This is a genomic window from Streptomyces sp. NPDC001450 (assembly GCF_053597295.1).
Genome location: NZ_JBSFHY010000012.1, coordinates 114239 through 171909, shown reverse-complemented (window position 1 = coordinate 171909; position 57671 = coordinate 114239). Strand labels below are relative to the sequence as shown.

The 57671-nt window shown below is 71.1% G+C and carries 46 protein-coding genes (2 of these 46 running past the window's edge); 32 read left to right on the top strand and 14 right to left on the bottom strand.

Going from position 1 to position 57671, the window contains the following annotated elements; translation table 11 throughout:
* Positions 1-824 carry the 3' portion of a hypothetical protein gene (locus tag ACWC5O_RS16035; RefSeq protein WP_450586884.1) on the top strand. 322 nt of this gene lie to the left of the window's left edge, so the window shows 824 of its 1146 coding nt (coding positions 323-1146); the start codon falls outside the window, past its left edge; its stop codon occupies positions 822-824.
* A 2234-nt stretch (positions 825-3058) separates the two neighbouring features.
* Here ACWC5O_RS16035 and ACWC5O_RS16030 read toward each other — a convergent pair.
* Positions 3059-4057, bottom strand: coding sequence for an IPT/TIG domain-containing protein (locus tag ACWC5O_RS16030; protein WP_450586885.1), 999 nt, complete (start codon positions 4055-4057; stop codon positions 3059-3061).
* A gap of 150 nt (positions 4058-4207) precedes the next feature.
* The gene (locus ACWC5O_RS16025) at positions 4208-4993 is read right to left on the bottom strand and encodes an IPT/TIG domain-containing protein (RefSeq protein WP_450586887.1); all 786 of its coding nucleotides are present in this window, start codon (positions 4991-4993) and stop codon (positions 4208-4210) included.
* Between the two features lie 321 nt (positions 4994-5314).
* Between ACWC5O_RS16025 and ACWC5O_RS16020 the strand changes: the two genes are divergently transcribed.
* Positions 5315-5485, top strand: coding sequence for a hypothetical protein (locus tag ACWC5O_RS16020; RefSeq protein ID WP_450586889.1), 171 nt, complete (start codon positions 5315-5317; stop codon positions 5483-5485).
* A 68-nt stretch (positions 5486-5553) separates the two neighbouring features.
* On the opposite strand, the gene ACWC5O_RS16015 is transcribed toward ACWC5O_RS16020, so the two are convergent.
* Both ACWC5O_RS16015 and ACWC5O_RS16010 read right to left on the bottom strand, forming a co-directional pair.
* Positions 5554-5688 (bottom strand): hypothetical protein, encoded by a 135-nt coding sequence (locus tag ACWC5O_RS16015; RefSeq protein ID WP_450586891.1) that lies wholly within the window; start codon positions 5686-5688, stop codon positions 5554-5556.
* Complete coding sequence (locus ACWC5O_RS16010) at positions 5685-6353, bottom strand: protein-L-isoaspartate O-methyltransferase family protein (RefSeq protein WP_450781005.1); 669 nt, start codon at positions 6351-6353, stop codon at positions 5685-5687. Before ACWC5O_RS16010 ends, ACWC5O_RS16015 begins: the two co-directional genes overlap by 4 nt.
* Before the next feature lie 83 nt (positions 6354-6436).
* Between ACWC5O_RS16010 and miaB the strand changes: the two genes are divergently transcribed.
* Genes miaB through ACWC5O_RS15995 form a run of 3 tightly spaced genes read left to right on the top strand, consistent with a single transcriptional unit; the run spans position 6437 to position 9008 of the window.
* On the top strand, positions 6437-7963 hold the full coding sequence (gene miaB / locus ACWC5O_RS16005) for a tRNA (N6-isopentenyl adenosine(37)-C2)-methylthiotransferase MiaB (protein ID WP_450586895.1): 1527 nt from the start codon (positions 6437-6439) through the stop codon (positions 7961-7963).
* Between the two features lie 30 nt (positions 7964-7993).
* A complete protein-coding gene (locus ACWC5O_RS16000) occupies positions 7994-8284 on the top strand; it encodes a hypothetical protein (RefSeq protein ID WP_450586896.1) in 291 nt (96 codons plus the stop codon).
* A 10-nt stretch (positions 8285-8294) separates the two neighbouring features.
* Positions 8295-9008 (top strand): class III extradiol dioxygenase subunit B-like domain-containing protein, encoded by a 714-nt coding sequence (locus ACWC5O_RS15995; protein ID WP_450586898.1) that lies wholly within the window; start codon positions 8295-8297, stop codon positions 9006-9008.
* Between the two features lie 115 nt (positions 9009-9123).
* Here the strand turns inward: ACWC5O_RS15995 and ACWC5O_RS15990 are convergent, their stop codons facing one another.
* Together ACWC5O_RS15990 and ACWC5O_RS15985 are read right to left on the bottom strand one after the other, a co-directional pair.
* Positions 9124-9396, bottom strand: a complete 273-nt coding sequence (locus ACWC5O_RS15990) for an antitoxin (RefSeq protein WP_450586900.1) — start codon at positions 9394-9396, stop codon at positions 9124-9126.
* Positions 9397-9421: 25 nt separating this feature from the next.
* Positions 9422-9700, bottom strand: a complete 279-nt coding sequence (locus ACWC5O_RS15985) for a hypothetical protein (RefSeq protein WP_450586902.1) — start codon at positions 9698-9700, stop codon at positions 9422-9424.
* 175 nt (positions 9701-9875) lie between these two features.
* Between ACWC5O_RS15985 and miaA the strand changes: the two genes are divergently transcribed.
* The 6 genes from miaA to hflX all read left to right on the top strand — a co-directional run bounded on the left by miaA (position 9876) and on the right by hflX (position 18332).
* A complete protein-coding gene (gene miaA, locus ACWC5O_RS15980; RefSeq protein WP_450586904.1) occupies positions 9876-10814 on the top strand; it encodes a tRNA (adenosine(37)-N6)-dimethylallyltransferase MiaA in 939 nt (312 codons plus the stop codon).
* Positions 10815-10922: 108 nt separating this feature from the next.
* Positions 10923-11453 (top strand): hypothetical protein, encoded by a 531-nt coding sequence (locus tag ACWC5O_RS15975; protein WP_450587120.1) that lies wholly within the window; start codon positions 10923-10925, stop codon positions 11451-11453.
* A 156-nt stretch (positions 11454-11609) separates the two neighbouring features.
* Positions 11610-12509: a diaminopimelate epimerase gene (dapF, locus tag ACWC5O_RS15970; RefSeq protein ID WP_450586906.1), complete on the top strand. Its 900-nt coding sequence runs from the start codon at positions 11610-11612 to the stop codon at positions 12507-12509.
* 282 nt (positions 12510-12791) lie between these two features.
* Positions 12792-15020, top strand: coding sequence for a RelA/SpoT family protein (locus tag ACWC5O_RS15965; protein WP_450586908.1), 2229 nt, complete (start codon positions 12792-12794; stop codon positions 15018-15020).
* Between the two features lie 150 nt (positions 15021-15170).
* Entirely contained in the window at positions 15171-16709 is a 1539-nt protein-coding gene (locus ACWC5O_RS15960) for a M1 family metallopeptidase (RefSeq protein WP_450586910.1), read from the top strand.
* A 132-nt stretch (positions 16710-16841) separates the two neighbouring features.
* A complete protein-coding gene (hflX, locus tag ACWC5O_RS15955; RefSeq protein ID WP_450586911.1) occupies positions 16842-18332 on the top strand; it encodes a GTPase HflX in 1491 nt (496 codons plus the stop codon).
* A 64-nt stretch (positions 18333-18396) separates the two neighbouring features.
* On the opposite strand, the gene ACWC5O_RS15950 is transcribed toward hflX, so the two are convergent.
* Positions 18397-19596, bottom strand: a complete 1200-nt coding sequence (locus ACWC5O_RS15950) for a trypsin-like serine peptidase (RefSeq protein WP_450586913.1) — start codon at positions 19594-19596, stop codon at positions 18397-18399.
* A gap of 135 nt (positions 19597-19731) precedes the next feature.
* Complete coding sequence (locus ACWC5O_RS15945) at positions 19732-20964, bottom strand: trypsin-like serine peptidase (protein WP_450586914.1); 1233 nt, start codon at positions 20962-20964, stop codon at positions 19732-19734.
* A gap of 290 nt (positions 20965-21254) precedes the next feature.
* Here ACWC5O_RS15945 and ACWC5O_RS15940 point away from each other — a divergent pair, with 290 nt between their 5' ends.
* The 4 genes from ACWC5O_RS15940 (at position 21255) to ACWC5O_RS15925 (ending at position 27968) form a co-directional block, all read left to right on the top strand.
* The gene (locus tag ACWC5O_RS15940) at positions 21255-22727 is read left to right on the top strand and encodes a diaminobutyrate--2-oxoglutarate transaminase family protein (protein WP_450586915.1); all 1473 of its coding nucleotides are present in this window, start codon (positions 21255-21257) and stop codon (positions 22725-22727) included.
* A 166-nt stretch (positions 22728-22893) separates the two neighbouring features.
* Positions 22894-24840: an IucA/IucC family protein gene (locus ACWC5O_RS15935; RefSeq protein ID WP_450586916.1), complete on the top strand. Its 1947-nt coding sequence runs from the start codon at positions 22894-22896 to the stop codon at positions 24838-24840.
* 69 nt (positions 24841-24909) lie between these two features.
* The gene (locus tag ACWC5O_RS15930; protein WP_450586917.1) at positions 24910-25689 is read left to right on the top strand and encodes a GNAT family N-acetyltransferase; all 780 of its coding nucleotides are present in this window, start codon (positions 24910-24912) and stop codon (positions 25687-25689) included.
* Positions 25690-25991: 302 nt separating this feature from the next.
* Entirely contained in the window at positions 25992-27968 is a 1977-nt protein-coding gene (locus ACWC5O_RS15925) for an ATP-dependent DNA helicase (RefSeq protein ID WP_450586918.1), read from the top strand.
* Between the two features lie 141 nt (positions 27969-28109).
* Here the strand turns inward: ACWC5O_RS15925 and lexA are convergent, their stop codons facing one another.
* Positions 28110-28889, bottom strand: a complete 780-nt coding sequence (gene lexA / locus ACWC5O_RS15920) for a transcriptional repressor LexA (protein ID WP_094216449.1) — start codon at positions 28887-28889, stop codon at positions 28110-28112.
* Between the two features lie 564 nt (positions 28890-29453).
* Here lexA and nrdR point away from each other — a divergent pair.
* From nrdR to ACWC5O_RS15905, 3 genes are all read left to right on the top strand, one after another.
* Positions 29454-30005: a transcriptional regulator NrdR gene (gene nrdR / locus ACWC5O_RS15915; protein WP_450586921.1), complete on the top strand. Its 552-nt coding sequence runs from the start codon at positions 29454-29456 to the stop codon at positions 30003-30005.
* A 162-nt stretch (positions 30006-30167) separates the two neighbouring features.
* On the top strand, positions 30168-33068 hold the full coding sequence (locus ACWC5O_RS15910) for a vitamin B12-dependent ribonucleotide reductase (protein WP_450586922.1): 2901 nt from the start codon (positions 30168-30170) through the stop codon (positions 33066-33068).
* Positions 33069-33169: 101 nt separating this feature from the next.
* The gene (locus tag ACWC5O_RS15905; protein WP_450586924.1) at positions 33170-33958 is read left to right on the top strand and encodes a DUF2785 domain-containing protein; all 789 of its coding nucleotides are present in this window, start codon (positions 33170-33172) and stop codon (positions 33956-33958) included.
* 3 nt (positions 33959-33961) lie between these two features.
* Here ACWC5O_RS15905 and ACWC5O_RS15900 read toward each other — a convergent pair whose 3' ends face one another.
* Positions 33962-34495 carry a TerD family protein gene (locus ACWC5O_RS15900; protein ID WP_450586926.1) on the bottom strand — a complete coding sequence of 178 codons (534 nt, stop codon included), beginning with the start codon at positions 34493-34495 and terminating at the stop codon, positions 33962-33964.
* A gap of 152 nt (positions 34496-34647) precedes the next feature.
* On the opposite strand from ACWC5O_RS15900, the gene ACWC5O_RS15895 reads away from it, so the two are divergent.
* From ACWC5O_RS15895 to ACWC5O_RS15885, 3 genes are all read left to right on the top strand, one after another.
* Positions 34648-35253, top strand: coding sequence for a YdbC family protein (locus ACWC5O_RS15895; protein WP_450586927.1), 606 nt, complete (start codon positions 34648-34650; stop codon positions 35251-35253).
* A 128-nt stretch (positions 35254-35381) separates the two neighbouring features.
* Positions 35382-36041, top strand: a complete 660-nt coding sequence (locus ACWC5O_RS15890; protein WP_450586928.1) for a histidine phosphatase family protein — start codon at positions 35382-35384, stop codon at positions 36039-36041.
* Between the two features lie 12 nt (positions 36042-36053).
* The gene (locus ACWC5O_RS15885; RefSeq protein ID WP_450586929.1) at positions 36054-36956 is read left to right on the top strand and encodes an ADP-ribosylglycohydrolase family protein; all 903 of its coding nucleotides are present in this window, start codon (positions 36054-36056) and stop codon (positions 36954-36956) included.
* Positions 36957-37114: 158 nt separating this feature from the next.
* Here ACWC5O_RS15885 and ACWC5O_RS15880 read toward each other — a convergent pair whose 3' ends face one another.
* The gene (locus ACWC5O_RS15880; protein ID WP_450586931.1) at positions 37115-38662 is read right to left on the bottom strand and encodes an MFS transporter; all 1548 of its coding nucleotides are present in this window, start codon (positions 38660-38662) and stop codon (positions 37115-37117) included.
* Positions 38663-38847: 185 nt separating this feature from the next.
* On the opposite strand from ACWC5O_RS15880, the gene ACWC5O_RS15875 reads away from it, so the two are divergent.
* The 3 genes from ACWC5O_RS15875 (at position 38848) to ACWC5O_RS15865 (ending at position 40956) form a co-directional block, all read left to right on the top strand.
* The gene (locus ACWC5O_RS15875) at positions 38848-39471 is read left to right on the top strand and encodes a TetR/AcrR family transcriptional regulator (RefSeq protein ID WP_450586933.1); all 624 of its coding nucleotides are present in this window, start codon (positions 38848-38850) and stop codon (positions 39469-39471) included.
* Between the two features lie 82 nt (positions 39472-39553).
* Positions 39554-40255 carry a ribonuclease HII gene (locus ACWC5O_RS15870; protein ID WP_450586935.1) on the top strand — a complete coding sequence of 234 codons (702 nt, stop codon included), beginning with the start codon at positions 39554-39556 and terminating at the stop codon, positions 40253-40255.
* 68 nt (positions 40256-40323) lie between these two features.
* Positions 40324-40956 (top strand): hypothetical protein, encoded by a 633-nt coding sequence (locus ACWC5O_RS15865; RefSeq protein ID WP_450586937.1) that lies wholly within the window; start codon positions 40324-40326, stop codon positions 40954-40956.
* A gap of 262 nt (positions 40957-41218) precedes the next feature.
* Here the strand turns inward: ACWC5O_RS15865 and ACWC5O_RS15860 are convergent, their stop codons facing one another.
* On the bottom strand, positions 41219-41839 hold the full coding sequence (locus ACWC5O_RS15860) for a hypothetical protein (RefSeq protein ID WP_450586939.1): 621 nt from the start codon (positions 41837-41839) through the stop codon (positions 41219-41221).
* 280 nt (positions 41840-42119) lie between these two features.
* The gene (locus tag ACWC5O_RS15855; RefSeq protein ID WP_450586941.1) at positions 42120-44285 is read right to left on the bottom strand and encodes a RecQ family ATP-dependent DNA helicase; all 2166 of its coding nucleotides are present in this window, start codon (positions 44283-44285) and stop codon (positions 42120-42122) included.
* A 176-nt stretch (positions 44286-44461) separates the two neighbouring features.
* On the opposite strand from ACWC5O_RS15855, the gene ACWC5O_RS15850 reads away from it, so the two are divergent.
* From ACWC5O_RS15850 to ACWC5O_RS15820, 7 genes are all read left to right on the top strand, one after another.
* Complete coding sequence (locus ACWC5O_RS15850; RefSeq protein ID WP_450586943.1) at positions 44462-46018, top strand: DUF4192 family protein; 1557 nt, start codon at positions 44462-44464, stop codon at positions 46016-46018.
* Between the two features lie 248 nt (positions 46019-46266).
* Positions 46267-48486: a glycogen debranching N-terminal domain-containing protein gene (locus ACWC5O_RS15845; RefSeq protein WP_450586944.1), complete on the top strand. Its 2220-nt coding sequence runs from the start codon at positions 46267-46269 to the stop codon at positions 48484-48486.
* 129 nt (positions 48487-48615) lie between these two features.
* On the top strand, positions 48616-49374 hold the full coding sequence (locus ACWC5O_RS15840) for an NUDIX hydrolase (RefSeq protein WP_450586946.1): 759 nt from the start codon (positions 48616-48618) through the stop codon (positions 49372-49374).
* Between the two features lie 102 nt (positions 49375-49476).
* On the top strand, positions 49477-51891 hold the full coding sequence (locus ACWC5O_RS15835; RefSeq protein WP_450586948.1) for an ATP-binding cassette domain-containing protein: 2415 nt from the start codon (positions 49477-49479) through the stop codon (positions 51889-51891).
* A 162-nt stretch (positions 51892-52053) separates the two neighbouring features.
* Positions 52054-52941: a FadR/GntR family transcriptional regulator gene (locus tag ACWC5O_RS15830; RefSeq protein WP_450586950.1), complete on the top strand. Its 888-nt coding sequence runs from the start codon at positions 52054-52056 to the stop codon at positions 52939-52941.
* A gap of 435 nt (positions 52942-53376) precedes the next feature.
* Complete coding sequence (locus ACWC5O_RS15825; RefSeq protein ID WP_450586952.1) at positions 53377-54921, top strand: RNA polymerase sigma factor; 1545 nt, start codon at positions 53377-53379, stop codon at positions 54919-54921.
* Between the two features lie 123 nt (positions 54922-55044).
* Positions 55045-55905 carry a serine protease gene (locus tag ACWC5O_RS15820; protein ID WP_450586954.1) on the top strand — a complete coding sequence of 287 codons (861 nt, stop codon included), beginning with the start codon at positions 55045-55047 and terminating at the stop codon, positions 55903-55905.
* A gap of 103 nt (positions 55906-56008) precedes the next feature.
* Here the strand turns inward: ACWC5O_RS15820 and ACWC5O_RS15815 are convergent, their stop codons facing one another.
* Positions 56009-56239: a DUF7455 domain-containing protein gene (locus ACWC5O_RS15815; protein WP_067133002.1), complete on the bottom strand. Its 231-nt coding sequence runs from the start codon at positions 56237-56239 to the stop codon at positions 56009-56011.
* 440 nt (positions 56240-56679) lie between these two features.
* Here ACWC5O_RS15815 and ACWC5O_RS15810 point away from each other — a divergent pair, with 440 nt between their 5' ends.
* Positions 56680-57671, top strand: partial view of a DNA gyrase/topoisomerase IV subunit B gene (locus tag ACWC5O_RS15810; protein ID WP_450586956.1) — the 5' portion only. It continues 1132 nt past the right edge of the window; the window shows 992 of its 2124 coding nt (coding positions 1-992); it begins with the start codon at positions 56680-56682; its stop codon lies off the right edge, out of view.

The following is a 57671-nucleotide window of genomic DNA, read 5'->3' as shown; positions in this document are numbered from 1 at the left end:
AGGACCACGAGGTGATGGTCCTCGGGCAGGTCGCCGAGCACGTGTTGCGGCTGGCGGCGGAGATGGCCGCGGCGCCCGGAGCCGCCGCCGTGCCCGAGGAGGGGGTCGGCACGCACCGGACCGTGCGGGTCAGGGTCGGCGAGCGGCCGGCGACGCTCACCCTCCATGTGCACCCGGTGGATCTGCTGCGTGACGTGGACGTGGTCGTCTCCCCGTCGAACGTGCACTTCGCGCTGCCCGAGCGGTACAAGTCGTCCGTTGCCGCCTCGTTGCGCCGTGTGGCCTCGGTGCGCGGCGTGACCGGTGACGTCCTGGACGACCCGGTCCACGACGAGCTGAGCAACTGGGCTTGCCGGAACGGCACTTCGGGCCGCGCCGTGCTGCCCGGCACCGTGGCCGCCACCGGTACCGGGGCCCTGGCCGCACAGGGCGTACGACGGATCTACCACGCGGCGGTCGCCGTGCCACGGGCCGGGACCAACGACTACGACGTGCTGCCGTCCGACATCACCCGGGCCGCCTCCCGCGCGCTCGCGCTCCTCGCGGAGGAACACGACCGCTTCGACCCGCCGCTGCGCTCGGTGTGCTTCCCGCTGCTCGGCTCGGGCCGCGGCGGACTGCCGTACGACATCAGCCTGGCCGCCGTATGGGCCGCCGTGGAGGCGGAGTTGGCCCGCGGCGCCGGGTGGGACGTCCACTTCGTGGTGCGTACGCCCGAGGCGGCGGCGCTCGTGGAGCGCATAACCGCCGGGATCCGCCCGGCGCACGACCGGCGGGCGACCGGCCGACCCGATGGAATGGGAGCAGACCCCCGCTCCGCATGAGCGGTTGCGGGGGTGGGGCGAGCGGGTGCGAGCGGGTGCGAGCGGGTGCGAGGGGGGAACCCGCTCGCCCGAAGTTCCGCTGTGAACCCGAAGTTCCACTGTGAGAAGGGCAGTTGACGCATGCCGGGCTCATGCGCCGAGGGGCGCCCGCCCGGCTACCGCCGGCGCCAGGGCAGTGCCGCGCTGTCCAGGACGACATGGATCTCCGTCCCCGCATGCGGCTTGACGGCCTTCTTCAAAAACGCCAGGAAGTCGCTGGTCGCAGCGATGGAAGGCTGCCCTTGACGCCTTCGAGATCACCTTCGACAGGCGCCTTTCCGCCGCCCGCCGGTAACTCATTCACCCCGAGTTGCACCGATGACCGGACAGGCTCTGCCATGGCCGAAGCCCGGCGGGATGCGCCAGGTGCGGCACGGGCCTTGTCGGTCAGGAAGGTGAGATTCAGTTATATTCGTGTCATAACAAGATTTTCAGTGCTATCTGCGTTTGGCTCTTCACATCTCCCTTGATCGCACGCGCGCGACGGAAGGTGTGACGGTTTGTGATGCGAAGGATTGTTGTTTCATCGCTTGTGCTGGGAGCGGTGAGTCTCGGTCTGGCGTGTGAGTTGTCAGGGTCCGTAGCGGCAGCTCAGGAATTAACGGGCGCCGCACTGTCAGGAAGTGCGTCCGCGAAAGTACAGCGGAACGTGCCCCCGGCCGGGGTTCGCGGGATTGTCAGGGCGAGGAACGGCTTGAGTATCCGCGCCCAACCGACGAGTCGCGCTGACGAGTTGGGCCATTACCCGACGGACGCCCGGATCAGCATTTGGTGCAAGGCGCGAGGCGAGAGCGTCGGCGGCGATACGACGTGGTACAGGCTCGCGAACCGGTCGGGTTGGGTGGCTGCCCGCTACGTCCGAGTCTCGGGTGCCGTACCGGTGTGCGGTGAGCCGGGTCCCCAGGGTGCGCCAGGTCCCCCGGGCCCCCAGGGCGACACCGGGGCCGCCGGGGCGGCCGGACCCGCCGGCCCTCAAGGTGATGCCGGGCCTGCCGGACCTGCCGGACCTGCTGGTCCTCAGGGCGAGACCGGGGCAACTGGTGCTGGTCCTGCTGGTCCTCAAGGTGATGCAGGTCCTGCTGGTCCTGCTGGTCCTCAGGGTGAGACGGGGGCCGCCGGGCCTGCCGGTGAGACTGGGGCCACCGGACCGGCCGGACCTGCTGGTCCTCAGGGTGACGTCGGGCCTGCTGGTGCGACTGGGGCCACCGGTCCTGCTGGTCCTGCTGGTCCTCAGGGCGAGACGGGAGCCGCCGGGCCTACTGGTGAGAGCGGGGCCACTGGACCGGCCGGACCCGCCGGACCGGTCGGTCCGCAGGGCGAGACCGGACCTGCTGGGCCCACTGGTGAAACCGGAGCCACTGGGCCTGTCGGGCCTGCCGGTTCTCAGGGCGAGATGGGAGCCACCGGGCCTGCTGGTGCGACTGGGGCCACCGGTCCTGCTGGTCCTGCTGGTCCTCAGGGCGAGACGGGAGCCGCTGGGCCTGCCGGTGAGACTGGGGCCACTGGACCGGCCGGACCCGCCGGACCGGTCGGTCCGCAGGGCGAGACCGGACCTGCTGGGCCCACTGGTGAAACCGGAGCCACTGGGCCTGTCGGGCCTGCCGGTTCTCAGGGCGAGATGGGAGCCACCGGGCCTGCTGGTGCGACCGGGGCCACCGGACCGGCCGGACCTGCTGGTCCTGCTGGTCCTCAGGGTGACACCGGACCCGCCGGTGAGACCGGGGCCACCGGACCCGCCGGTCCTCAAGGCCCCTCCGGCACCGCCGTCGTCACTCCCGTATTCGGAGATCAGACGACGCTCGGACCGGGGGAGACCGCGGCTGTGGACGCCGTCTGTCCCGTCGGGCAGAAGGCGATTTCCGGCGGTTGGGTGGGAGGCGACGAGGTCATCCCCGTGCGCAGTTTTCGGAGTACGAGCCCGGGCTCGGATCCCGACGGCAGCTGGACCGTCAGTTTCCACAACAGCTCGGCCACCCAGGCATACCCCGTCCAAACCGTTGTCTATTGCGTGCCGTCGTGACGGTTCGCAACACCCGTTCCGGGACGAGGGAAACCTGTGCGGGACCGGCTTCGCTCGGCGATCGGCGTCGGCCCGGGCCGCACCGAGAACACCAACATCACATGCAGAAAACCCGTCATACCGTCACGGCTTTCGGCGGTATCGGGTCCATTCGGCGTATGCCCTTCGCCCCAGCTCAGGTGACGTACTGGTACGGGATGCCCGAAGTGGTGCCCGCCGGGGTGCGCAGGACAACCGTCACCGTGCCCGGTGTCCCTCCGGCGGCCACGGCGACGACCTTCGTGTCGGAGACGGCCGTGAAAGGCACCGGAACGCCCCCGAACAGCACTTGGTCGGTGTAGGTGAGGCCGCTGCCGGTGAGGGTGACGGTGGTTCCGCCGAGGGCGGGGCCCGAGGCGGGGGTGAGGCTGCTGACGACCGGAGCCGGGAGGTAGGTGTAGTACGCGGTGCCCGGTCCGGGGGCGCTGGTGCCGCCTGGTGTGGTGGCGGTGACGGTCACGGTGCCCGATCCGCTGGGGGCGTTCGCGGTGATCACACTGTCGGAGTCGACCACGATGCCGGTGGCCGCACTGGTTCCGAACCGGACGGCGCTGGTTAGTGTCAGGTTGGTTCCGGTGATGGTGACGGTGTTTCCGCCGGAGAGCGGGCCCCGCGGGGGGTCGAGCCGGCTGATGGTCGGGGCCGGGATGTAGAAGTAGGGCAGTGAATTGCTGACGCCGCTCGCCGTGGTCAGGGTGACCTCAGCGGGGGCAGGCGGCGCCGCCGGCGCGACCACGGTGACCTGGGTGGAGGTGTTGCCGGTGATGACAGCGGTGCGCGTGTCGAAGCGCACGGCGGTGGCCGACGACAGACTGGTACCGGTCAGGGTGACCGTGTTCCCTCCGGAGGTCGGCCCCTGATTGGGCGTCAGGGACGTGAGCGCCGGGGCCGCGACGTAGGTGTACGGGACGCCGTTGCTCGTGCCCGACGTCGCGGAGACCGTGACGTCGACCGTGCCGGAGCCCGGCGGTGAGGTGGCGATGATCTGGGTGGTACTGATCACGGTGAACGAGGCCGAGACAGTACCGAACCGCACCGCGATGACCCCGGTGAAGCCGCTGCCGTTGACCGTCACCGAGGTCCCACCCGTGGCCCGTCCCTGGCTGGGATCGAGACTGGTCACTACCGGGGCCATGGCCTGCTCCTTCCTGCACTGCTCGGGTGCTGCGCCCCGGCCGGCACGCGCCGGCCGGGACGCAGCGGGTTCACGCTCGGCGCTCGCCGGGCCGTGCCCGGCCGACCGCGGAGGTGCTGACGGCACTTCGGCCCTGGGCGGGTCCGCGGATCAGACGACGGTGAACACGTCGCCGGCGACGGCCGCGGTCTGGCCGCCCGGAGTGGTGGCCTGGACGTCGTACGTGCCCGTGGCGAGCCCCGAGGGGACGGTGGCGACCAGGCTGGTGGCGGAGAAACTCGAGAAGTCGGCCTCGACCGCGGTGCCTCCGCCGGTGGGTGTGAACGTCACGCTGCTGACGTCCACGAGATTGGTGCCGGTGACGGTGGTGCTGGAGCCGACCGTTCCCGAGGTGGGGGACAGCGAGGTGACGGTCGGGACGTCGTAGTAGGTGTACTGGGTGGGGGCGCCGAGCGGGATGCTGGTGCCTCCGGCGGTGACGCAGGTGACGTTCACCGTGTCGGTGGGGGCGGTGAACGCGCCATGCGCCGGGCAGGTGATGGTGAGCTCGCTGTCGGAGACGACGGTCAGCCCGGTGCCGGCGCCCGCGGAGCCGAAGGTCACCCCGGTCGCGGTGAGCAGGCCGCTGCCCAGGACGCTGAGCGAAGTGGCGGTCGCCGGGCCGGTGTTGGAGCTGAGGGCCGTGGGCTCCGGGGGGTTGATGTAGTAGAACGCGAGGGAGTTGCTCGTCGTCGTTCCCGCGGTGACGCTCACGGAGATCTGGCCACCGCACAGCACGGGGATGACGACGGTGACGGTGGTTGCGGCCACGGTGGCGGGAGTGACGCTCTTAGTCCCGAAGTTCACCTTGGTCGTGCCCGACAGCCCCGTGCCGGTGAGGGTGAGGGTGATCCCGTTGTGGCTCTGGGTGGGTGTCAGCGAGGTGAGAGTTGGCATGACGAGGCCTCCTTGCGCTCGTTGTGCTGCCCTTTGCAGGCGAGTTGTGCGGCCGACCGTGAGTGGGGGGCGCGTGCGGCGCGACCGGCCGGCGGCAGGTGGGTGAGGGGGCACGAAGCCTGAGATGTCTCACGGGGAACAGCCGGGCGGTCTGTCTCACCTGATGCCATTCAAGCGACAGGGACACGGGCATAGGCAGAGCGCATATGGAGGCATCAGTTGCTTACATGATTGTCACATTGACATCCTGTTCATCCCTTTGTGCGCTGGGCGCGCTACATATCGGTTTCTTACGACAGTTGACCTCAGTCGCACGCGGGCGTGTCCATCGCCACCTGGACCTGGACCTGGACCGTCCGCAGGGACGTCGCGCCGCCGGTCGGCCTCAAGCCCCTGGCCTCGTACAAGGCCGAGCTGTATGCCGGTCAGGTCGAGGGCGCCGTCCCGGCCGACCCGGACAGCACCCTCGGCCGCACGCCCGGCGCCTTCTGACGACCGTCGCGCGGCCCGGACGACAGCGTCCACAACACGGTCCGGGCCGCCGCGCAGGGGGGACGGCCTCACCGCGCCAGGGTGTCGACGAGATCGACGTCCGGCAGGTCGAGCGAGCAGATCCGCTCGGCCTCGTCGGCGGGGATGCCGAACTGCCGCCCGGCTCTCTCGCCTCGACTCCTTCGACTCCCCGACTGCCTCAACGAGATTCCGCGTCGTCCAGCGCGAAGCCGTACCGTCCCTGCAGCCGGACGAAGCGCGCCGAGGTCACCACCCGCGACTGCTCGAGACCCGACGCGGTCCGCTCGAAGCACACCACCTGCTCGTGCCCGCCCGGCCCGATCGGCTGTACGAGGCGGCCGCCCCCGCGCACCTGCGCGACCAGCGGCGCGGGCACCTCCGGGAACGCGGCCGACACGAGGACCGCGTCGTACGGAGCCAGGTCCGGCACGCCCCCGCTGCCGTCGCCGACCCGCAGCTCCACGTTCCGCACGCCGTGCCGGGCGAGATTCACGCGCGCCTGCCGGGCGATGCAGGGCCGCACCTCGACGCTGACCACGTCGGCGGCCAGCCGGGCCAGCAGCGCGGTCTGGAAGCCCAGGCCCGTACCGACCTCGAGGACATGCTCGCTCCCGGTCAGACCGAGGCTCTCGATCATCAGGGCGGACAGCGACGGCTGCGTGGTGACCTGTCCCTGCCCGATCGCCACGGGTACGTCACGGTAGGAGGCGGCCACCTCACCGGCCGGGACGAATCCCGCCCGGGGCGTCGTGCGCACGGCCTCGAGCAGTCGCTCATCCTTGATCCCGGCGGCTCTGAGGGCTCGCACGAGATCTTCGGGCTCGCTGGGACCAGATACGGAACTCACGGGCGGATCTCCACTACCAGGCTAGGCGCCCGCTCCCGGAAACAGCGGGCAAGGGGTTCCCGGGAAGCGCCTACCCTTGACCCATGACCAGCAGCAGCGACCGGAGCCCGGCAGTGGACGTTCCAGCACCCAAGAGCTACGAGATCCGCACCTACGGGTGCCAGATGAACGTCCACGATTCCGAGCGATTGGCCGGGCTGCTCGAAGACGCCGGGTACGTGCGCGCCCCCGAGGGGTCGGACGGCGACGCGGACGTCGTCGTCTTCAACACGTGCGCGGTGCGCGAGAACGCCGACAACCGCCTCTACGGCAACCTCGGCCGCCTCGCCCCCAAGAAGGCGAGCCGCCCCGGCATGCAGATCGCGGTCGGCGGCTGTCTCGCGCAGAAGGACCAGGACACCATCGTGAAGAAGGCGCCCTGGGTGGACGTCGTCTTCGGTACGCACAACATCGGCAAGCTGCCGGTCCTGCTGGAACGCGCGCGCGTGCAGGAAGAGGCGCAGGTCGAGATCGCCGAGTCCCTGGAGGCGTTCCCCTCCACCCTGCCGACGCGGCGCGAGAGCGCCTACGCGGCCTGGGTCTCGATCTCCGTCGGCTGCAACAACACCTGCACCTTCTGCATCGTCCCGGCCCTGCGCGGCAAGGAGAAGGACCGCCGCACCGGCGACATCCTCGCCGAGATCGAGGCCCTGGTCGCTGAGGGCGTCTCCGAGATCACCCTGCTCGGCCAGAACGTCAACGCGTACGGCTCCGACATCGGCGACCGCGAGGCCTTCAGCAAGCTGCTGCGCGCGTGCGGGCAGATCGAGGGCCTGGAGCGCGTCCGCTTCACCTCCCCGCACCCGCGCGACTTCACCGACGACGTCATCGCCGCCATGGCCGAGACGCCGAACGTCATGCCGCAGCTGCACATGCCGCTCCAGTCCGGCTCGGACACCGTCCTGAAGGCGATGCGCCGCTCCTACCGGCAGGACCGCTACCTCGGGATCATCGAGAAGGTGCGAGCCGCCATCCCGCACGCCGCGATCACCACCGACATCATCGTGGGCTTCCCCGGGGAGACGGAGGAGGACTTCGAGCAGACCCTCCACGTCGTCCGCGAGGCGCGCTTCACGCAGGCCTTCACCTTCCAGTACTCCAAGCGGCCCGGCACCCCCGCCGCCACCATGGACGACCAGATCCCCAAGGAGGTCGTCCAGGCGCGTTACGAGCGTCTCGTCGCCCTCCAGGAGGAGATCTCCTGGGAGGAGAACAAGAGGCAGGTCGGCCGCACCCTGGACCTGATGGTCGCCGAGGGCGAGGGCCGCAAGGACGGCGCCACCCACCGCCTGTCCGGCCGCGCCCCCGACAACCGGCTGGTCCACTTCACCAAGCCGGAGCAGGAGGTCCGCCCCGGCGACGTGGTCACCGTCGAGATCACGTACGCCGCCCCGCACCACCTCCTCGCCGAGGGCCCCGTCCTCGCCGTGCGCCGCACGCGCGCGGGCGACGCCTGGGAGAAGCGCAACGCCGCGGAGGCCGCCAAGCCGGCGGGCGTGATGCTCGGGCTCCCGACGATCGGGGTCCCGGCGCCGCTGCCGGCCGCCACGAGCGGCTGCGCGCTGGACTGAGCGCACCCGGAACCGAGGGGCGGGGGGAACATGGCGCACTGGGTGGTTCTCGCGCAGTTCGGTTACGGGGACGAGTACCGCAGCGAGGAGGCGGCGCGCTTCGAGGGCACCCGGGAGGAGGCCCGCGCCCGCCTCTACGAGCTCGCCTGCACCCATCGCCCCCGCCACGGGCTGCGCCAGAAGCGCCGTGACGTCTACCGGATCGGGGACGGGGACGCGTACTACGCGAACATCGAGGGTCTGGTCTCCACGTTCCGCGTGATCTACCGGCTGGCCGAGCTGGTGTGGAGCTCCGAGCCGGTGCCGCCCCCCTGGCAGTAGGCTCCCGATCATGCTTGTCGCCGCAGCCGTCTGCCCCTGCCCGCCGCTGCTCGTGCCCGAGGTCGCCGCGGGTGCCGCACCCGAACTGGACACCGCGCGCGCGGCGTGCACCGACGCGCTCGGCGTGCTCGCCGCCGCCCGCCCCGACCTGCTGGTGGTCGTCGGGCCCGCCGAGCAGAGCGGGCGCGGCCGGCACCCGCAGGGCACCCCGGGTTCCTTCCGGGGCTTCGGCGTCGACGTGGACGTACGCCTCGGCGCGGCCACGGACGCCGTCCCCGAGCGTGAGCTGCCCACCTCGCTGGCCGTCGGCGCCTGGCTGCTGGAGCGCACCGGCTGGGCGGACGCCCCGATCGAGGGGCTCGGCGTCGGGGAACCGCTCGCGCCCGAGCGCTGCGTCGAGGCCGGACGGGACATCGCCGCCCGGGCGGGGCGGGTAGCGCTGCTGGTGATGGGCGACGCCAGCGCGTGCCGCACGCTCAAGGCACCGGGATACCTGGACGAGCGGGCGGCGCCCTTCGACGCCGAGGTCGCGCGTGCGCTGGCGGCGGCGGACGTGGCGGCCGTCGAGGCACTGGACGCCGAGCTGGCGTACGAGCTGAAGGCCTCCGGCCGCGCGCCCTGGCAGGTACTCGCCGGAGCGGCCGAGGGCACGGGCCTGAGCGGGGCACTGCTCTACGACGACGCCCCGTACGGCGTCGGGTACTTGGTCGCCACCTGGTCCTAGGCGTCGCCCCGCGGCGGAGTAGCCCCGGGCGCCGCCCGCTGGCGGAGACGAAGACGAAACGGCGGACGGCCGGGAGCGCTGGCGCTCCACGGCCGTCCGCCGATCCGCGTGTCGTTCAGGAAGCCGGTGGCGGGCCCTCCGGCCGGGTCGGGGTCGCGGCGTCGCCGGCCTCCGGACCCTCCTTGTGCGCGAGGCGGTCCATCGCCCCCTTCGCCTTGTCCGTACCGGCGTGGATCTTGTCGCTGTACTTGCCCTTGGTCCGCTCGTCCACGGCCTTGGCGGCCTTGTCGAGGCTGTGCTGGACCTTGCCTCCGTGCTTCTGGGCGAGGTCCGACACCTTGTCCCGGGCCGGGGCGAGCTTGGCCTTCACGTTGTCCATCAGACCCATGGTCCACCTTCCCTCACGGGGACAGTCATGTGCGGGCGCCCTCACCGGCCTCGTTGTCGGCGGCCTCGTCCGCGGACTGCTGCTTGGGGATCTCGGCGCCCTCGGACGCGCCGGCCTCGGCGGCCTTCGCCTCCGTCGCCTCGCCCTCGTCCTCGCGCCCGTCCTCGGCCGACACCTTCGCCTCCGCTGCCCGATCAGCTTCCGCCACCTCGGCCACTCCCGACTCGGTGCCGGTCTCCACCTCGTCGGCAGCCGCCTCCTGCGTCGCCTTCGACCTGCCGAGGAGCCGTGCAAAAACGCCCATATCCACTCCATACGTTACTCATGCGGGCGAACTCCCGCGTCACGCGGTGCGTCCGTTTGCGCCGCCCGGGTCACCGTGTCCAGCGACCCATGGGCACCTCGGTGCAACGACGCGAGCTGCGCGCCGTCACGTAACTCGTTCGAGGCGTGTCCGTGAGGTTTGCGAGACTGGTGCGGTGAGCAGCGCATCTCCCGCCCCCCGCGTCATCGCCGTCGTCGGACCCACAGCGGCCGGAAAGTCCGATCTGGGCGTCTTCCTGGCCCAGCGACTCGGCGGCGAGGTCGTCAACGCCGACTCCATGCAGCTCTACCGAGGGATGGACATCGGCACCGCCAAGCTGACGCCCGAGGAGCGCGGCGGCGTCCCGCACCACCTGCTGGACATCTGGGACGTGACGGTCACCGCCTCCGTCGCCGAGTACCAGAAGCTGGCCCGCGCGCGGATCGACGCCCTGCTCGCGGAGGGCCGCTGGCCGATCCTGGTCGGCGGCTCCGGCCTGTACGTCCGCGGAGCCGTCGACAACCTGGAGTTCCCCGGCACCGACCCCGTGGTCAGGGCCCGCCTGGAGGAGGAGCTGGCCCTGCGCGGCTCCGGGGCCCTGCACGCCCGCCTGGCCGCCGCCGACCCCGAGGCCGCCCGCGCGATCCTGCCCAGCAACGGCCGCCGTATCGTCCGCGCCCTGGAAGTGATCGAGATCACCGGGCAGCCCTTCACGGCCAACCTTCCCGGCCACGACTCCGTCTACGACACCGTCCAGATCGGTGTCGACGTCGCTCGCCCCGAACTCGACGAGCGCATCGCGCGCCGCGTCGACCGGATGTGGGAGGCGGGCCTCGTCGACGAGGTGCGCGCCCTGGAGGCGCAGGGGCTGCGCGAGGGCATCACGGCCTCGCGCGCGCTGGGCTACCAGCAGGTACTCGCCTCGATCGCCGGGGACTGCACCGAAGCGGAAGCACGGGCCGAGACCGTACGCGCCACCAAGCGCTTCGCGCGCCGTCAGGATTCATGGTTCAGGCGCGATCCGCGGGTGCACTGGCTGAGTGGGGCCGCGGCGGACCGCGGGGAACTTCCGCGGCAGGCCCTGGCGTTGGTCGACCGACCGGTTACAGCCTGATCACGTCCTGGCATCGGGATGCGCCGCCGGTCAACGGGGCCAGCGGCGCCGTGCCATCATCGTGCTTCGATCGACCAAGTGGAGTCCTAGTTGGGAGGGCGCGTGGCGATGGAGGCCGGCCCTCGCGACACCGCACAGAGTGCCGAGCACGTCACCACCGACGGTGACGAGCCGGACCAGCGTGAGGACCCTCTGACGGACCTGACGGACCTGACGGACCTGGCCGACGACGGGCCCGACGAGACCCCGGGCGGCGTGACCGCCGACGGGCCTGCGCCCGAGGAGATGTACGCGAGCGGTCCGGAGGTCGAGGTCGAGCTGCGCCCGCAGCGGCGGCTGCGCATCTGGCAGCTCGCGCCCATCGTGGCCCTGGCCGCGGGCGGCTCCCTGATGTTCGCCTTCCCGCTCGCCTTCGACTTCGGCGACAGCGGCGCGGTGATCGCCATGCTGGGCCTGCTGATCTGCTCCTGCGCCGCGGGCTGGGGCATGATGGCCGCCCGCCGAGTGGGCTACACCTGGCCGGGCCTGCCGGCCCGCGGCTCGGGCCGCCGCCCGGACTGGCGGGTGGTGCTCGGGTACGTCCTGCTGGTGGCCGTCGTGGTCATCCTTGCCGTCTGGCGGGTGGCAAGGCTCCGCTGAGGCGCCCCGAAGGGGGTGCGGGTCCGCATCGATGTACGGCTCCGCCGCGTGGGCGCGATCAACCCCCACCGACCCGCACCGTCGCACCGGCCTGCCCCGCCCCGTCGGTCCCCACCGACCCGCAGCTCGACAACGCCCTTCCCTTACGATCGAGGAATGAGCACGCGCAAGCGGATCCCCTTCCTCAAGGGCCACGGCACCGAGAACGACTTCGTGATCGTCCCGGACCCCGAGAACACCCTCGACCTCACTCCGGAGGCCGTCGCCATCCTGTGTGACCGCCGCGCCGGCATCGGCGGCGACGGGGTGCTGCACGTCGTACGGTCCGCCGCGCACCCGGAGGCCCGGGAGATGGCCGCCGAGGCGGAGTGGTTCATGGACTACCGCAACGGCGACGGCTCGATCGCGGAGATGTGCGGCAACGGCACCCGTGTGTTCGCCCGCTACCTCCAGCACGCCGGACTCGTGGGCGAAGGCGACCTCGCGATCGCCACGCGCGCGGGCGTGAAGAGCGTGCACATCGCGAAGACTGTGCCCAATAGCGGCTTCGCCGCCGGTGACGTCACCATCGGCATGGGCAGGGCCCGCCTGCCCGAGGGCGAGGTCACGGTGAACGTCGGCGAGCGCAGCTGGCCCGCGCGCAACGTGAACATGGGCAACCCGCACGCCGTCGCCTTCGTCGAGAACCTCGCGCACGCAGGCAACCTGTACGCCCCGCCGCCCGTCAGCCCGGCCGCCGCCTACCCGGACGGGGTCAACGTCGAGTTCGTCGTCGACCGCGGCCCCCGCCACGTCGCGATGCGCGTGCACGAGCGCGGCTCCGGCGAGACCCGTTCCTGCGGCACGGGTGCGTGCGCGGTCGCCGTGGCCACCGCCCGGCGTGACGGCGCCGACCCGGCCGTCACCGGCACGCCGGCGACGTACACCGTGGACGTACCCGGCGGACGTCTGGTCATCACCGAACGGCCCGACGGAGAGATCGAGATGACCGGACCCGCCGTGATCGTCGCCGAGGGCGAGATCGACTCCGAGTGGCTGGAAAACGCGCTCCGCTGACCTGGGGAAACCGCGCAACGAGCGGCTCCGGACGCCTGGTTCGGCGATTTCCGGCGGCCGGGACCGTTCGAAACCGCGGCCGAGTGCAGGGCAGGTGGCGCAAACTCTAAACCTCCTCGTCGTCGCTCGAATGGGTGATCCGTTTCACGCTCGGCCAGAGGCGGCCAGTCGCACGTGGTGGGCTCGGTAGCATCAAGCACCGGCACGGACGGGGGAACGTCGCCATCCCTGAGCCGCGCATGCCCTGGGCTCTGTCCGCCGGTCGACGAGCCGGAGGTGCCCATGAGTGCGGAGGCCACGAACCCTGCGACCCCTGGCCCGGTAGCGCCCCCGGCGCCCGCAGTGGCCCGCAGGAAGTCCCGGGCCCGGATCGACCTGCGCAGGCTCGGCCGGGCCGCGCTGCTCGGCCCCGCCGCCCGCGGCAGACTGCCCGACGCGATCGGCCACGTCGTCGAGGCGCACCGCGCCCACCACCCCGACGCGGACCTCGAACCCCTGCGCCGCGCCTACGTCCTGGCCGAGTCCTCGCACCGAGGTCAGATGCGCAAGAGCGGCGAGCCGTACATCACGCACCCGCTGGCCGTGACCCTGATCCTGGCCGAACTCGGCGCCGAGACCACCACCTTGACGGCATCTCTGCTCCACGACACCGTCGAGGACACCGATGTGACGCTGGAGCAGGTGCGGGAACAGTTCGGCGAGGAGGTGCGGTATCTGGTCGACGGCGTCACGAAGCTGGAGAAGGTCGACTACGGAGCGGCCGCCGAGCCCGAGACCTTCCGCAAGATGCTCGTCGCCACGGGCAGCGACGTGCGCGTGATGTCGATCAAACTCGCCGACCGTCTGCACAACATGCGCACGCTCGGCGTGATGCGCCCCGAGAAACAGGCCCGGATCGCCAAGGTCACCCGCGACGTCCTCATCCCGCTCGCCGAACGCCTCGGCGTGCAGGCCCTGAAGACCGAACTGGAAGACCTCGTCTTCGCCATCCTGCACCCCGAGGAGTACGCACACACCCGGGAGCTGATCGCCGCGAACGCGGCCCGCTCCGACGACTCCCTCGCGGAGATCGCCGACGAGGTCCGCGGGGTGCTGCGCGAGGCCGACATCCCGGCCGAAGTCCTCATCCGCCCCCGCCACTTCGTCTCCGTCCACCGTGTGGCCCGCAAGCGCGGAGAACTGCGCGGCGCCGACTTCGGCCGCCTCCTGGTGCTCGTGAACGAGGACGCGGACTGTTACGGCGTCCTCGGCGAACTGCACACCTGCATGACGCCGGTCGTCTCGGAGTTCAAGGACTTCATCGCCGTACCGAAGTTCAACCTCTACCAGTCCCTGCACACCGCGGTCGCCCGCGCGGACGGCCAGGTCGCCGAAGTCCTCATCCGCACCCACCAGATGCACAAGGTCGCCGAGGCCGGCGTGGTCGCCCTCGGCAACCCGTACGCGCCCGGCTCCGACGACCCGGCCGACGGCGAGCGCGCCGACCCCACCCGCCCCGGCTGGCTCTCCCGCCTCCTCGACTGGCAGCAGGCCGCGCCCGACCCGGACACCTTCTGGTCCACCCTGCGCGAGGACCTCGCCCAGGACCGCGAGATCACCGTCTTCCGGCCCGACGGCGGCACCCTGGGCCTGCCCGAGGGCGCCACCTGCGTGGACGCCGCCTACGCGCAGTACGGCGAGGACGCCCACGCCTGCATCGGCGCCCGCGTCAACGGCCGCCTGGCGACCCTCAGCACGGTTCTGAGGGACGGCGACACGGTCCAGCTCCTCATGGGCCAGGACCCGGCTTCCGAACCCTCCCGCGAGTGGCTGGAGCACGCCCACACCGCGGCCGCCCGCATCGCCATCCAGCGGTGGCTGGCCACGCACCCGGCCGGGGACGCGGAGGACGGGACCGAGGAAGGGGGCGGGACCATCGCGGCCGCGGCGAGCGGCGCCGAGGGCGGGACCGCCAGAGCCGGCGGGGGCACCGCCGGCGCGGGAGGCGGCGCGGCCGCGGCGAGCGGTACGGCCGCCCGGTCCGCCGGGACCGACGGCGCCCCCGCGGGCCGCCCGCGCGGCGCCGACGTCCTGGTGGACCGTCCCGGGGCCACCGTGCGCCTCGCCGGCTGCTGTACGCCCGTACCGCCCGACGAGATCACCGGCTTCGCCGTACGCGGGGGAGTGGTGACCGTGCACCGCGTGGGATGCGCGGCCGTGGCGCACATGAAGAGCCGGGGGCGTGCGGAGATCGGTGTGCGCTGGGGAGACACCACCGCGTGCCGGGTCACCCTGGTCGCTGAATCGTTCGGCCGCCCCCATCTGCTCGCCGACCTCACCGAGGCGATCGCTCTGCAGGGCGCCGAGATCGTCTCCGCGACGGTGGAACCCCCGAGCCAGCAGCGGGTGCGCCACACCTACACCCTCGAGCTCCCCGAAGCGGCCCACCTCCCGGCCCTCATGCGCGCGATGCGCGACGTGGCCGGCGTGTACGACGTGAGCAGGGCCCAGCACCAGGCGCCCGCTTCCTAGAGACGCCGGGAGTCCTGATCGAAGAGACGCCAGGCTTCCTGGCAGAGCAGACGCCCGGCTTCCTGAAGAAGGCGCTCCGGACCAACCCGTTCGGGTGGGCCGGGCGCGCGTCGCCGCCGTGGCGCACGCGCGCGCTGGTAGCGGTGTTGCATGCCGCTCACCCCCCGCCCGCGCGCGAACCACCGGCCCCTGCGCCGCCGGACGGCGGCCCTGCTCGCCTCCGCCGTCTCCGTCTGCCTCCTCGCGGCCGCCGCACCCGCCCAGCCCCTGGGCGTCGGCGACCGCCTCTACCCGTACCTGGGCAACCCGGGATACGACGTGGCGTCGTACGACCTGTCCTTCACCTATCCCGGCTCCAACGACAAGCCGCTCCAGGCCGTGACCACCATCGACGCCTGGACGACCACCGCCCTGGACCGCGTCAACCTCGACTTCGCGCACGGCAGGGTCGAGTCCGTCGAGGTCGACGGCCGCCGCGCCGGCTTCACCAGCGTCGGCGAGGACCTGGTCGTCACACCGGACCGCCCCCTGCACAAGGGACACTGGACCCGGATCACCGTGAAGCACACCAGCGATCCCGTCGCCGGCAAGGACGAGGGCGGCGGCTGGGTGCGCACCTCCGACGGCCTTGCCATGGCCAACCAGGCCGACGCCGCCCACCTGGTCTTCCCGTGCAACGACCACCCCTCCGACAAGGCGATGTTCACCATCCACGTCACCGCCCCGAACGACTACACCGCCGTGGCCAACGGGGTACCGGCCGGAGCGGTCCGGGTCGGCGCCACCACCACCTGGACCTATCGCACCGAGCACCCCATGGCCACCGAACTCACCCAGGTGTCCATCGGCCGCTCCGCCGTCCTGCACCGCGAGGGACCGCACGGGCTGCCGGTCCGCGACGTCGTGCCCAGCGCCGACCGCAAGGTACTCGAACCCTGGCTCGCGAAGACGCCCGACCAGATCGCCTGGATGGAGAGCAAGGTCGGCAAGTTCCCGTTCGAGACGTACGGGATGCTCATGGCACAGGCCTCCACCGGCTTCGAACTGGAGACGCAGACCCTCTCGCTCTTCGAGAAGCACCTGTTCACCGAGCCCGACTACCCCCAGTGGTACATCGAGTCGGTCATGGTGCACGAGCTGTCCCACCAGTGGTTCGGCGACAGCGTCAGCCCCCGCACCTGGTCCGACGTCTGGCTGAACGAGGGCCACGCCACCTGGTACGAGTCCCTCTACACGGAGGAGAAGGCGCACAAGCCCATGGAGGACCGGATGAAGGCCGCTTACAGCGTCTCCGACAGCTGGCGCGCCTCCGGTGGCCCGCCCGCCCGGCCCAAGCCGCCCGCGCCCGGCCAGAAGATCGGCATCTTCCGCCCCAACATCTACGACGGCGCCGCGCTGGCGCTGTACGCCCTGCGCCAGGAGATCGGCGTACGGGCCTTCGAGCGCCTGGAGAAGCTGTGGGTCAAGCAGCACCGGGACTCCACCGCCACCACCGCCGACTTCGTCCGACTCGCCTCGGCCGTCGCCGGCCGCGACCTGAGCGGGTTCCTCACGGACTGGCTGTACGGCGAGAAGACCCCGCCGATGCCCGGCCACCCGGACTGGAAGAGCATGGAGCCGGCCAAGGACGCCAAGCACGCCAAGCACGCCGAAGACGCCAGGCACGCCAAAGGCCCGGCCCGGAAATAAGGCGGTGACGAGACGGGCCGTACCGTGCGACCATCTTCAGGTCGGCGCGGCACGGACACGGGAATCTCCCGGGGTGCCCACGCGTTCTCACTATGACCGCCCAATCGGCATTCGCATCGACGTAAGGATCCAATGACCTCCTCTTCTTCCCCTTCCCAGGACACCAAGCGCCTCGCGCACGACTATCCCGAAGGTCTTCGGGCCGATGCCCTGATGGAAGAGGACGTCGCCTGGAGCCACGAGATCGACGGCGAGCGGGACGGCGACCAGTTCGACCGCTCCGACCGCGCGGCGCTGCGCCGTGTGGCCGGCCTCTCCACCGAGCTCGAGGACGTCACCGAGGTCGAGTACCGACAGCTCCGCCTGGAGCGGGTCGTGCTCGTCGGGGTGTGGACCACGGGAACGGCGCAGGACGCGGACAACTCCCTCGCGGAGCTGGCCGCCCTCGCCGAGACCGCGGGCGCGGTCGTGCTCGACGGCGTGATCCAGCGCCGGGACAAGCCCGACGCGGCCACCTACATCGGCTCCGGCAAGGCCCTGGAGCTGCGCGACATCGTCCTCGAAACGGGCGCCGACACCGTCATCTGCGACGGTGAGCTGAGCCCGGGCCAGCTGATCCAGCTCGAGGACGTCGTCAAGGTCAAGGTCATCGACCGTACGGCCCTGATCCTCGACATCTTCGCCCAGCACGCCAAGTCCCGAGAGGGCAAGGCGCAGGTCGCGCTCGCGCAGATGCAGTACATGCTGCCGAGGCTCCGAGGGTGGGGTCAGTCGCTGTCCCGCCAGATGGGTGGCGGTCGCGGCGGCCTCGCCACCCGTGGCCCCGGTGAGACCAAGATCGAGACGGACCGGCGACGGATCCGCGAGAAGATGGCGAAGATGCGCCGGGAGATCGCGGAGATGAAGACCGGCCGCGAGATCAAGCGCCAGGAGCGCCGGCGCCACAAGGTGCCGTCCGTCGCCATCGCGGGCTACACCAACGCCGGCAAGTCCTCCCTGCTCAACCGCCTCACCGGCGCGGGCGTCCTGGTCGAGAACGCCCTGTTCGCGACCCTGGACCCGACCGTCCGGCGCGCGGAGACGCCGAGCGGCCGCCTCTACACCCTGGCCGACACCGTCGGCTTCGTCCGGCACCTGCCGCACCACCTGGTCGAGGCGTTCCGCTCCACCATGGAGGAGGTCGGTGACTCCGACCTGATCCTGCACGTGGTGGACGGCTCGCATCCGGCCCCGGAGGAGCAGCTCGCCGCCGTGCGCGAGGTGATCCGGGACGTCGGCGCCACCGACGTACCCGAGATCGTCGTGATCAACAAGGCGGACGCGGCCGACCCGCTGGTGCTCCAGCGGCTGCTGCGGATCGAGAAGCGCTCCATCGCGGTCTCGGCCCGCACCGGCCAGGGCCTCGAGGAACTGCTCGCACTGATCGACAGCGACCTGCCGCGGCCGTCGGTCGAGATCGAGGCGCTCGTGCCGTACACGCACGGCAAGCTCGTCGCCCGCGCCCACACCGAGGGCGAGGTGATCTCCGAGGAGCACACCGCGGAGGGCACCCTGCTCAAGGTCAGGGTGCACGAGGAACTCGCGGCCGACCTCGCGCCGTACGTTCCGGCGCAGCTCGCCTGAGACACGCAGGACAGCCAGAAGGCCCGCCCCTTTCGCGAGGGGCGGGCCTTCTGTCGTGTGCGGGTCACCGACCGCCGTACGTCTTGCTCATGTCCTCGTAGAGGGCCTGCGCCTCCTGGCCCAGCTGCGGGCCGGCGAGCCAGGTGTTGTTCGTCGGGCCGATCGACGTGTTCGAGACCAGCTCCGTCTTGCCGTTCACCACACGGAACCAGCCGCCACCGGAGGAGCCACCGGTCATGGTGCAGCCGATCCGGTACATCGTCGGCAGCGACGAGCTCAGCGACAGCCGGCCGGGCCGGTCGAGGCACTTGAACATCTTCAGCCCGTTGAACGGCGGCGCCGCCGGGTAGCCCCAGGCGCCCATGGTCGACACCTGGGTCGCGGACGGCGCCGAGAAGTCGACGTCGAGGGCCGCCCCGACCGTCTCCTCCAGCGACTTCGCCCCGGACTCGGGCTTCACATGCAGCACCGCGTAGTCGTACGCCGCACCCGAGCCGCCCGTTTCCGAGCCGCCCTGGATCCACTCGTTCGAGGTCGAGGCCCAGTCCGCCCACCAGGTGCCGTACGGGGCGACCTGCGAGGTCGTCGCGTTCGCCAGTTCCGACTCCGGCTTGCCGAGGTCGTTGTACGACGGCACGAAGGCGATGTTGCGGTACCAGCCGCCCTCCTTGCCGGCGTGCACACAGTGGCCCGCCGTCCACACCAGGTTGGACTTGCCCGGGTGGTTGACGTCCTTGATCACCGTGCCGGAGCAGACCATCGCACCCTCGGGCGAGTCGAAGAAGACCTTGCCCACGGGGGCCGCGTTCCGGTGGTACGGCGTCTTCTCCGCCACGGCCTCGACCGGCTGCGGCTCCGGATCGCTGACGCCCTGGTCGGCGGCGGCGTCCTTGGTGGACAGCGTCTTGTTGGCCTCCTTGGCGGACTTCATCCGCTCCGGCTTCCACAGGCCCTGGATCACCGGGTTGACGAAGTCCTTGGCCTCACTGAGCCACTTGTCCTTGTCCCAGTTCTTCCAGCCGCCGTTCTGCCACTTGTCGACATCGATGCCGTGCTTCTTGAGCTTGTCCGCGATGTCGGCCGGGATGTGGACCTTGCCGCCGTCGTCGGCGGCCTGGGACGCACCGGCGCCGGCCTGGCCGCCCGCCTTGTCGTCGTCGGAGCCGTTGCAGGCCGTGGCGGTGAGCGCCAGGGCGGCTACCAGGCCGGTCGCGGCGAGGACGGTACGGCGACGGCCCGTCGAGGACCTACGTGCGGAACGCATTGGTGCGATAACCCCCGTTGAAGCTTTTGATGACATCCCACTATGCCCGTGGGACTGCGGACGGACGGCGGCGAGACGGTGAAGGTTCCTGTGAGACGCCTCGCCGCCGCCCATGCCCGGGCTGTGCCCGCGGGACTACCGCCCGGCGAACTTCTTGCTGACCGAGTCGTACACGCCCTTGGCCACCTCACCCAGACGGGGACCCGCGAGCCAGCCCGAAGTCACCGGGCCGATGGACGTGTTGGACACGAGCGCCGGCTTGCCGTCCGTGCCCGTCTCCACCCAGCCGCCGCCGGAGGAGCCGCCGGTCATCGTGCAGCCGATGCGGTACATCGTCGGGTCCGGCTTGTTGATCGACAGCCGGCCCGGCTTGTCCTGGCACTGGTACGCCAGCTGACCGTCGTACGGAGCCGCCGCCGGGTAGCCGGTCGCCGTGATGCTCCGCACCTTCGGCACCGCTGGGGCGTTGAAGTTCACCGGAAGCGCGCCGCCGACCGTCTCCTCCAGCGACTTGCCGGCGTTGCCCTGCTCCGGCGTCACATGGATCACGGCGAAGTCGTAGGAGGCACCGTTGCCGCCGGTCTCACCACCCTGATCGATCCACTGCTGGGACGTCTTCGCCCCGTCGGCCCACCAGACGCCGTACGGCGCGATCGCTTCCCTGCTCGCGTTCTGCAGCTGGTCGGCCGACTTGGCCGCGTTGTTGTACGACGGCACGAAGGCGATGTTGCGGTACCAGCCGCCGCTCTTGCCGGCGTGCACGCAGTGACCCGCCGTCCAGATGAGGTTGGACTTGCCCGGGTGTGCCGGGTCCTCCACGACCGTCGCCGAGCAGACCATGGTGCCCTCGGGGGAGTCGAAGAAGACCTTGCCCGACGTGGCCGCGTTGGTGTGGTACGGCGGCCGGACGGCCTGAGCCTTCACCGGCGCCGGCGTCGGGTCCGTCACGCCCTGGTCACCGGAGATGTCGTTGTCGTCGACACCCTTGTCCTTGTCGGGGTCGTTGGCGCGCCGCATCCGGTCCGGGTCCCACAGGCCCTTGATGATCGGGTTGATGAAGTCGTTGGCCTCGCGCAGCCAGTCGTCCCTGTTCCAGTTCTTCCAGGCGCCGTTCTTCCACTTGTCGATGTCGATCCCGTGCTCTTTGAGCTTGTCCTTGATGTCGTCCGGGATCTGGATCTTTCCGTCGCCGGGCCCGTTCGCCGTCGCGCTGGCGGCCGGCTTGCCGTCGGCGTGGTCGTCACCGTTGCAGGCGGTGGCGGTCAGCGCCAGCGCCGAAGCGAGGGCGACCGTCGCCAGCACGGGGGAGGTTCTGCGGGACGCGCCCCTCCCTCGGCGAACGGTGAACGGCGGCCGTATGGATCGCATGCTCTTGACTCCCCCTGCTGTAAAGGAACTCGGCGCTTCGGCCACGGCACCGGCCAGGAACTCATGGGGAGTTCATGCCGGGCTCACGGCCCTCTGGGAACGGGACCACACACTATGCGCTCGCCGTGGGGGACTTCCGACGGAAGCGCAACAGTTCCGTCACGGCAAGGATCTTGAGGCAACCCGTAACCCGCAGGCCCGTGAGCTGTTGATAGCGGTGGGGGTCCTGCTGCCTGTGCCCGGTCCCCATGGATCAACTCGCCTCTGGACAGCGGGGAGGACAGCGAGCCGTGGCCGTGACCGAGTCGGTGGCTGAAGGCGCGCCCGGGGGAGCGCGCGCCGTGCACGAGGGAATCCTCAGGCGCCAGTCGGCGCGCGAGTCCGCGGCGCGCACCTACGCACGGGCCCTGCCCATCGTGCCCGTGCGGGCCCGGGGCCTGACCATCGAGGGCGCCGACGGCCGCCGCTACCTGGACTGCCTCTCCGGCGCCGGAACGCTCGCCCTCGGCCACAACCACCCGGTCGTGCTGGAAGCCATCCGCCGCGTCCTCGAATCCGGCGCCCCGCTCTCGGTCCTCGACCTGGCGACCCCCGTCAAGGACGCCTTCATCACCGAGCTGTTCCGCACCCTGCCGCCCGGGCTCGCCGACCGCGCCCGCGTCCAGTTCTGCGGACCGGCCGGCACCGACGCGGTCGAGGCCGCCTTCAAACTGGTCCGGGCCGCGACCGGGCGCACCGGCATGCTCGCCTTCACCGGTGCCTACCACGGCATGACCTCCGGAGCCCTGGCCGCCTCCGGCGGCGCGGGCGACGTACGGGTCGCCCGCCTGCCCTACCCGCAGGAATACCGCTGCCCCTTCGGCGTCGGCGGCCCGCCCGGCGCCGAACTCGCCGCCCGCTGGACCCAGTCCCTCCTCGACGACCCCAAGTCGGGCGTACCGCTGCCCGCCGGGATGATCCTCGAACCCGTCCAGGGCGAGGGCGGGGTGATCCCGGCGCCGGACGACTGGCTGCGCCGCATGCGGCAGATCACGGCCGACCGGTCCGTCCCGCTGATCGCCGACGAGATCCAGACCGGTGTCGGCCGCACCGGCGCCTTCTGGGGCGTCGGGCACAGCGGTGTCACGCCCGACGTCATGGTCCTGTCCAAGGCCATCGGCGGCAGCCTCCCGCTGGCCGTGGTCGTCTACCGCGACGACCTCGACGTCTGGGAACCCGGCGCCCACGCGGGCACCTTCCGCGGCAACCAGCTCGCCATGGCCGCGGGCACCGCCACCCTGGCCCACGTCCGTGAGAACGGCCTCGCCGAGCGAGCCGCCGCGCTCGGCTCCCGGATGCTGTCCGAACTGCGCCGGCTTCAGTCGGAGTTCCCCTGCGTAGGGGACGTCCGGGGCCGTGGCCTGATGATCGGCGTCGAACTGGTGGACCCGGAGGGCGAGGCGACCGGGCCGGGCGAACTCCCCTCCGCCGGTGACCACCACGTCACGACCGGCGCGCTGGAACCCACCCGCACGCCTCGCCCCGCCGACCCCGAACTCGCCGCGGTCGTCCAGCGGGAGTGCCTCCACCGCGGTCTCATCGTGGAGCTGGGCGGCCGCCACGACAGTGTCGTACGGCTCCTTCCGCCGCTGACCATCAGCGACGAGCAGGCGGCAGCCGTACTGGACCGCCTCGCCGACGCGGTGGCCGCAGCGGCCCGTCCTCAGCAGGGCCGCGGCCGCCGTCAGCGACAGCAGGGCGGCCCTGCCCAGGGCACCGGCTAGGAACCGCACGCCGGCGGCCCCATCACCGAAGCCGGAGAACCCACCACGGCCGGCACCACACCCCCGCGCCACCAGGACTCCCCACCGACCACGGCACGACGACCGAGCGGGCCCGACCGAACGAGAACAGCCGCGCCCCACCCCAGACCAGCCCCGAGGAGCCGTCTTGAACGCCACCCCCACACCCGACGGCCGGTCCGGCGGCCCCGACGACCAGGGGGACTCCGGCTCCCAGCCCTCTCCCGTGCCGCTCGCCGAGTCGGTTCCCCCGCAGAAGAGGCGAACCCCGGACGGCACGCGTGCGGGAGAGCTCGGCGCCGATCCGCTGGACGATCCCGACCCCCGCACCGCAGCCCAGGCCGCCGCCGTGGAGAGCCTCCTGCGCTGCTGGGTACGGGAGACGAACCTCGCCGCCCCCGCGACCAACACCCTGCGCATCCCGCTGCCCGGCAGCGGCACCGCCCTGATCGCACCGATCCGCCACTGGTCGCCGACGGGCTGGCACCGCTTCGGGCCACCCCGTCTCGCCGACGTCCCCGAAACGGCCCCACCGGTCAACGCGGTCACCCTCGCCGCACTGCTCGCCAGGGAGACACCCGGGGACAGGGAGGGCAGAAGCATCTCGAGGCCCACGGCCTCCGACGACGGCGCCGAGCTGGTCGCCAGGGTGGCCGACTCCCTGCGCCGCACCGCGATCTTCATCCGCGACCGCCGCGCACACCCGGCGGACGGCCCCGACCTGTTCCTCGGCGCCGAGCAGGCCCTTCTCCTCGGACACCCCCTGCACCCGACCCCGAAGAGCCGGGAGGGCCTGACGGAGGCCGAGGCCCGGCTGTACTCGCCGGAGCTGCGCGGCTCCTTCCCTCTGCACTGGATGGCTGTCGCCCCCTCTCTGCTCGCGACCGACTCGGCCTGGACCGAGCGCGGCCGCCCCGTCCCCGCCGACCACCTCACGCAACGACTCGCCGGGACCGCCCTGCCCCTGCCCGACGGATACTCCGCCCTGCCCCTGCACCCCTGGCAGGCGCGCGAGGTCCGGCACCGTGAGCCCGTCGCCGCGCTGCTCGACTCCGGCGCCCTCCGCGACCTCGGTCCTCTCGGCTCCGACTGGCACCCCACCTCCTCCGTACGCACCGTCCACCAGTCCGGCGCCCCGGCGATGCTCAAGCTGTCGCTGGGCCTGCGCATCACCAACTCCCGTCGCGAGAACCTGCGCAAGGAACTCCATCGCGGAGCCGAGGTGCACCGGCTGCTGCGCGGCGGGCTGTTCAAGCAGTGGCAGGCCGTGCACCCCGGGTTCGACATCGTCCGCGACCCGGCCTGGCTCGCCGTCGACGACCCGGACGGCCGCCCCGTGTCCGGCCTCGACGTCGTGATCAGGCACAACCCGTTCGCCCCGGCCGACGACATCGGCTGCGTCGCCGGTCTCGTCTCACCCAGGCCCCTCGCCGAACCCGGCACCGACGCCCCACCGATGCTGGGCTCCTGGCCCCACCGGTCCCGACTGGCCCAGCTCGTCGCACGACTGTCCGCACGCACCGGCCGGCCCGTCGGAGCCGTCGCCGCGGAGTGGTTCCTGCGCTACCTCGAGCAGGTCGTCCGGCCCGTGCTGTGGCTGGACAGCGAGGCCGGCATCGCCCTCGAGGCCCACCAGCAGAACACGCTGCTCCTGCTCGACCGCGACGGCTGGCCCGCCGGCGGCCGCTACCGCGACAACCAGGGCTACTACTTCCGCGAGTCCCGGCGAGCCGACCTCGACGCCCGGCTGCCCGGCATCGGCGAGCGAAGCGACACGTTCGTCTCCGACGAGGTCGCCGACGAACGCTTCGCGTACTACCTCGCCATCAACAACGTGCTCGGCCTCATCGGCGCGTTCGGCTCCCAGCGCCTCGCCGACGAGCGACTGCTCCTCGCGGCGTTCCGCCGCTTCCTCACCGACGTCGCCTCGGGCCCCGTCGCCCCGCGCTCCGCGCTGCCCGGCCTCCTGCTCGACTCACCCGTCCTGCGCTGCAAGGCCAACCTGCTGACCAGGCTGCACGGCCTCGACGAACTCGTCGGCCCGGTCGACACCCAGTCCGTCTACGTCACCATCGCCAACCCCCTTCACTCCTGAACGAAGCGCACTGTCTTCCGTCGTCTCCGAGGGCCATGGCCCCCCTTCGTCCCCTGAGAGGAGCGCTCCGTGCCTCCCACCGACGCGAGCGCCGGCACCGGCCCCGGCTCCGTCCCCCTCCACCCGGGCGGCGCCAGCCCCTGGGACATCCAGGGCACCGGGGACGAGGGCGCCGGGGACGCCGCGTCCTTCGGGGACGGCGAGGACACGCTGGACCTGCGCCTGCCCGACGAGTTCGTCACCCAGTTCGCCGCGCCGCGCCTCGCCGACGGCCTGGACGACCTGCTCGACCACGTCCCCACCTGGGGGCCGGCCCCCACGCCCGTGGGCAGGTTCGAGCTGGTACCCGTACGCGTCGAGCACGACCTGCCGCTCGTCCAACGCTGGATGAACGACCCCGCCGTCGCCCCGTTCTGGGAGCTGGCCGGGCCCCACAACCCGACGGAGAGCCATCTGCGCGCCCAACTCGACGGCGACGGACGCAGCACGCCCTGTCTGGGTGTGCTGGACGGCACCCCCATGAGCTACTGGGAGATCTACCGGGCGGACCTGGATCCACTGGCCCGCCACTATCCGGCCCGTCCGCACGACACCGGGATCCACCTCCTCATCGGCGGTGCCGCCGACCGAGGGCGCGGACTGGGATCCGCCCTGCTCAGAGCCGTGGCCGATCTGGTCCTCGACCGTCGCCCCGCCTGCGCTCGTGTCGTCGCGGAGCCCGATCTTCGCAACACCCCCTCCGTGGCCGCCTTCCTGAGCGCCGGCTTTCGGTTCGCGGCCGAGGTCGACCTGCCCGGCAAGCGGGCCGCCCTCATGATCCGGGACCGAGTCCTGCGCGGTCTGATGTAACGCCACGTGACGGTGCGTTCACATGTTGTACGTACGACGGGCCGCCGTGGTTCCCGCTCGCCCGGAACGAATTTCGGAGCCTCGCCGAAGACCGGGGGGCGGGGCCCCGCCGAAAGACCGAAGGAGCGGAGCCCTGCCGAAAGACAAAAGGATCGGAGCCCCGCCGAAGTGCCGTACGCGCCGCCCGTGCCGCCCGCCCCGCGTCGATCCAGTCCCGTCCCAGGAGCCCCGGCAGTGATCCCACCCCTCGTACCAGCCTTGATCGCCCGTTTGTCAGTGCCGGGCCGTAGGGTGGTCGGGCTATGACGAAGCCCTCACTCCCCGAACTCCTGCATGCCGCCGTCGCAGCCGTCGGCGGCACGGAGCGCCCCGGCCAGGTGGCCATGGCCGAATCGGTCGCCGAGGCGATCGACGACGGATCCCATCTGCTGGTCCAGGCCGGCACCGGCACCGGAAAGTCGCTGGGCTATCTCGTGCCCGCGCTCGCGCACGGGGAGCGTGTGGTGGTCGCCACGGCCACACTTGCGCTGCAACGCCAGCTCGTGGAACGCGACCTGCCCCGTACCGTCGACGCCCTGCACCCGCTGCTGCGCCGCCGTCCGGAGTTCGCCATGCTCAAGGGCAGGTCGAACTACCTGTGCCTGCACCGCCTGCACGAGGGCGTGCCGCAGGACGAGGAGGACGGCCTCTTCGACCAGTTCGAGGCCGCCGCGCCCACCAGCAAGCTGGGCCAGGACCTGCTGCGCCTGCGGGACTGGGCCGACGAGACCGAGACCGGCGACCGCGACGACCTCACGCCGGGCGTCTCCGACCGTGCCTGGTCGCAGGTGTCGGTGTCCTCACGGGAGTGCCTGGGCGCGTCGAAGTGTGCCTACGGCGCCGAGTGCTTCGCGGAGATGGCCCGCGAGCGTGCCAAGCTCGCCGAGGTCGTCGTCACGAACCACGCGCTCCTGGCCATCGACGCCATCGAGGGCGCCCCGGTGCTGCCACAGCACGAGGTGCTGATCGTGGACGAGGCGCACGAGCTGGTCTCCCGCGTCACCGGCGTCGCCACCGGCGACCTCACGCCCGGCCAGGTCAACCGTGCCGTGCGCCGAGCCGCCAAGCTCGTCAACGAGAAGGCCGCCGACCAGCTCCAGACCGCCGCCGAGGGATTCGAGCGGGTGATGGAGCTGGCCCTGCCGGGCCGTCTGGAGGAGATCCCGGAAGACCTCGGCTATGCCCTGATGGCGCTGCGGGACGCGGCCCGCACGGTCATCTCCGCGATCGGCGCGACCCGTGACAAGTCCGTCCAGGACGAGGACGCCGTCCGCAAGCAGGCACTGGCCTCGGTGGAGACGGTGCACGACGTGGCGGAGCGGGTCCTCAACGGCTCCGAGTGGGATGTCGTCTGGTACGAGCGCCACGACCGGTTCGGTGCCTCCCTCTGTGTCGCCCCCATGTCCGTCTCCGGGCTGCTGAGGGAGAAGCTCTTCGCGGACCGCAGCGTCGTCCTCGCCTCGGCGACCCTCAAGCTGGGCGGCGACTTCAACGGCGTGGGTGCCTCGCTGGGGCTGGGTCCCGAGGGCGTGGAGGGCGAGGATCTCCCGGCCTGGAAGGGCATCGACGTCGGCTCGCCCTTCGACTACCGCAAGCAGGGCATCCTCTATGTCGCCAAGCACCTCGCCCGCCCCGCACGGGACGGCGAGCGCACCGACATGCTCGACGAGCTGACCGAGCTGATCCAGGCGGCCGGCGGTCGCACCCTCGGACTGTTCTCGTCGATGCGGGCCGCCCAGCTCGCCGCCGAGGAGCTGCGCTCCCGGATCCCCGAGTTCCCGATCCTGCTCCAGGGCGAGGAGACCCTCGGCGAGCTGATCAAGAACTTCGCGGCCGACCCCAAGACCTGTCTCTTCGGCACGCTGTCGCTGTGGCAGGGCGTCGACGTCCCGGGCCCCAGCTGCCAACTGGTCGTCATGGACAAGATCCCGTTCCCGCGCCCGGACGACCCGCTGATGAGCGCCCGCCAGAAGGCGGTGGAGGAGGCGGGCGGCAACGGCTTCATGGCGGTGGCCGCGACGCATGCGGCCCTGCTGATGGCCCAAGGTGCCGGCCGCCTCGTACGGGCCTCCGGGGACCGCGGTGTGGTCGCCGTACTGGACCAGCGGCTTGCCACCGCGCGCTACGGGGGCTACCTCAAGGCGTCGCTGCCCGACTTCTGGTACACCACGGACCGTAACCAGGTGCGCAGGTCGCTCGCGGCGATCGACGCGGCCGCGAAGCAGGCGGAAGCCGAGTGAACCTCTCCCACCTGGACCGTTAGGCCCAGGTGGGGCGGACGGCGGCGCTGGGTGGAGCGGAACGCACAGGGCCCCGGAACCGGCGCAGGGGTTCCGGGGCCCGGTCAGGGAGCGGGCCGTCCGGCCCGTCCGCCGCAGCCGTCACACGCGCCGCAGCACGGCGACGACCTTGCCGAGGATGGTCGCGTCGTCGCCGGGGATCGGCTCGTAGGCCGAGTTGTGCGGGAGGAGCCAGACATGGCCGTCCTCGCGCTTGAAGCGCTTGACCGTGGCTTCGCCCTCGAGCATGGCCGCCACGATGTCGCCGTTCTCGGCGACCGGCTGGCGGCGGACGGTGACCCAGTCGCCGTCACAGATCGCGGCCTCGATCATGGAGTCGCCGACGACCTTGAGGACGAACAGTTCCCCGTCACCGACGAGCTGCCGGGGGAGGGGGAACACGTCCTCGACCGACTCCTCCGCGAGGATCGGGCCACCGGCGGCGATACGGCCGACCAGCGGGACGTACGACGCCGCGGGCTTGCCGGCGGTGTCCGTGGGCTGCACGGTCACGGCCTGGTCGGAGCCGCGCACCTCGTACGCGCGCGGGCGGTGCGGGTCGCGGCGGAGGAAACCCTTGCGCTCCAGCGCCATCAGCTGGTGCGCGACCGAGGACGTGCTGGAGAGTCCGACGGCCTGGCCGATCTCGCGCATCGACGGCGGGTAACCGCGCCGCTGCACGGAGTCCCTGATGACCTCGATCACCCGGCGCTGCCGGTCGGTGAGTCCGGAGCTGTCCGCCCGGATGCCTGGAGGTCGGCCCGGCAGGGAGCGCTTGTGCCCCTCGGGATTCGTGGCTTCGTTCATCGCATGTACCGGCTCGACTCGGCCCTGGGAGCGGTCCTGGGCAGTGATGGTGGCACTGTCTGCGGTGGTGGTCACGTCGGCCCCTCTCGATGGTCTCCCTGCTGGACAACGGTAGTTGCTTTCGAAAGGTTGCGCCAAACACACGTTCGAGTGAAAAAGTGCGATTCACCTGACGCGATCGTGTGTCCGGGTGTATGGCTAACGCGACCTCTGGCAGACAAAAGCGCCCATTGTTGTACGCTTCACCGCCGGGGTGGATCACCTCGTAGGTTGCTTCCCCAGTCTGCCACCCGGAACCCCGTCAACCGGGATCCGGGTCTCTTCTGTGCCGGAGTCCTACGCGTCCTCCGTGCGGCGCCCACGCTATCTCCGCAAGTGTCCTGGCGGTACGTCCGCGCGCGCGTGTTTGCACAGGTGGCGGGGTGACTGGGCCGTACGGGTGTGTACGCGTGCGACACGCGCGAGCTGTCGATGTATCAGCCAATCCCCACATCTAGTGGTTGGATTGCTACAGCAGCCCACAAGTTGTGGTCCCCCGGGTCTGTGAGGCCTCTGCGATCGCCTATGCTTGGGGCTGCTTCGAGAGGCCCCTGAGGCCTCTGGGGGCTGTTTAGTCTGCTGTGAGGAGGGTTGGAGATCATGCACTGCCCCTTCTGCAGGCACCCCGACAGCCGCGTGGTCGACAGTCGTACGACCGACGACGGCACGTCGATCCGCAGGCGCCGTCAGTGCCCTGACTGCTCCCGTCGTTTCACGACCGTGGAGACGTGCTCGCTCATGGTGGTCAAGCGGTCCGGGGTCACCGAGCCATTCAGCCGTACCAAGGTCATCAACGGCGTGCGCAAGGCATGCCAGGGGCGGCCTGTCACCGAGGACGCACTCGCCCAGCTGGGTCAGCGGGTCGAGGAGGCGGTGCGGGCCACCGGAAGCGCCGAGCTGACCACCCACGACGTGGGTCTGGCCATACTCGGCCCGTTGCAGGAGCTCGACCTCGTCGCCTATCTGCGATTCGCCTCCGTCTACCGGGCGTTCGACTCGCTCGAGGACTTCGAGGCCGCCATCGCGGAGCTGAGGGAAGCGACGCGAGGCCCCGCCGCGGACGACGAAGACGCGGGAACGGGGAGCCAGGAAGACGATCGCGGGCCCGGAGAGACCACTCAGGTCCCCGTGCCCGCCCACGCCGCCGACTGACCGGCAGGCCGGAACCGGACGGAGACCCGGGTTCCGGCCGGGAGGCGGCGACCCAAGACCTGTTGCGGGCGGATCTGAGGGTGCCCGCAACACAAGACAGAACACCGTGTCACGGGAACATCGTGGCACTTCAGGGCGTTTCAGCCCGTAGAGGGAGGCGGCATGACAGAGACGGCGAGCGGTCCGGCACGAGGTTCCCGAGCGAAGGGCACCAAGGCCAGCAAGGGGCTGCGTATCGAGCGCATCCACACCACCCCCGGCGTACACCCGTACGACGAGGTCGAGTGGGCGCGCCGTGACGTCGTCATGACCAACTGGCGCGACGGCTCGGTCAACTTCGAGCAGCGTGGCGTCGAGTTCCCCGACTTCTGGTCGGTGAACGCGGTCAACATCGTCACCAGCAAGTACTTCCGCGGTGCCGTCGGCACCCCGCAGCGCGAGGTCAGCCTCAAGCAGCTGATCGACCGCATCGTGAAGACGTACCGGAAGGCCGGCGAGGATCACAAGTACTTCGCCTCGCCCGCCGACGCCGAGATCTTCGAGCACGAGCTGGCGTACGCCCTCCTGCACCAGATCTTCAGCTTCAACAGCCCCGTCTGGTTCAACGTCGGAACCCCGCAGCCCCAGCAGGTCTCCGCCTGCTTCATCCTGTCCGTCGACGACTCCATGGAGTCGATCCTCGACTGGTACAAGGAAGAGGGCATGATCTTCAAGGGCGGCTCCGGCGCCGGCCTGAACCTCTCCCGCATCCGCTCCTCCAAGGAACTGCTGTCCTCCGGCGGCAACGCCTCCGGCCCGGTCTCCTTCATGCGCGGTGCCGACGCCTCCGCCGGCACCATCAAGTCCGGCGGCGCCACCCGCCGGGCCGCCAAGATGGTCATCCTGGACGTCGACCACCCCGACGTCGAGGACTTCATCGAGACCAAGGTCAAGGAAGAGGAGAAGATCCGCGCCCTGCGTGACGCGGGCTTCGACATGGACCTCGGTGGCGACGACATCACCTCCGTCCAGTACCAGAACGCCAACAACTCGGTCCGTGTGAACGACGAGTTCATGAAGGCGGTCGAGCAGGGCGGCAAGTTCGGTCTGCGTGCGCGCATGACCGGCGAGGTCATCGAGGAGATCGACGCCAAGTCCCTGTTCCGCAAGATGGCCGAGGCCGCCTGGGCCTGCGCCGACCCGGGCATCCAGTACGACGACACCATCAACCACTGGCACACCTGCCCGGAGTCCGGCCGGATCAACGGCTCGAACCCCTGCAGCGAGTACATGCACCTGGACAACACGTCCTGCAACCTGGCCTCGCTGAACCTGATGAAGTTCCTCAAGGACGACGGCAAGGGCAGCCAGTCCTTCGACACCGTGCGTTTCCAGAAGGTCGTCGAGCTGGTCATCACCGCGATGGACATCTCGATCTGCTTCGCGGACTTCCCGACCCAGAAGATCGGCGAGAACACCCGCGCCTTCCGCCAGCTCGGCATCGGCTACGCCAACCTCGGCGCCCTGCTGATGGCGACCGGCCACGCGTACGACTCCAACGGCGGCCGCGCCCTGGCCGGCGCCATCACCTCCCTGATGACGGGTACGGCCTATCGCCGCTCCTCCGAGCTGGCCGCGGTCGTCGGCCCGTACGACGGCTACGCCCGCAACGCCGGTGCCCACAAGCGCGTCATGAAGCAGCACGCCGACGCCAACGGCACGGCCGTCCGCATGGACGACCTGGACACCCCGGTGTGGGCCGCCGCCACGGAGGCCTGGCAGGACGTGCTGCGCCTCGGTGAGCAGAACGGTTTCCGTAACTCCCAGGCCTCCGTCCTCGCCCCGACCGGCACCATCGGTCTGGCGATGTCCTGCGACACCACCGGTGTCGAGCCCGACCTCGCGCTGGTGAAGTTCAAGAAGCTCGTCGGCGGCGGCTCGATGCAGATCGTCAACGGCACCGTCCCGCAGGCCCTGCGCCGCCTGGGTTACCAGGAGGAGCAGATCGAGGCGATCGTCGCCCACATCGCCGAGCACGGCAACGTGATCGACGCCCCCGGCCTCAAGCACGAGCACTACGAGGTCTTCGACTGCGCCATGGGCGAGCGCGCCATCTCTCCGATGGGCCACGTCCGCATGATGGCCGCGATCCAGCCCTGGATCTCCGGCGCCATCTCCAAGACGGTCAACATGCCGGAGACGGCGACCGTCGAGGAGGTCGAGGAGATCTACTACGAGGCCTGGAAGCTGGGCGTCAAGGCACTCGCGATCTACCGCGACAACTGCAAGGTCGGCCAGCCGCTCTCCGCCAAGAAGAAGGAGGACGAGAAGGCCGAGATCACCGAGAAGGCCGAGGAGACGATCCGTACCGCGGTCGAGAAGGTGGTCGAGTACCGCCCGGTCCGCAAGCGCCTCCCCAAGGGCCGCCCGGGTATCACCACGTCCTTCACGGTCGGTGGCGCCGAGGGCTACATGACCGCCAACTCCTACCCGGACGACGGTCTCGGCGAGGTCTTCCTGAAGATGTCCAAGCAGGGCTCGACTCTCGCGGGCATGATGGACGCCTTCTCCATCGCGGTCTCCGTCGGCCTCCAGTACGGCGTGCCACTGGAGACGTACGTCTCGAAGTTCACGAACATGCGCTTCGAGCCGGCCGGTATGACGGACGACCCGGACGTGCGGATGGCGCAGTCGATCGTCGACTACATCTTCCGTCGCCTGGCGCTGGACTTCCTGCCCTTCGAGACGCGCTCCGCGCTCGGCATCCACTCCGCCGAGGAGCGTCAGCGGCACCTGGAGACCGGCTCATACGAGCAGTCCATCGACGATGACGAGGTCGACGTCGAGGGTCTGGCCCAGTCGGCGCCGCGCGCCCAGGAGCTGAAGGCCGTCGCCACCCCGAAGGCCGAGGCCGAGGTGGTCAAGCCCGCCCCGAAGCAGGCGCACACCAGCGCCGAGCTGGTGGAGATGCAGCTGGGCATCCAGGCCGACGCCCCGCTGTGCTTCTCCTGCGGCACGAAGATGCAGCGCGCCGGCTCCTGCTACATCTGCGAGGGCTGCGGCTCGACCAGCGGCTGCAGCTGATGACACGCGGTTCCTGAGGTAATGGGCGCCGGCCATGGGCCGGCGCCCCTTACCTTTCTGGTTGCTTCTCCGGGGTGAGCGGGACGCCGTAGTCTCCGATCATGACCATGCCCCAGCGGTACGACGTCGACATCCGAGACCTCCCTGAGCCGGACCGGGCCACGGCCCTCGACGCCTTGGCCGAGGACCTTCGTTCACCCGATCCCGTGGTGCGCGACGACGGCGCCTACCTCGCGGCCGTCCGCTGGATACCGGCGCTCGGTCCGGGGGAGCGCGGCCGGCTCGGCGACCGTATGACCGTTCATCTGAAGGACCCGGCTGTGCAGGCGCGCAGCTTCGCGCCGCTCGTTCTCGCCCGGATCGTGGGGACCGGCGACTGGCGGCCGCAGTGGTGGGACGCCTTCGCGGACTGGTACCCCGCGGAAACGGATCTGCGCGGCCATGACCCGGACCTGGGCTGGGTGCACGCCGTCGCCCACGGAGCGGATCTCCTCGCGGCACTCGCCCGGCACCCCGGCCAGCGGCCCGAGCCGCTCGCCGAGTTGGCCACGGCCCGGTTGCTGGCGCCCACGGATCACCTCTTCGACGCGCAGGAGGACGACCGTCTCGCCTACGCGCTCGCGCAGATCCTCGTCCACCCCGCCCTCACCGAGGCCGGCTCGGTGCGCTGGCTGGCCCCGGTCGCGGCGGCCTTCCGCACCGGCGAGCCCGGCCCGGTGCCGGCCTGGGCCTCCAACGCCATGCGCACGCTGCGGATGCTCTACGTCCTGGCCGACCGGGGGCTGAGCAGGCGCAACACGGACGAGTCGCCGCGCTCGCTCACCCACCGCGAGGCTGTCCTGGAGGAACTGGCCCGCACGCTCGCGATCGTGGCCCCCTACACGGCCTGAGCGTCAGTGCCGGTTCACCCTGCCCATGACCCGGGTGAAGGTGGCCGGATCCTCGTCGAAGCCGTGGACACCGGCGCGGAAGGTCCACCCGCCGGACTCGTCCCGCACGAACTCGGCGATCGTGGCCGCCGTGGCCCCGAAGGCCGAGCCGAAGTCGTCCTCGGCGAGCACGGTGTAGCCCTCACGGACGCGCATGGCCGGATTGAGCACGTCGACGAATGTCCTGGGCCCGGACTGCTGTTGGATGACGACACCGACCACCACGCGCGCGTACCGGCTGTCGAGCCGGTCCAGTTCGAGCGTCATGACCTCGTCCCAGCCGAATCCCTTGCCGTCCGTGCTGTCCCGGTTGAGGAAGATCGTGCCGTCCGGCGAGCGGCTGTCGTGGTGCACCAGATAGGCCGGAGTTCCGTACGGGTCACCGGACACGAAGGTCGCGGCGACGATGTCGAGGTCGGTGGGCGGCTGACCCGCCGGACTGGGGTCCCACTTGAGGGCGACCTCGATCTTGCGGTTTCCCTTGCTGAAGCCGGTCACCGGGCTTCCCCTTCCCCCTGGAGATCCTTCTTTCCCAACTCCCTTGAAGCCGGGGTTCCTTGCTCATCGTGCCACGCGCGCGGGGGCGTATGCGCGGGCGATCTCCGCCGGAGCGTGACCGACGCCACGCCCGGTGGCCTTACGATGGCGCGGTGCTGGTCAAGTGGATTCGCTGCACCGTGGTGGACCGCCGCGGCTTCGAGCGGGGGCAGCGGAAATGGGCGGGGCTTCTGGGGGAGCCGGGATTTCGGGGGCAGGGTGGAGGCTGGAGCCGGCAGCGGCCGGGAGTGGCGCACATCTTCGCCTTCTGGGAGAGCCGTGCCTTCTACGACTCCTTCATGGCCCGCTCCCACGACCGCCTGGCGGCCACCCAGTCCGGCACGTTCAAGGACGCCCAGGTCAAGCTGTTCGAGTACCGCTTCGACGTGAAGACCGGCTTCGAGCCCCGGTTCACCGACTCGGACCTGATCCGTGTGGCCCTCTGCCGGGTGCACGAGGAGCGCGTCGAACACTTCACCCTCATGCAGGAGAAGGTCTGGAACCCCGCGATGGCCGGCTCGCCCGGCATGATCCGGGGCATGTTCGCCGAGGCACCCGAGCACGAGTTCCTGGTCCTGTCCATGTGGCGGTCGGCGGCCGAGCACGGCAAGTACCGCACCGAGCGGGTGGAGCGTCTCGCCCTGCGCGCCCAGACGGAGGCGGACATCGCCGCTCTCTCCGGCGACATCGTGGAGCTGGAACCGTCCTGGACGGTCTGAGATAGTTGGAAAATCAAATGCTTGAATTGCGCGTCGGGAGCGGTTCCATACGCGGGATTCGTGTGACCTACGCCGTATGGGGCCCGTACGAGTGCTCGACCGTCCCCGGCACGATCTAGGGTTTTGGCATGGCACGACCACGGCGCATCGTCCTTGTCCGGCACGGCGAGTCAACGGGCAATGTTGATGACTCCGTGTACGAGCGGGAGCCCGACCACGCTCTCGCGCTGACCGAACGCGGCTGGCGGCAGGCCGAGGAGACCGGCAAGACGCTCCGGGAACTCTTCGGCCGGGAACGTGTGAGCGTGTACGTCTCCCCGTACCGCCGTACGCACGAGACCCTGCGCGCCTTCCACCTCGACCCCGACCTCATACGGGTGCGGGAGGAGCCCAGGCTGCGCGAGCAGGACTGGGGCAACTGGCAGGACCGCGACGACGTACGCCTGCAGAAGGCGTACCGGGACGCGTACGGCCACTTCTTCTTCCGTTTCCCGCAGGGGGAGTCCGGCGCCGACGTGTACGACCGGGTCGGCGGCTTCCTGGAGAGCCTGTTCCGCAGCTTCGAGGCCCCGGACCATCCGCCGAACGTGCTCCTGGTGACCCACGGACTCGCGATGCGACTGTTCTGCATGCGCTGGTTCCACTGGACGGTCGCGGAATTCGAGTCGCTGTCGAACCCCGGGAACGCGGAGATGCGGATGCTCGTTCTCGGGGATGATGACAAGTACACCCTCGACCGGCCCTTCGAGCGCTGGCGGGACCCGGTGCCGTACTGGGTCACCGGATAGAGTGGCAGGGCGATGACCGCTGACTCTTCTTTCCGGCGCCTGGAGCGCGCCCTGGCCAGCCTGCGCGGACTGGCGGTGGGGGACGCGCTGGGCTCGCAGTTCTTCGTTCCGGTGAACTACCCCCTGCTCAAGCGCCGCGAGACGCCGGCGGGCCCCTGGCAGTGGACCGACGACACGGAGATGGCCTGCTCCGTGGTGGCCGTCCTGGCCGCCCACCAGCGCCTCGACCAGGACGCACTGGCCCGCTCCTTCGCCGCGCATCACGACTTCGACCGGGGCTACGGCCCCGCCGTCAACCGGCTGCTCCGCCTCGTCCGGGAGGGCCAGGACTGGCGTGAGCTGGCCGCGGGCCTCTTCAACGGACAGGGCTCCTGGGGCAACGGCGCCGCGATGCGCATCGCGCCCCTGGGCGCCTGGTACGCGGACGATCCGGAGCAGGCGACCCACCAGGCGGAGATCTCGGCGTATCCCACGCACCAGCACCGTGAGGCCGTGGTCGGCGCGATGGCCGTCGCCGCGGCCGCTTCACTGGCCGCCTCGCCGGACGGCCCGCCCAGCCCCGAGGAGCTCCTCGACGGCGTCATCGCCCTCGTGCCGAAGAGCGCCGTCGGCGCCGGGCTGCGCCGCGCCCGGGACATGCTCGACTACGGCGACGCGGGCACGGTCGCGGCCGTCCTCGGGTGCGGACGCCGTACGAGCGCCCATGACACCGTCCCCTTCGCGCTCTGGTCCGCGGCGCGGTCCCTCGCCGACTTCGAGACGGCGTTCTGGACGACCGCCCAGGTGGGCGGGGACGTGGACACCACCTGTGCGATCGTGGGTGGTGTGCTCGCGTCCGCCAAGGCGGGGGCGCCGCCCGCGGAGTGGGTGGAGCGGACCGAGGCGCTGCCGGACTGGGTACCCGAAGGCTGCTGAAGACCGTCTCTGCGACTCTCCGTGCCCGCCGGGAACTCTGCGTGACTGTCGCCCGTTGTCCTGGTATCCGCCACCTGCCCGAGCCGAACGAGGGCTCGGCTCGGGCAGGTGGCAGACCGGAGTCAGGGGGGTGGGCAGTGCCGGTCGTCGTGCTGAGGTCAGCCGATGCCCGGGCCCGCCGTCCCGGCGAGGGCTTCGAGGTCGCTCTTGCGGACCTTGATCACCATCCAGGCGGTGAGGAACGCGAGTCCGGCCATCGCCACGGCCGGGATGAAGGCGATCGAGATGCCGTGGGCGAGCACCTCGCTCCCCCAGGGCGCGGGCAGCTGGTGCGTCTTGGCGAACTGCGCCTTCTGCTCCGGCGTGCCCTGTGCGAGGAACTTCGGCAGCTGCTTCTTGGCCTCGTCCGTGCTCGCCGAGCCGAAGACGGTCGTCAGGATGGACAGGCCCAGCGAGCCGCCGACCTGCTGCGTGGCGTTGAGCAGCCCGGAGGCCGCCCCCGCCTCGTGCTGGGCGACACCGGAGACCGCCGTGACGGTGACCGTCACGAAGTTCAGGCCCATGCCGAAGCCGAACACCAGCATCGGGCCCAGCACCCCGCCGAGGTAGGAGCTGTCAGGGGTGATGAAGGTCTGCCAGAACAGCCCGATCGCCACGAGCGCCGAGCCGGTCATCATGAACGGCTTGGGGCCGAGGGTGGGCAGGAGTCGCTGCGACAGACCCGCGCCGATCGCGATGGCGACCGTCACGGGAAGGAAGGCCAGGCCGGCCTTGATCGGGCTGTAGCCGAGCACGTTCTGGACGAACAGCACGATGTAGAAGAACATGCCGAACATCGCCGCTGCCAGGCTCAGCATGACCACGTAGGTGCCCGAGCGGTTGCGGTCGCGGAACATCTTGAGCGGGGTGATCGGTTCCTTCGCCCGCAGCTCGGTGAAGACGAAGGCCAGCAGGAGCACCACCGCCGCGGCGAACGAGCCGACGGTGAGCCCGTCCCGCCAGCCGTCCTCCGAGGCGCGGATGAACCCGTACACCAGCGATGCCATGCCCGCCGTCGACGTCAGCGCACCCGCGATGTCGAACCGCCCCGGGTGCCGCTGGGACTCGCTGATGTACAGCGGCGCGAGTGTGGCGATCAGCACGCCGATGGGCACGTTGACGAAGAGCACCCACCGCCAGTCGAGCCAGTCGGTCAGCATGCCGCCCGCGAGCAGACCGATGGCACCGCCGCCCGCCGACACGGCGGCGAACACACCGAACGCCCGGTTGCGCTCGGGGCCTTCGGGGAAGGTGGTGGTGATCAACGCGAGCGACGTGGGCGATGCGATCGCGCCTCCCACACCCTGCAGGGCGCGTGCGGCCAGCAGCTGCCAGGGTTCCTGGGCCAGGCCGCCCAGCAGCGAGGCGAAGGTGAACAGCAGGATGCCGGTCATGAACACCCGGCGTCGGCCGAGGATGTCACCGGCCCGCGCGCCGAGGAGCAGCAGACCGCCGAAGGTGAGTGTGTAGGCGCTGACCACCCAAGTGAGGTCCGTCGTGCTGAACTTGAGTGCGTCTTGAATGTGCGGGAGCGCGATGTTCACAATCGTCGCGTCGAGCACCACCATGAGTTGGCAGGCCGCGATGACGGTGAGCGCTATGCCGGGATGCCCCTCCCGGCGGGCCGCTCCTGGTTTCTGTTCCTGGATGAGCTGAGAGGTCGTCACTATGGGTCCCCCACAAAGGTGTTAGTGAACGCTCGCGTTCACTGTCGCGTCAACGGTAGTGAGTCCCCGACAGTGAACGCAAGCGTTCACTTAATCCTGTGTCGCGTATTGCGTCCCCCTTGCTGCGGCGCGACACGGTCCCGCCCCGGAACCCCCGCTTCCCCTTGCATGCTGGAGAAACTCAGATGGTTACCTCGCGCTGGACGGCCGCTCCTGCTCAGACGGCTTCCCCTCGTCGGCGCGGTGCGGTGCTCGAGCGTGCGATCCTGGACGCCGCCCTGGAGCAGCTCAGCACGGTCGGTTGGAACGGCCTGACGATGGAGGGTGTCGCGGCCGGCGCCCAGACCGGCAAGGCCGCGGTCTACCGTCGCTGGCCCTCCAAGGAGGACCTGGTCGCCGATGCGCTCGAGGCCGGACTGCCGCGCTTCGAGGAGGTGCCCGACCTCGGCAGTGTGCGTGAGGACCTACTGGCCTTGTGTCGGCGAGCGCGGGACGCCATGTTCTCGCGCCCCGGTTTCGCATTGCGCGCAGTGATTCACGAATGCGATCCGGCGCAGGTCGAGCGCTTCCACGGTGTGATCTACGAAGGGGTGGTCGAGCCGACCATCAAGCTGCTGCGCGAAGTTGTCGCCCGTGGAATAGGGCGGGGAGAGGTGCGGTCCGACGCGGCCAACGGTTACGTCTTCGACGCCATCCCGGCGATGATGATGTACCGCTCGAAGATGTGCGGCAGCGAATGGAGCGATCAGGATCTCGAAGAGTTGATCGACCAGTTGATGCTTCCGCTGCTGCGGCCGCACGGCGCCTGATCCCGGCCGCCGGTGACCTCGGCGCCGACCGGGGGGCCTGGGGTGTCGCGCGAGGATCCGGGCGGCGTACGCTAAGGGCGCCATGCCGTACGAACCGCCCACTCATACCGTCGAGCGCTCCCTGCGCGCCACGACCGGAGCGAAGGTCATTGCAGGTGTCGACGAGGTGGGGCGGGGCGCTTGGGCAGGGCCCGTCACCGTCTGCGCGGCGATCACCGGACTCCGTCGGCCGCCCGAGGGCCTGACCGACTCCAAGCTGCTGACCGTCAAGCGACGCACGGAACTGGCCGAGATACTCCAGTCGTGGGTGACGGCCTATGCCCTGGGGCATGCTTCCCCCGAGGAGATCGACGACCTGGGCATGACCGCCGCACTGCGGCTCGCCGCCGTCCGCGCCCTGGACACCTTGCCGGTCCGCCCCGACGCCTTGATCCTCGACGGAAAGCACGACTACCTCGGTGCCCCGTGGAAGGTGCGCACGGTGATCAAGGGCGACCGGTCGTGCGTGGCCGTTGCGGCGGCGTCGGTGATCGCCAAGGTTCAGCGCGACAAAATGATGGCCGAACTGGGTATCGACCATGCAGACTTCGGATTTGCGGACAACGCCGGGTATCCGTCGCCCGTGCACAAGGCCGCACTGGAGGTACGGGGACCCACCCCGTACCACCGCTTGTCGTGGGCGTATCTTGATGCGCTGCCCCAGTGGCGGCATCTCAAGAAGATCCGCAGCTGGGCGGACGGAGGCGCTCCGGAAATCGAGGGTCAGCTCGGCTTCGACTTCTGACGGTTCCGCTCGCACTGATGTGCCACCCGGTCGCCCGCGCCGCACCAATGTTTGATAAATATCAGCTCATGCCTCTCATTCCCGAGGAGCCTCAGATTCACGAGAGTGCCCAGGGTCCCCGCGCCACGCCCGTTAGCGGCCGTACCGCGCCGACCCCCCGCCCCGTACCCGGCCCCCGCCCCGCGGCTCCGTCGCGCCCCGGTCGTCCCGGCCCTCTGCGGCCCACGCCGCCGGTGCAGCGGACGCAGCGTGACGTGGTTCCGGCCAAGCCAGGCCCGTCGGGCCCGGCCGCTCCCGCCGCCCCGGCGGCGACCCCGCAGATCCAGCTGATCCCGGCCTCGGCCGAGGGTGCGCTCGACGCAGCCGACGAGGCGGTGGACCGGCTTCTGGACTCGGGCCGTGCCCCCGGAGACGTGCTGGTGATCACCACCGGTGCCCAGCACCCGTGGGCCGAGCACGAGCTGTCCTTCGGTGAAGCCTCCTACTGGGCGCAGCACGCGGCCGGTGACGACGTCTTCTACGCGGACGCCGCCGTCGCCTCCCGTGCCGCGTCCCGCCCCGTGGTCGTCGTGGCCGTCAACGGCGGTTCCGCCGCCGCTGCCGCCACCGCCCTCCCGCTGGCCCACTCCCGGGCCGGTGCGCTGCTGATCGTCTGCGGCGACCCGCAGCAGATCAACTCGGGGCTGGGCGCGGGCGTCTGAGTCCCGTCCGGCACCCTGGGGTGTCGAGGCGACGAAGGCAGTTCGGAGGGCATCCGCACGGCGCGGCCCTCGGCATGGCCGGATGACTGGCGGTGGCCGTCCCTGCACGGGGGACGGCCGCCTGTCGGACCATCTGGGCGGCCGTGTGAAGGGTGTGCGTCCGGGTGTCGCTGGATCGTGCGGGTGCCGTGCGGATCGTGCCGCACCGCGTACGAGCCACGGTGTCGCGTGACTCGTAGCGGCCGAACCCGGAGCCGGGCCTTCAGCGAGCAGCCGCGCGGCGCAGCACCTCGGAGACCGGGCCGCCGGTGCGAGGTGCCAGGGGTGGGACTTCCGTCATGGCGAAGGGCTCCGGCTGCGAGTGGGTGTTGGGCCGGCGTCCGCCGCGCCCCTCACCGAGCACCTGCCAGCCGTCACCGGTCAGCGTGATGTACGCCCCGCAGCGCAGCCCGTGCAGGGTGCAGGCGTCGCGCAGCCCCCACATCCAGGCGCCGTCCTCCTCGGTCCAACGTGCGTCGCCCTCGCGGCAGTAGAGCAGCACGGCGGTGCGCACCGGGGTGCGGCGGCGCAGGTCGTGCGGAATGACCCGGCGGAGCTGGGCGAGCAGCGCGTTGCGGAACATCCAGCCGTCGGCCGACGCCGGCCGACGCAGGAACGAGGCGCTGGCGCACAGCCGTTCGTCGGGATCCAGCACGGCCACGATCGCCATGGACGGCTTGGGGCGATGACGGGCGTGCAGTCCGCTGACGACCTCACGAGGGTTGCGCAGCAGGGGGATTCCGGCGGCTGCCCACTCCGCGGGCTCGAGCAGGCGACTGGCGGAAGCGGCGGACGCGGACGTCGACAACGAGGCCGCCGAGGACGAGGCGAATCCGAAGGTCACGTTCCTCCCTTCGGCTACGCGCCCACACTGCGGGCGAGGTCGGATTCGGGGGACCGCGCACCGCAGCAAAGCCCAGCCGGATCACGGACCGAGCCGTGCGGGGAGCGGACTTCAATTCTTCCTGTCGAACTTGGATGCGGCAACGAGCAATTGGGGCCACCGACTGTTATCTGGTGGTGCGTGGCTTATATCCCTACCCACAAGTACCCCTGATGACCCCTGTGGCGTTCGACCGCGGCACGTGCGTGCGTCGGCCCGGGCGCCGGCGCACCACGGCTGGTCAGCCCTGGACGGCCAGCACCAGGGGCAACACATCGCCGGCGCCGGCCCTTCTGAGCAGCCGTGCCCCGACCGCGAGGGTCCAGCCGGTCTCCGTGAAGTCGTCCACCAGCAGGACCGGACCACGGGCCTCGGCGAGCGCCGAGGCGAGGTCGGGCGGCACCGTCAGCGAGCCGTCGAGAGCCTTCAGACGCTGGGCACTGTTGCTGCGTGACACCCGTGACGCGTCGCCGGCGTACTCCACGGAGCCGAGCAGCGGCAGCCGGCCGATCTCGGCGATGCGGGCGCCGAGGGAGTGGATCAGCGTCGGCCGGGATTGCGAGGCGACGGTGACCACACCCACGGGCCGGGGCTGCGCGTCGGCCGCACCGGAGGCCCAACCGCCGGGGCCCTTCGCCCAGTCCGCCAGCACCTCCACCACGGCTCGCGCCACGTCGTCCGGCACCGGTGCGTCCGGGGCCTGGGGTGCCAGCAGGGGCCGCAGCCGATTGCCCCAGCCGATGTCCGACAACCGACCCAGAGCCCGCCCGGGCGAGGCCTGTTCACCGACCGGAATACGCCCCTTGAGGTCGATGCCGATCGCCGGGAGACCGGTCGGCCACATGCGGCGGGGCTCCACTTCCACCCCGGCCCGGCGCAGGTCCACACGTGCGGCGTCCAGGGCCGCCGTGGACGCGTCGGCGGTGAAGCGCGGTCCCGCGCAGTTGTCGCACCGGCCGCAGGGCTTGGCGCCCTCGTCGTCGAGCTGGCGCTGGAGGAACTCCATCCGGCAGTCCGTGGTGGACGCGTACTCGCGCATCGCCTGCTGCTCTGCCTTGCGCTGCCGTGCCACCCAGTCGTAGCGCTCGACGTCGTACGACCACGGCTGCCCGGTCGCGGTCCAGCCGCCCTTGACGCGGTTCACCGCTCCGTCCACGTCGAGGACCTTCAGCATCGTCTCCAGTCGGGAACGACGCAGTTCCACCAGGGGTTCGAGCGCCGGCAGCGACATGGCCCCGCCCGCCCGGCCGAGGACGTCCAGAGTGCGGCGCACCAGATCCTCGGAGGGGAAGGCGAGCGACGCGAAGTACTCCCAGATCGCCTCGTCCTCCCTGCCCGGCAGCAGCAGCACCTCGGCGTGCTCGACGCCACGGCCCGCGCGGCCGACCTGCTGGTAATAGGCGATGGGGGAGGACGGTGAGCCCAGGTGCACGACGAATCCGAGGTCCGGCTTGTCGAAGCCCATGCCGAGCGCGGAGGTGGCGACCAGCGCCTTGACCCGGTTGGCGAGCAGATCGTCCTCGGCCTGCTGCCGGTCGGCGTTCTCCGTCCGGCCCGTGTACGAGGCGACGGCGTGCCCGCGCTGCCGCAGGAAAGCGGTGACCTCCTCCGCGGCGGCCACGGTGAGGGTGTAGATGATGCCGGAGCCCGGCAGGTCGTCGAGGTGGTCGGCGAGCCAGGCCATCCGGTGTGCGGCGTCGGGCAGCCGCAGCACGCCGAGGCTCAGGCTCTCGCGGTCCAGCGGCCCGCGCAGCACCAGGGCGTCCGAGGAGCCGCCGGTGCCGAGCTGCTCGGCGACGTCGGCGGTCACGCGCGCGTTGGCCGTGGCGGTGGTGGCCAGCACCGGGACACCCGGCGGAAGGTCACTGAGCATGGTGCGCAGCCGGCGGTAGTCCGGGCGGAAGTCGTGGCCCCAGTCTGAGATGCAGTGGGCTTCGTCCACCACGAGCAGTCCGGTCGCCGCGGAGAGCTTGGGCAGGACCTGGTCGCGGAAGTCGGGGTTGTTCAGCCGCTCCGGGCTGACGAGCAGCACGTCGACCTCGCCGGTCTCGATCTCGGTGTGCACGGCCTCCCACTCCTCGGTGTTGGAGGAGTTGATGGTCCGGGCGTGGATACCGGCGCGGGCCGCGGCCTCAACCTGGTTGCGCATGAGCGCGAGCAGCGGCGAGACGATCACCGTGGGTCCGCCGCCTCTGGCCCGCAGCAGTGAGGTCGCCACGAAGTACACCGCGGACTTGCCCCACCCCGTGCGCTGCACGACCAGGGCCCGGCGCCGGTCGGCGACCAGCGCCTCGATCGCCCGCCACTGATCCTCGCGCAGCCGGGCCGTGCCCGTGGTGTCCCCGACGAGCCGGGCGAGGACGGCGTCGGCCTGTGCCCGGAGGTCCGCGTTGCTCGTGTGCTCCATACGTCCCATACAACAGGACGCGACTGATAATCGGGCGGGCGCCGGTCGCGAGCGGACGACCGCGAGGGTCCAGCTGTGGACGGAGCGCCGACGGCCGGGGCCGGCCTTGTCGTGTCCCTGATTCGAGTTATCCACAGGCTCAACCGGAATCTCGTGATCCGCGAGATCGTCTGCGCATGACGAATCACAGCGAAACGGCCGGATCCTTCGAAAACGGCGACATCGCGGGACGAGAGCCGCTGAACGAGCAGTCCGCGCACGACACCCAGGTCACTCTGCGCACCCCGGCCGAGCTGGCCGACGCCCTGCCCTACCTGCTCGGCTACCGACCCGAGGACAGCATCGTGCTGGTCGCCCTGCACGACCGGGAAGGCCGCGGCAGGTTCGGCGGCCGGGCCCGGCTGGGCATCCCCGCAGGTGCGGAGGACTGGGAGGAGGCCGTACAGCAGCTGGTCCGGGGGTTGGTGACCAGCAGTGAGCGACGCGGGAGGCGGCCCGAGCAGATGGTCGCCTACGTCTGCCAGGAACCGGGACAGGGCGAGACGGGCCGGGACGTGATGCTCCGGCTCGAGCCACTGATCGCCCAGCTGCGCACCGAGTGCGGCGACCTCGACGCACCCGTGGTCGAGGCCCTGTGCATCTCGGACGGCCGTTTCTGGTCCTACAGCTGCGCGGTAGAAGGATGCTGTCCCGACGACGGAACGCCGATGGGCCTGCCCGGCACCTCGGTGCTGGCCGCCGCGGCCACCTACGCGGGGATCCAGGTGCGCGGCACGCTCCGTGAGCTGCGGGCCAGGCTGCTGCCCTGGGAGACCAGCGCCGCACTGGAGCAGGAGGTCGCCCTGGACGCGGCCGGCATGTCCCTGGTGCCCCGCATCCTGGACGACGCGGCCCGGCAGAGTGTGGCGGAGGAAACCCTCGATCTGGCCGAGCTGATCATTCACAGGTTCGCCGCGGCAGCGCCGGTGTCCGGCACGCACCCGGCCGACCTCCGCGACGACGAACTGCTCACCCACGACGAGGCGGCGACGCTGATCCTCGGGCTCCAGGACCGCACGACCCGCGACCGGGCGGCCGCCTGGATGGAGGGCGACGAGGCCGGTCCGGCTCTGCGGCTCTGGCGCGCACTGGCCCGCCGCTGCGTCGGGCCGTACGGCGAGCACGCCGCCGCCCCGCTCACCCTGGCGGGCTGGGTCGCCTGGTCCACCGGCGACGAGCTGGAAGCCCGGGAGGCCTTCGCGATGGCACTGGGCGCGGACCCCGACTATCTCTTCGCCCGCCTCCTCCACCAGGCCTGCAACGAAGGACTCGACCCCGAGTCGGTCCGCCGCTGCCTGCGTGCGGAACGCGCGGGGCATGCCCGGACGGACAGCGCGGAGCAGTCGGATTCGGCAGCGGAAGCGAACCCGGGCACACCTTCGGACGCGGTCGTCGCAGGCCCTGGAGCAGTCGCCCGGACGGAAGGTCGCCATGGTGAGCGCGCCTCGCGGACCGGTGGCCCTCGGCGCCGTCGCCGAACGCGGGCCGCGGAGGGCGGCGACCGCAGTCCTCGTCCGCCGCGAGGGGAGGACGCTCGGCGGCGGTCCACCGGCTCCCATCCCGAATCGGCGGCCGGCGGACCTTCGCGGCCCGGCAGCACGAAGTCGGGCGGGAGGCGCTCGCGTTCCGGTGAGGGGCCGAGCCGCGACACCGCGGCGGCACGCGGTCAGCGGGAGACCGAGGGGGACGGATGAGCGCCGGGACGCAGCGGCGGGGGATGAGCCCCTTCTTCCGCACAGGTCCCTTGCCGGGCTCCCGCCCGCCACGCCGCCATTCGGTCGGCTTGCCCGATGCGAGGCGTGACCAGGAGAAGCCCCTCCCCGTTCACCTGAGTGGCGGAACGCCTGAACGGGCCGCGCCGCCGTACGACCCTTGTCCCTCCGGGCGCTCCACTGCGCGCGCAGCACGTCCGAGGCGCACCGAGTGCAGAAGAAGCCACCGCATGCATCAGCAGCCGACTCGGCCCTCCGCCGCCGAGAACCACCCGCCCGAGGTCGGGCACATGCCCTTCCGACAGCCCGGTGCCGGGACCATCGCACCGGACGTCATCGGCGTTGCCAAGCCGCCGTCACCCCCGGGGCCATCTCCGATCCCTCCAGTCGTCGACGGCCCTCTCCAAGGCTCAGCCCACCCCACGAACCGGTCACGACGCCCCACCACCGCACCGGCTCCCGGCGCTTCCCCGCGCACGCCGTACCCGACGCCCCGGCCGGCTCCCGACCTGCCGCCCACGCACACCGCCCTGATCTGCGTCGCCCTGCCGGGCCTCGCCATCTCCGGCGAACAGGGACAACTGGCCGGCCGGGGACTGGAGGGGTTCTACCGCGGCGGCCGACGCCTGCTCTCGCGGTGCCAGGTCCGCATCGCCGGGCGCGAACCGCTCGCGGTGCAGGCCAGGATGACCGGGGCCGACCGGGCTCGCTTCGTCGGGACACTCCGTGTCTCCCCCGGAGTGGGACCCGATCCCGACGTCGTCGTCGAGCGAACCCGCAACGCCGACGGAACCGAGCGCGTGACACTCCACAACGCCACCCCACGCCCTCTCCGCCTCCCGTTCGAGGTCGCCCTCGGCACGGACCTGGCGGACCTCGGTGCCATCGCCTCCGGCAGGACGGGCCCCGAACTCCCGGCCGGCGTCCATGACTCGGGCCTGCGCTGGTCCTCGGCCGGTGGCGGCGCCTGTGTCACCGCGTACCCCCCGCCCGCCGACGCACTGGCCTCCGCCGGGCTGCTGCGCTGGGAGCTGGAACTGCCTCCGGACGGAACGGCGAGCGTGGAACTACGAGTACGCCCGGACGGGGCTGGACCGCTGCGCGCCATGGGCCAGGCTGCGACGAGCCCCTTCGCGGCCGCCCGGGCGGCAGGCGACGACCCGCGGGTGGCCGCCCTGCTCCGGGCCGCTGTCGACGACCTCCAGGCCCTGCTGCTGCGCGACCCCGCGCATCCCGCCGACACCTGTCTCGCGGCGGGCGCGCCCTGGCGCTGCGGCATGGCCCCGGCCGAGGCGCTCGCCGCGGCCCGGATGGCGCTGCCTCTCGGCACCCGGCTTGCCGCGGGCACGCTGCGCACCCTCGCCCGCGTCCAGCTTCCGGGCCCGGGCCCACAGGCCGGCCTGATCCCCGGTCCGCGGCGCGACGCCGGGGCCCTCCTCCCGCCGGCCTGCACTGGCACGGAGGCGACGCTTCTCTTCCCCGTCCTGCTCGCCGAGGCCCGCCGTTGGGGACTCCCCGGGCAGGAGACACAGGAACTGCTGCCCGCCGCCGAGCGCTGCCTGACCTGGCTGCGGACCACTGTCGGTGACGGCACCTACCTCCCTGACCCGCAGCCGGGAGGTCCGGTCCGCTGCGAGACGCAGGCCCACGCCCACCGCGCCGCTGTCCTCGGCGCCGATCTCCTCGACGCGTACGGCAGGCCAGGGGGCTCGGAGTTAAGACAGTGGGCCCAGGCGGTGCGGAACGCGTTCCGAACGGACTTCTGGGTCGAGGACCGCGGCGGTGGACGCCCGGCTGTGGCCCTGGCGCCGGACGGCCGGCCCGTTGCGCACCTGGGTTCCGCCGCCGTGCACCTGCTCGACACCGGTCTGCTCGGCGCCGGCCGGCTCGCTCCCGGCCTGCTCGACAAGGCGCGGACCGAACAGCTCGCCCGGCTGCTCGGCGGTCCGGCGATGGACGCGGGCTGGGGGCTGCGCGGTCTCGGGACCAAGGAGGCCGGACACAATCCGTTCGGCCACCGGACCGGAGCCGTGCGGGTCCACGAGACCGCGCTCGCCGTCGCCGGACTGGCCGCCGCCGGTTACGAGAAGGAGGCGAGCGGCCTGCTCAGGGGGCTGCTGGAGGCAGCGGAGCACTTCGGTCACCGGCTGCCGGAGATGTTCGCGGGGGAGCAGCGCTCTGCCGGGAGCGCTCCTCTCCCGCACCCGGCGGCCTGCCGTCCGGCGGCCACCGCCGCTGCCTCCGCGGTCCTGGTCCTCGCCACGCTCGCGGGTATCCGGCCCGACGCCCCCGCCCGCACCGTCACCCTGCGCCCGGTGCAGAGCGCTCCCCTCGGCGAGATCTGTCTGACGGGGCTGCGCGTCGCGGGCGCTCCCTTCGCCGTGCGGGTCAGCCGACTGGGACTCGCCATGGTCGAGGAGGCGGCGGACGGTCTGCAATTGGGAGTGTGACCTCGCACGACGCGACTGCCACGACGGACGGGAGCCCGCTCTGGCCCCATACCGGAACGAAGCGGATCCGCCGCCTGCGCGGTCGACGAAGGGAGTGTTTATCGTCAGGCAGACGACTATGATCGCCGCATGCCCTACGACCCGTCAGCCTTTCCACCCTTCGCCGTCACCGTGGACCTGGTCGTGCTGACCGTGCGCCGCCATGCCCTGTGCGCGTTGGCGGTACGCAGGGGCGAGCCGCCGTTCCAGGGGCGCTGGGCGCTGCCCGGCGGCTTCGTGCGGGCCGACGAGGACCTGTCCCAGGCGGCAGCGCGTGAGCTGGCCGAGGAGACCGGGCTGCGCGCCCACGATCCCTCGGTTCCGGCCCAGGACAACGGCGCCCACCTGGAACAGCTCGCCACCTACGGCGACCCGAAGCGGGACCCCCGGATGCGGGTCGTCAGCGTCGCGCACCTCGCCCTCGCTCCGGACCTGCCCGCACCCCGGGCCGGCGGGGATGCGAGCAACGCGCGCTGGGCACCGGTCGAGGAACTGCTCCAGCAGGGCGGATACGGCCGCGACGGCGAACCCGTGGCACCGCTCGCCTTCGACCACGCCCAGATCCTCGCCGACGGGGTCGAGCGGGCGCGCTCCAAGATCGAGTACTCGTCGCTGGCCACCGCGTTCTGCCCGCCAGAGTTCACGGTCGGCGAGCTGCGCCGGGTCTACGAGGCGGTGTGGGGCGTGGTCCTCGACCCGCGCAACTTCCACCGCAAGGTCACCGGAACGCCCGGATTCCTGGTTCCGACCGGCGGTACGACCACCCGCCAGGGCGGGCGGCCGGCCCAGCTCTTCCGAGCCGGCGGCGCCACCCTGCTCAACCCTCCGATGCTCCGTCCCGAGGTCTGATCCATCGAACGGCGGACAAAAGTCCCCTTCGACTTGCGCGCCACCGAAGAACAGATCAGGCGATACCCGAAAAACCAGACATCCCGCGCTATCTTGCTGCAGGTGATCCAGGCTCTCGGACTGACCAGCAACCCCCGCAAGGGTCACCCGCCTGCCGTCGACGACGTCTCCTTCGAGGCGCCCGCCGGCCGTGTCACCGTGCTCCTCGGGGTGGAGGGCGCGGGCAAGACGACCGCGCTCAGACTGATGCTCGAACTCCAACAGGGCCGCGGCATCACCTACTTCAGGGATCGGCCCCTGCATCAGATCGCCCACCCGTCTCGGGAAGTCGGCGTGCTCCTCGGTGACGTACCCGGTCATCCGGCCCGATCGGTCCGCGGGCATCTGCGCATGCTGTGCGCGGCGGCAGGAGTTCCCGCCCGGCGCGCCGACGAGGTCCTCGAGGTCGTGGGCCTCGTCAGCCTCCGCGAGGAACGCCTCGGCACCCTGTCCCGCGGTATGGACCGCAGACTCGGGCTGGCCTGCGCCCTCCTGCCCGACCCGCACACGCTCGTGCTGGACGATCCGGCCGACGGGCTCTCCGCCCGCGAGGCGCGCTGGCTGCACGGCATGCTGCGCGCACACGCGACACAGGGCGGCACGGTGCTGTTCACGACCGCCGACTCCAAGGAGGCCGCGCGCGAGGCCGACCGGGTCGTCACCCTCGACGGCGGCAGGATCGTCGCCGACCAGGAGGCCAAGGAGTTCGCCCGCACCCGACTGCGTCCGCGCGTGGCCGTCCGCAGCCCCCACGCAGCTCGCCTCGCGGCCCTGCTCGCCAAGGAGGCACGAACCGACCAGCGGTCCGTCGAGGTCGTACGGGAGGGCGGCAACCGTCTCTCCGTGTACGGCAGTACGACCGCCGATGTCGGCGAGACCGCCTTCCGGCACGGCATTCTCGTCCACCAGCTCGCCGACGAGGTCGGGGACATGGGGCCGAGCGCGGAAGCAGGAGCCGGGGGCGAGGCGGGAGCGGCCGATGAGGAAGTGGCGGCCGGGCCGGAACAGGTCGTGGCGGACTGCTCGCCGGAGGGGCCGGCGCAAGCCGCGTCCGGCTCATCGGCGGAGGACTGGGCCGCTCCACCTGCGCGAGCGGTGTCCGGTCTCGCGTCCGGGGACCAGGAGCGCGTGGTGTCCAGCGTCTCGACGCCGGAGCGGGAGCGGCAGCCGGAGCCGGAGCGGGGTGTCGGCGAGGAGTGGCCGCCGCTCGGGAGCGTTCCTGGCCGCAGCTCCGTGCCGGGTCGCATGAGGCTCGCCGAAGGCACCCCGGTGGAGGGGCCGTCGCAGGCCGACACCGTCTCCGGAACCGGCCGTACGCCGCTCGGCGCCGTTCCGGGGGCTGACCGTACGTCCCCGGGTGCGGCCTCCGCCGTCGCGGACGGAGCGGGCGGCGATGCCGAGGCGGTTGCTCACGCCGGTGCGCCTGTGATCGCCGCCGACGTCCGCCCCCTCGCAGCCGCACTCGAGGTCGACTCCCCGGAGGCCTCCGCGGACCCGGGAGCGGAAGCCGACACCGCGAACACCACCACGGTCGGCACGCTGGCGGTCGGCACGACCGTCCCCGGCGCTCGGAATCCAGACGCCCGGAGACCGAGCAGCCCTCAACCCCGGGCCGGGCGAGCCGGGCAACCGGCACGCTCGCGCGCCGACGCCGCCCTCGCCCTCGACGCTCTGTCCTCCCTCCCGCCCTCCATCTCCGTCCGCCCCGCCCGCAGCCCCCTGCGCCCCCTGCGCTACGAACTCCGGCGCGCCACCGGAATCGGCACCGGATTCCTCACCTGCGGGGCCGTGCTGGTGGTGTCCGCGCTCACCGCCGTGCTCCTGGCGAGGCTCGGTCACACCCCGCAGGAGCGGCTGTTCGCGGCGTGGCCGCGGGAGCTGCCGCTGCCTCCCACGGCGCTCGCGGCGGGCCTGCTCGGTGCGCTGGCCTTCGGAGACGAGTTCCGCCACCCCGCGCTGGCGGCGGACCGCGGGACCGTGCCCCGTCGGCTGGGGCTGCTCACCGCGAAACTCCTCGTCTCCGGAGCCACCGCCCTGATGCTGGCCTTCCTCACCCTGGGCTGCGATGCCGAAGCGCTCTATCTCGTCTACGGACGGGAGCTGACAAGAGTTCCCTCGGACTGGCTCTCGCTCAGTGCGAGTTGGCTCGGGCTGGTCGTCGGCTGCGCATGGGCCGGTGTCCTGGCGGCTGGCGTCTTCCGGTCCACGACGGCGGGCCTCGCCGCCGTCCTCGCCGTACCCGTCCTCGTCGTGCCTGCCGTGCACCAGGCGCTGCAGGGGCCCACCGCGCGGATGGCGGCCGGCTTCCCGGTGCGGATGCGGGAGGTCTTGCTGTTGCAGTGGCCCTTCGGAGGGGAGCGGTATCTGCTCGCCATGGCCCGGGTCATCGCCCAACCCGTGGGTGGCGCAATGACGTTGTCGCTGGTGGCGCTGCTGTGCGCGTATCTGGTCACGACGCTTCGCGCCAGGGTCCGATGACGATCGTCCGTACGCTTGCGGTCCTGCTGTGCCCACAACTCCCCGGAGAAAGCCCGTTTCTTTCCGATAAGGCGTCAATTGCGACGGGGTGAGCGATCACCCTTTCGTGTGCTTTTCACCAAAGACCTCAAGGGAGTTGGAGGCGGCGCCGACAAAGGATCCGTGAGTACCCTTGCGCACACCATGATGACCGCCGCCCGCTCCGCAGACTCTGGTCTGGCCGGCCCGGGCGATCTCGACCGCTACCCCTACGCCGAGGCCCCGGTGGCCGACCGCGTCGGAGTGCCCGCCTGGGACGGAGTGGACCCCGAGCTGGGCCGCGTGAGCCGGCGCGCCGCGGGCAGCCGCGGACGCGGACTGCACGGTCAACTCGTCCAGCAGCTGGGTCAGATGATCGTCTCCGGCGACCTGGGCGCGGACCGCCCGCTGGTGCCCGAGGAGATCGGCCAGCGCTTCGAGGTCTCCCGCACCGTCGTCCGCGAGTCCCTCCGCGTCCTGGAGGCCAAAGGCCTCGTCAGCGCCCGCCCGAACGTCGGCACGCGCGTGCGTCCCGTCAGCGACTGGAACCTCCTGGACCCGGACATCATCGAATGGCGGGCCTTCGGGCCGCAGCGCGACGACCAGCGCCGTGAGCTGAGCGAGCTGCGCTGGACGATCGAGCCGCTCGCCGCCCGCCTCGCCGCCGGACACGGACGCGAGGAGGTGCAGCAGCGCCTGTCCGACATGGTCGAGATCATGAGCCATGCCATGGCTCAGGGCGACGCGCTGACCTTCTCGCGCGCCGACACGGAGTTCCATGCGCTGCTCATCCAGATCGCGGGCAACCGCATGCTGGAGCACCTCTCCGGGATCGTCTCGGCCGCCCTCCAGGTCTCCGGCGGACCGGTCACGGGCTGTGACCGGCCGAACGAGGCCTCCCTCGCCCTGCACGCGCGGATCGTCGACGCGCTCGGCACCGGCGACGGTACGGCGGCGGAGTCGGCCATGCGTCAACTGCTCACCGTCCACCCCGAGGTGGAGCGCGTGGTTCCAGCCCCGCGCGAGCACTGACCCGTACCGAAGGCGGTGCGGTCGCCAGTGTGCCGCGTTCTCGTGGTTCTCGTGGCGGCGCCGGGCTTGGGAACCGGCCGTCGCCGGACCCCGCCGGATTCTTGGAAATCCGGCGGGGTCCGGCGACGCGGCGGGCCGCCCATGCCAGCGGAGCGGTCCCGGCCGACACAACAGCGATCTCCTCTGTCCATGTCTGACCGTCTTTGACCGCTTACGGGGTGTGACTCGGGCCACGCAGATTGGGCGTAACGCTCGCGGGAGCAGCGCGATGACCTAAGAGGTGACAGCCGCGGAGGGAATACGGACGCCATGACAGGCGCTGTGCATCTTCCCGGCCCCCGCCCGCTCCGTCGGCCCATCCCCAGGCCGGTGGTCGGCTCCTGTCCGCTGTGGACGGGGCCGGAAGCCGTTTTCCAACGTTCCGAGAGGTTGTTCGTGTCGGCCAGCACATCCCGTACGCTCCCGCCGGAGATCGCCGAGTCCGTCTCTGTCATGGCGCTCATTGAGCGGGGAAAGGCTGAGGGGCAGATCGCCGGCGACGATGTGCGTCGGGCCTTCGAAGCTGACCAGATTCCGGCCACTCAGTGGAAGAACGTACTGCGCAGCCTCAACCAGATCCTTGAGGAAGAGGGTGTGACGCTGATGGTCAGTGCAGCAGAGCCCAAGCGCACCCGAAAGAGCGTCGCAGCGAAGAGCCCGGCGAAGCGCACCGCCACCAAGACGGTCGCGGCGAAGACGGTGACCACCAGGAAGGCCACCGCCACCACGGCCGCCCCGGCTGTGCCCGCCGTCCCGGCAGCCGACGACCCCGCCGAGGAAGTCGCACCCGCCAAGAAGGCGGCAGCAGCCAAGAAGACGACCGCCAAGAAGGCGGCCGCGAAGAAGACCGTCGCCAAGAAGACGGCCGCGAAGAAGGCCACGGCCAAGAAGGACGACGTCGAGCTCATCGAGGACGAGGTCCTCGAGGACACCAAGGTCGCCGACGAGCCCGAGGGCGCCGAGAGCGCGGGCTTCGTCCTGTCCGACGAGGACGAGGACGACGCTCCCGCCCAGCAGGTCGCCGCAGCCGGTGCCACCGCCGACCCGGTCAAGGACTACCTCAAGCAGATCGGCAAGGTCCCCCTGCTCAACGCAGAGCAGGAGGTCGAGCTGGCCAAGCGCATCGAGGCGGGTCTGTTCGCCGAGGACAAGCTGGCGAACGCCGACAAGCTCGCCCCGAAGCTGAAGCGCGAGCTGGAGATCATTGCCGAGGACGGCCGCCGCGCCAAGAACCACCTCCTGGAGGCCAACCTCCGTCTGGTGGTCTCCCTGGCCAAGCGGTACACAGGCCGCGGCATGCTCTTCCTGGACCTCATCCAGGAGGGCAACCTCGGTCTGATCCGCGCGGTGGAGAAGTTCGACTACACCAAGGGCTACAAGTTCTCCACGTACGCCACCTGGTGGATCCGTCAGGCGATCACCCGCGCCATGGCCGACCAGGCCCGCACCATTCGTATCCCGGTGCACATGGTCGAGGTCATCAACAAGCTCGCGCGTGTGCAGCGCCAGATGCTCCAGGACCTGGGCCGCGAGCCCACCCCGGAGGAGCTGGCCAAGGAACTCGACATGACCCCGGAGAAGGTCATCGAGGTCCAGAAGTACGGCCGTGAGCCCATCTCGCTCCACACCCCGTTGGGTGAGGACGGCGACAGCGAGTTCGGTGACCTCATCGAGGACTCCGAGGCCGTCGTCCCCGCCGACGCCGTCAGCTTCACGCTTCTGCAGGAGCAGCTGCACTCCGTTCTGGACACCTTGTCCGAGCGCGAGGCCGGCGTCGTCTCCATGCGGTTCGGTCTCACCGACGGGCAGCCGAAGACCCTCGACGAGATCGGCAAGGTCTACGGCGTGACGCGTGAGCGCATCCGTCAGATCGAGTCCAAGACCATGTCGAAGCTGCGCCACCCGTCGCGTTCGCAGGTGCTGCGCGACTACCTCGACTAGGTCCCGGTCGTACTGACGACGAAGGCCCGGCTCCCCTCGCGGGAGCCGGGCCTTCGTGCTGCGCGCAGTCGTACGGTGACTGACTCTGGGTGTCCCAGCACCACCGCAGAGTGAGGAGCACGCATGCGCCGTTCCATTGCCCGGGCCCTGATCCGGCCCCTGGTCCTGGCGGCCACCATGACCGCCATACCCCTGATGGGAGCGGCCCCGGCCGCCTCCGACAGCGTGGTCGTAGGGGGTTTCCCGATAGAGATTTCGCAGGCACCGTGGACCGTGGCGCTCTCCAGCCGTGACCGGTTCGGAGGTACGCGCGCGGGGCAGTTCTGCGGCGGGGTGGCGGTCACCCGGACCACCGTGCTCACCGCGGCCCACTGCGTGGACGAGGAGGTCCTGGGAGCTTCTCCGAACCAGACGCGCGACCTCAAGGTCATCGCGGGCCGTACGGACCTGCTGTCGGGTGGGGGCGAGGAGATCGCCGTACAGGGCACCCGGGTGAATCCGCGCTACGACCCGGTCACCAACTCCGGCGACTTCGCCGTGCTCACGCTCGCCGCACCGCTGCCGCAGAGTGCGGTCGTGGCCATGGCGTCGGCGGGCGACCCGGCGTACAAGGCGGGGACGCAGGCTCTGGTCTCCGGATGGGGTGACACGACCGGCGGCGGCACCTATGCGCATCGGCTCCACGCCGCACGCGTGCGGGTGCTGGCCGATGATCTCTGTGCTCGTGCCTATCCGGGCGGCCTGGACGGCGCCTACCGGGCCGACTCCATGCTCTGCGCCGGAGAGGCCGCGGGCGGTCCGGACGCCTGCCAGGGCGACAGCGGAGGCCCGCTGGTGGCCTCAGGGCGACTGATCGGGCTCGTGTCCTGGGGGAGCGGCTGTGGGCGCCCCGGCAGCCCCGGCGTCTACACGCGTGTGTCCGACGTCCTGCGCACGCTGCAGCCGGCCCTCGCTGGTCCACAGAAGCCCCACGGGGGCACCTGACGGACTGGGTGGGGGCATGAGCACGGGCGGCCGCTCCTGGTGGTGAGGAGCGGCCGCCCGTTCGCTGGCCTGGGCCAGGGCTGGCTCGTCGGGGTGCGAGATGTCAGCGCTCTTCTTCGGAAGCGATGCCAGGAACGGTCGTCAGCCGCTCCGTCTCGTCCTGTATCTCAGCGGCGATCTTCTTGAGTTCCGGCTCGAACTTGCGACCGTGGTGGGCGCAGAAGAGCAGTTCTCCGCCGCTGAGCAGGACCACGCGCAGGTATGCCTGGGCGCCGCAGCGGTCGCAGCGATCGGCGGCCGTCAGCGGGCTCGCGGGGGTCAGAACAGTAGTCACGTCGCCTCTTCTCTAGCTCGACGAGCTGTCGTACCAGGGTCAACATCCAACCAGCCCGAAAACGTTCCCGCTCGTGGCTTTTCCTCGAAAAAATCTTTCCGGGGCTGCTGTCTGCTGCCGGTTGGCGGCGAATGTGCCGTAGTGCGTGTCTTATGTGCTTACGGTTTCGCGCTGTCTTAGGTTCACGTCCTCCCGGCCGGGTTGCCGGTTGTTCATGAGGACGTGCCCGGAGCCTAAATGGTTCATGCCTCCAAGGGAACGTGATATGTACTTCACTCCATCGAGGGATCGAACATGCATGCGAGCCTGGACTAGGCTGACTTCCCGACGAGGGTGGCGTTACAACGGCTCTACCAGGCCTCGGTACCCTCTGAGCGGCGACCGAAGCCGCCCCCTTACCCAAAAGGGGGTCACCAGAAATTCAGCGAGGAGCGAACCGCGTGACCGCCGATACGTCCGTGCCGTCCACAGCGCTGCTGGCAGGAGCAGACCGGGACGGTTCCAACTACACCGCGCGGCACCTGCTCGTCCTCGAGGGCCTCGAGGCCGTGCGCAAGCGCCCGGGCATGTACATCGGCTCGACCGACAGCCGCGGTCTGATGCACTGCCTGTGGGAGATCATCGACAACTCCGTGGACGAGGCCCTCGGCGGCTACTGCGACCACATCGAGGTGATCCTCCACGACGACGGCTCCGTGGAGGTGCGGGACAACGGCCGCGGCATCCCCGTGGACGTGGAGCCCAAGACCGGTCTGTCCGGCGTCGAAGTCGTGATGACCAAGCTCCACGCCGGCGGCAAGTTCGGTGGCGGCTCCTACGCCGCCTCCGGTGGCCTGCACGGCGTCGGCGCCTCCGTGGTCAACGCGCTCTCCGCCCGTCTCGACGTCGAGGTGGACCGCAGCGGCCACACCCACGCCATCAGCTTCCGACGTGGCGTGCCGGGGGGCTTCCGAGGAGACGGCCCGGACGCGAAGTTCGAGGCCAAGAGCGGGCTGGCCAAGGCCAAGAAGATCCCCAGGACCCGTACCGGCACGCGTGTGCGGTACTGGGCCGACCGGCAGATCTTCCTGAAGGACGCCAAGCTCTCCCTGGAGACGCTGCACCAGCGCGCCCGGCAGACGGCCTTCCTGGTGCCCGGCCTCACGATCGTCGTTCGTGACGAGTTCGGCCTCGGAGAGGGCGGCAGCAAGGGCGAGGAGTCCTTCCGCTTCGACGGCGGCATCAGCGAGTTCTGCGAGTACCTGGCCAACGACAAGCCGGTGTGCGACGTCCTCCGCTTCTCGGGGCAGGGCACCTTCAAGGAGACCGTCCCGGTCCTGGACGAGCACGGCCAGATGACCCCCACCGAGGTCACACGTGAGCTGGGCGTGGATGTGGCGCTGCGCTGGGGCACGGGCTACGACACCACCCTGAGGTCCTTCGTCAACATCAT

Bases quoted from the DNA above. Each gene is read 5' to 3' on its own strand.
- ACWC5O_RS15990 (WP_450586900.1), bottom strand. From the start codon at position 9,396: ATGGGTCTGATGGACAACGTGAAGGCCAAGCTCGCCCCGGCCCGGGAC.
- hflX (WP_450586911.1), top strand. From the start codon at position 16,842: ATGACCTCCTCTTCTTCCCCTTCCCAGGACACCAAGCGCCTCGCGCAC.
- dapF (WP_450586906.1), top strand. From the start codon at position 11,610: ATGAGCACGCGCAAGCGGATCCCCTTCCTCAAGGGCCACGGCACCGAG.
- ACWC5O_RS15905 (WP_450586924.1), top strand. From the start codon at position 33,170: ATGACCATGCCCCAGCGGTACGACGTCGACATCCGAGACCTCCCTGAG.
- ACWC5O_RS15865 (WP_450586937.1), top strand. From the start codon at position 40,324: ATGCCTCTCATTCCCGAGGAGCCTCAGATTCACGAGAGTGCCCAGGGT.
- ACWC5O_RS16025 (WP_450586887.1), bottom strand. From the start codon at position 4,993: ATGCCAACTCTCACCTCGCTGACACCCACCCAGAGCCACAACGGGATC.
- ACWC5O_RS15845 (WP_450586944.1), top strand. From the start codon at position 46,267: ATGCATCAGCAGCCGACTCGGCCCTCCGCCGCCGAGAACCACCCGCCC.
- ACWC5O_RS15875 (WP_450586933.1), top strand. From the start codon at position 38,848: ATGGTTACCTCGCGCTGGACGGCCGCTCCTGCTCAGACGGCTTCCCCT.
- miaB (WP_450586895.1), top strand. From the start codon at position 6,437: ATGACCAGCAGCAGCGACCGGAGCCCGGCAGTGGACGTTCCAGCACCC.
- nrdR (WP_450586921.1), top strand. From the start codon at position 29,454: ATGCACTGCCCCTTCTGCAGGCACCCCGACAGCCGCGTGGTCGACAGT.
- ACWC5O_RS15950 (WP_450586913.1), bottom strand. From the start codon at position 19,596: ATGCGTTCCGCACGTAGGTCCTCGACGGGCCGTCGCCGTACCGTCCTC.
- ACWC5O_RS16030 (WP_450586885.1), bottom strand. From the start codon at position 4,057: ATGGCCCCGGTAGTGACCAGTCTCGATCCCAGCCAGGGACGGGCCACG.
- ACWC5O_RS15820 (WP_450586954.1), top strand. From the start codon at position 55,045: ATGCGCCGTTCCATTGCCCGGGCCCTGATCCGGCCCCTGGTCCTGGCG.
- ACWC5O_RS15890 (WP_450586928.1), top strand. From the start codon at position 35,382: ATGGCACGACCACGGCGCATCGTCCTTGTCCGGCACGGCGAGTCAACG.
- ACWC5O_RS15960 (WP_450586910.1), top strand. From the start codon at position 15,171: ATGCCGCTCACCCCCCGCCCGCGCGCGAACCACCGGCCCCTGCGCCGC.
- ACWC5O_RS15995 (WP_450586898.1), top strand. From the start codon at position 8,295: ATGCTTGTCGCCGCAGCCGTCTGCCCCTGCCCGCCGCTGCTCGTGCCC.
- ACWC5O_RS15910 (WP_450586922.1), top strand. From the start codon at position 30,168: ATGACAGAGACGGCGAGCGGTCCGGCACGAGGTTCCCGAGCGAAGGGC.
- ACWC5O_RS15965 (WP_450586908.1), top strand. From the start codon at position 12,792: ATGAGTGCGGAGGCCACGAACCCTGCGACCCCTGGCCCGGTAGCGCCC.
- ACWC5O_RS15925 (WP_450586918.1), top strand. From the start codon at position 25,992: ATGACGAAGCCCTCACTCCCCGAACTCCTGCATGCCGCCGTCGCAGCC.
- ACWC5O_RS15840 (WP_450586946.1), top strand. From the start codon at position 48,616: ATGCCCTACGACCCGTCAGCCTTTCCACCCTTCGCCGTCACCGTGGAC.
- ACWC5O_RS15870 (WP_450586935.1), top strand. From the start codon at position 39,554: ATGCCGTACGAACCGCCCACTCATACCGTCGAGCGCTCCCTGCGCGCC.
- ACWC5O_RS15945 (WP_450586914.1), bottom strand. From the start codon at position 20,964: ATGCGATCCATACGGCCGCCGTTCACCGTTCGCCGAGGGAGGGGCGCG.
- ACWC5O_RS15885 (WP_450586929.1), top strand. From the start codon at position 36,054: ATGACCGCTGACTCTTCTTTCCGGCGCCTGGAGCGCGCCCTGGCCAGC.
- ACWC5O_RS15975 (WP_450587120.1), top strand. From the start codon at position 10,923: ATGGAGGCCGGCCCTCGCGACACCGCACAGAGTGCCGAGCACGTCACC.
- ACWC5O_RS15985 (WP_450586902.1), bottom strand. From the start codon at position 9,700: ATGGGCGTTTTTGCACGGCTCCTCGGCAGGTCGAAGGCGACGCAGGAG.
- ACWC5O_RS16000 (WP_450586896.1), top strand. From the start codon at position 7,994: ATGGCGCACTGGGTGGTTCTCGCGCAGTTCGGTTACGGGGACGAGTAC.
- ACWC5O_RS15850 (WP_450586943.1), top strand. From the start codon at position 44,462: ATGACGAATCACAGCGAAACGGCCGGATCCTTCGAAAACGGCGACATC.
- ACWC5O_RS15855 (WP_450586941.1), bottom strand. From the start codon at position 44,285: ATGGAGCACACGAGCAACGCGGACCTCCGGGCACAGGCCGACGCCGTC.